The sequence below is a fragment of the Chitinophaga skermanii genome (assembly GCF_003259335.1).
GTDB classification, from domain to species: domain Bacteria; phylum Bacteroidota; class Bacteroidia; order Chitinophagales; family Chitinophagaceae; genus Chitinophaga; species Chitinophaga skermanii.
Genome location: NZ_QLLL01000003.1, coordinates 634,385 through 690,956, shown reverse-complemented (window position 1 = coordinate 690,956; position 56,572 = coordinate 634,385). Strand labels below are relative to the sequence as shown.

Annotated in this window: 37 protein-coding genes and 1 tRNA gene (1 of these 38 only partly in view); 15 read left to right on the top strand and 23 right to left on the bottom strand. The window is 42.5% G+C overall.

Annotation, left to right across the window (positions count from 1 at the left end; translation table 11 throughout):
* The first annotated feature begins 450 nt into the window (after positions 1–450).
* Positions 451–858 (top strand): metal ABC transporter substrate-binding protein, encoded by a 408-nt coding sequence (locus LX64_RS10545; RefSeq protein ID WP_148707273.1) that lies wholly within the window; start codon positions 451–453, stop codon positions 856–858.
* A 79-nt stretch (positions 859–937) separates the two neighbouring features.
* Here the strand turns inward: LX64_RS10545 and LX64_RS10540 are convergent, their stop codons facing one another.
* The 6 genes from LX64_RS10540 to LX64_RS10515 all read right to left on the bottom strand — a co-directional run bounded on the left by LX64_RS10540 (position 938) and on the right by LX64_RS10515 (position 9,669).
* Complete coding sequence (locus LX64_RS10540; RefSeq protein WP_148707272.1) at positions 938–3,361, bottom strand: hypothetical protein; 2,424 nt, start codon at positions 3,359–3,361, stop codon at positions 938–940.
* A 24-nt stretch (positions 3,362–3,385) separates the two neighbouring features.
* Complete coding sequence (locus LX64_RS10535) at positions 3,386–4,552, bottom strand: DUF4249 domain-containing protein (protein WP_111597589.1); 1,167 nt, start codon at positions 4,550–4,552, stop codon at positions 3,386–3,388.
* A gap of 9 nt (positions 4,553–4,561) precedes the next feature.
* Positions 4,562–7,333 carry a TonB-dependent receptor gene (locus LX64_RS10530; protein ID WP_111597588.1) on the bottom strand — a complete coding sequence of 924 codons (2,772 nt, stop codon included), beginning with the start codon at positions 7,331–7,333 and terminating at the stop codon, positions 4,562–4,564.
* 26 nt (positions 7,334–7,359) lie between these two features.
* Positions 7,360–8,094, bottom strand: a complete 735-nt coding sequence (locus LX64_RS10525; RefSeq protein ID WP_148707271.1) for a hypothetical protein — start codon at positions 8,092–8,094, stop codon at positions 7,360–7,362.
* Between the two features lie 666 nt (positions 8,095–8,760).
* Positions 8,761–9,117: an MmcQ/YjbR family DNA-binding protein gene (locus LX64_RS10520; RefSeq protein ID WP_111597586.1), complete on the bottom strand. Its 357-nt coding sequence runs from the start codon at positions 9,115–9,117 to the stop codon at positions 8,761–8,763.
* Positions 9,118–9,159: 42 nt separating this feature from the next.
* Positions 9,160–9,669 carry an FUSC family protein gene (locus LX64_RS10515; RefSeq protein ID WP_111597585.1) on the bottom strand — a complete coding sequence of 170 codons (510 nt, stop codon included), beginning with the start codon at positions 9,667–9,669 and terminating at the stop codon, positions 9,160–9,162.
* 181 nt (positions 9,670–9,850) lie between these two features.
* On the opposite strand from LX64_RS10515, the gene LX64_RS10510 reads away from it, so the two are divergent.
* Together LX64_RS10510 and LX64_RS10505 are read left to right on the top strand one after the other, a co-directional pair.
* A complete protein-coding gene (locus tag LX64_RS10510; protein WP_111597584.1) occupies positions 9,851–10,921 on the top strand; it encodes a PCMD domain-containing protein in 1,071 nt (356 codons plus the stop codon).
* Positions 10,922–10,931: 10 nt separating this feature from the next.
* Positions 10,932–11,699 carry a porin family protein gene (locus tag LX64_RS10505; RefSeq protein ID WP_111597583.1) on the top strand — a complete coding sequence of 256 codons (768 nt, stop codon included), beginning with the start codon at positions 10,932–10,934 and terminating at the stop codon, positions 11,697–11,699.
* Here LX64_RS10505 and LX64_RS10500 read toward each other — a convergent pair.
* From LX64_RS10500 to LX64_RS10465, 8 genes are all read right to left on the bottom strand, one after another.
* Positions 11,696–12,742: a S66 peptidase family protein gene (locus LX64_RS10500; protein ID WP_111597582.1), complete on the bottom strand. Its 1,047-nt coding sequence runs from the start codon at positions 12,740–12,742 to the stop codon at positions 11,696–11,698. The genes LX64_RS10505 and LX64_RS10500 overlap by 4 nt on opposite strands.
* A gap of 6 nt (positions 12,743–12,748) precedes the next feature.
* On the bottom strand, positions 12,749–13,432 hold the full coding sequence (locus LX64_RS10495) for a Sir2 family NAD-dependent protein deacetylase (RefSeq protein ID WP_111597581.1): 684 nt from the start codon (positions 13,430–13,432) through the stop codon (positions 12,749–12,751).
* 75 nt (positions 13,433–13,507) lie between these two features.
* Positions 13,508–14,287, bottom strand: a complete 780-nt coding sequence (locus LX64_RS10490; RefSeq protein ID WP_158538590.1) for an HvfC/BufC N-terminal domain-containing protein — start codon at positions 14,285–14,287, stop codon at positions 13,508–13,510.
* Positions 14,247–15,074, bottom strand: a complete 828-nt coding sequence (locus LX64_RS10485) for an HvfB family MNIO-type RiPP peptide maturase (RefSeq protein WP_111597579.1) — start codon at positions 15,072–15,074, stop codon at positions 14,247–14,249. Before LX64_RS10485 ends, LX64_RS10490 begins: the two co-directional genes overlap by 41 nt.
* A 75-nt stretch (positions 15,075–15,149) precedes the next feature.
* Positions 15,150–15,497 carry an HvfA family oxazolone/thioamide-modified RiPP metallophore gene (locus tag LX64_RS10480; RefSeq protein WP_111597634.1) on the bottom strand — a complete coding sequence of 116 codons (348 nt, stop codon included), beginning with the start codon at positions 15,495–15,497 and terminating at the stop codon, positions 15,150–15,152.
* Between the two features lie 271 nt (positions 15,498–15,768).
* Positions 15,769–16,251: a hypothetical protein gene (locus LX64_RS10475; RefSeq protein ID WP_111597578.1), complete on the bottom strand. Its 483-nt coding sequence runs from the start codon at positions 16,249–16,251 to the stop codon at positions 15,769–15,771.
* Between the two features lie 105 nt (positions 16,252–16,356).
* Complete coding sequence (locus tag LX64_RS10470) at positions 16,357–17,319, bottom strand: glycosyltransferase (RefSeq protein WP_111597577.1); 963 nt, start codon at positions 17,317–17,319, stop codon at positions 16,357–16,359.
* A 401-nt stretch (positions 17,320–17,720) separates the two neighbouring features.
* Positions 17,721–18,152: a DoxX family protein gene (locus LX64_RS10465; protein WP_111597576.1), complete on the bottom strand. Its 432-nt coding sequence runs from the start codon at positions 18,150–18,152 to the stop codon at positions 17,721–17,723.
* Between the two features lie 74 nt (positions 18,153–18,226).
* Here LX64_RS10465 and LX64_RS10460 point away from each other — a divergent pair, with 74 nt between their 5' ends.
* Positions 18,227–18,799 carry a Crp/Fnr family transcriptional regulator gene (locus tag LX64_RS10460; protein WP_111597575.1) on the top strand — a complete coding sequence of 191 codons (573 nt, stop codon included), beginning with the start codon at positions 18,227–18,229 and terminating at the stop codon, positions 18,797–18,799.
* 74 nt (positions 18,800–18,873) lie between these two features.
* Here LX64_RS10460 and LX64_RS10455 read toward each other — a convergent pair whose 3' ends face one another.
* Positions 18,874–19,617 carry a Bax inhibitor-1/YccA family protein gene (locus tag LX64_RS10455; protein ID WP_111597574.1) on the bottom strand — a complete coding sequence of 248 codons (744 nt, stop codon included), beginning with the start codon at positions 19,615–19,617 and terminating at the stop codon, positions 18,874–18,876.
* A 243-nt stretch (positions 19,618–19,860) separates the two neighbouring features.
* Positions 19,861–19,934: transfer RNA gene (locus tag LX64_RS10450), tRNA-Arg, on the bottom strand.
* A 128-nt stretch (positions 19,935–20,062) separates the two neighbouring features.
* Here LX64_RS10450 and LX64_RS10445 point away from each other — a divergent pair.
* Both LX64_RS10445 and LX64_RS10440 read left to right on the top strand, forming a co-directional pair.
* Positions 20,063–20,536, top strand: coding sequence for a 23S rRNA (pseudouridine(1915)-N(3))-methyltransferase RlmH (locus LX64_RS10445; protein WP_111597633.1), 474 nt, complete (start codon positions 20,063–20,065; stop codon positions 20,534–20,536).
* Positions 20,537–20,570: 34 nt separating this feature from the next.
* Positions 20,571–21,167 carry a rhomboid family intramembrane serine protease gene (locus LX64_RS10440; RefSeq protein WP_111597573.1) on the top strand — a complete coding sequence of 199 codons (597 nt, stop codon included), beginning with the start codon at positions 20,571–20,573 and terminating at the stop codon, positions 21,165–21,167.
* A gap of 70 nt (positions 21,168–21,237) precedes the next feature.
* On the opposite strand, the gene tilS is transcribed toward LX64_RS10440, so the two are convergent.
* Both tilS and LX64_RS10430 read right to left on the bottom strand, forming a co-directional pair.
* A complete protein-coding gene (gene tilS, locus LX64_RS10435) occupies positions 21,238–22,578 on the bottom strand; it encodes a tRNA lysidine(34) synthetase TilS (protein WP_111597572.1) in 1,341 nt (446 codons plus the stop codon).
* 2 nt (positions 22,579–22,580) lie between these two features.
* Positions 22,581–22,892, bottom strand: a complete 312-nt coding sequence (locus LX64_RS10430) for a tetratricopeptide repeat protein (protein ID WP_111597571.1) — start codon at positions 22,890–22,892, stop codon at positions 22,581–22,583.
* 137 nt (positions 22,893–23,029) lie between these two features.
* On the opposite strand from LX64_RS10430, the gene LX64_RS10425 reads away from it, so the two are divergent.
* The 4 genes from LX64_RS10425 to ispE all read left to right on the top strand — a co-directional run bounded on the left by LX64_RS10425 (position 23,030) and on the right by ispE (position 26,505).
* Positions 23,030–23,770 carry an electron transfer flavoprotein subunit beta/FixA family protein gene (locus LX64_RS10425; RefSeq protein ID WP_111597570.1) on the top strand — a complete coding sequence of 247 codons (741 nt, stop codon included), beginning with the start codon at positions 23,030–23,032 and terminating at the stop codon, positions 23,768–23,770.
* Positions 23,771–23,826: 56 nt separating this feature from the next.
* On the top strand, positions 23,827–24,798 hold the full coding sequence (locus tag LX64_RS10420; RefSeq protein ID WP_111597569.1) for an electron transfer flavoprotein subunit alpha/FixB family protein: 972 nt from the start codon (positions 23,827–23,829) through the stop codon (positions 24,796–24,798).
* 200 nt (positions 24,799–24,998) lie between these two features.
* Positions 24,999–25,604: a bifunctional nuclease family protein gene (locus LX64_RS10415; protein ID WP_111597568.1), complete on the top strand. Its 606-nt coding sequence runs from the start codon at positions 24,999–25,001 to the stop codon at positions 25,602–25,604.
* An 82-nt stretch (positions 25,605–25,686) separates the two neighbouring features.
* Positions 25,687–26,505 carry a 4-(cytidine 5'-diphospho)-2-C-methyl-D-erythritol kinase gene (ispE, locus tag LX64_RS10410; protein WP_111597567.1) on the top strand — a complete coding sequence of 273 codons (819 nt, stop codon included), beginning with the start codon at positions 25,687–25,689 and terminating at the stop codon, positions 26,503–26,505.
* Between the two features lie 11 nt (positions 26,506–26,516).
* Here ispE and rplT read toward each other — a convergent pair whose 3' ends face one another.
* On the bottom strand, positions 26,517–26,861 hold the full coding sequence (rplT, locus tag LX64_RS10405; protein ID WP_111597566.1) for a 50S ribosomal protein L20: 345 nt from the start codon (positions 26,859–26,861) through the stop codon (positions 26,517–26,519).
* Positions 26,862–26,894: 33 nt separating this feature from the next.
* Positions 26,895–27,092, bottom strand: coding sequence for a 50S ribosomal protein L35 (rpmI, locus tag LX64_RS10400; RefSeq protein ID WP_111597565.1), 198 nt, complete (start codon positions 27,090–27,092; stop codon positions 26,895–26,897).
* A gap of 426 nt (positions 27,093–27,518) precedes the next feature.
* Here rpmI and LX64_RS10395 point away from each other — a divergent pair, with 426 nt between their 5' ends.
* The 3 genes from LX64_RS10395 to LX64_RS10385 all read left to right on the top strand — a co-directional run bounded on the left by LX64_RS10395 (position 27,519) and on the right by LX64_RS10385 (position 51,182).
* Positions 27,519–49,235, top strand: a complete 21,717-nt coding sequence (locus LX64_RS10395; RefSeq protein WP_148707270.1) for an HYR-like domain-containing protein — start codon at positions 27,519–27,521, stop codon at positions 49,233–49,235.
* Between the two features lie 268 nt (positions 49,236–49,503).
* The gene (locus LX64_RS10390) at positions 49,504–49,872 is read left to right on the top strand and encodes a BlaI/MecI/CopY family transcriptional regulator (protein ID WP_111597563.1); all 369 of its coding nucleotides are present in this window, start codon (positions 49,504–49,506) and stop codon (positions 49,870–49,872) included.
* The gene (locus tag LX64_RS10385) at positions 49,869–51,182 is read left to right on the top strand and encodes a M56 family metallopeptidase (protein WP_111597562.1); all 1,314 of its coding nucleotides are present in this window, start codon (positions 49,869–49,871) and stop codon (positions 51,180–51,182) included. Before LX64_RS10390 ends, LX64_RS10385 begins: the two co-directional genes overlap by 4 nt.
* Before the next feature lie 93 nt (positions 51,183–51,275).
* Here LX64_RS10385 and LX64_RS10380 read toward each other — a convergent pair whose 3' ends face one another.
* Positions 51,276–51,617: a DUF4260 domain-containing protein gene (locus tag LX64_RS10380; protein WP_111597561.1), complete on the bottom strand. Its 342-nt coding sequence runs from the start codon at positions 51,615–51,617 to the stop codon at positions 51,276–51,278.
* Positions 51,618–51,626: 9 nt separating this feature from the next.
* A complete protein-coding gene (serA, locus tag LX64_RS10375; protein ID WP_111597560.1) occupies positions 51,627–52,865 on the bottom strand; it encodes a phosphoglycerate dehydrogenase in 1,239 nt (412 codons plus the stop codon).
* 340 nt (positions 52,866–53,205) lie between these two features.
* Here serA and LX64_RS10370 point away from each other — a divergent pair, with 340 nt between their 5' ends.
* Both LX64_RS10370 and LX64_RS10365 read left to right on the top strand, forming a co-directional pair.
* Entirely contained in the window at positions 53,206–54,411 is a 1,206-nt protein-coding gene (locus LX64_RS10370) for a serine hydrolase domain-containing protein (protein ID WP_111597559.1), read from the top strand.
* A 356-nt stretch (positions 54,412–54,767) separates the two neighbouring features.
* Positions 54,768–56,096 (top strand): DUF3472 domain-containing protein, encoded by a 1,329-nt coding sequence (locus LX64_RS10365; protein WP_111597558.1) that lies wholly within the window; start codon positions 54,768–54,770, stop codon positions 56,094–56,096.
* A gap of 68 nt (positions 56,097–56,164) precedes the next feature.
* On the opposite strand, the gene LX64_RS10360 is transcribed toward LX64_RS10365, so the two are convergent.
* Positions 56,165–56,572, bottom strand: the 3' end of a protein-coding gene (locus LX64_RS10360) for a cation diffusion facilitator family transporter (RefSeq protein ID WP_111597557.1). The gene runs 582 nt beyond the window's last position; the window shows 408 of its 990 coding nt (coding positions 583–990); the start codon falls outside the window, past its right edge — the gene reads right to left on this strand; its stop codon occupies positions 56,165–56,167.

The following is a 56,572-nucleotide window of genomic DNA, read 5'->3' as shown; positions in this document are numbered from 1 at the left end:
TGTATAAACGTTGCTGGCTAAGGATTTGATGCGAATACGGGATTTCTGCTTGCTGTGGTTTTGGCTTGGAATTGAAGTTCCTGAGAATTGTGTAAACGTTGCTGGCTAAGGATTTGATGCGAATACGGGATTTCTGCTTGCTGAGGTTTTGGCTTGAATTTGAAGTGCCTGAGAATTGTGTAAACGTTGCTGGTTAAGGATTTGGTGCGAATAAGGGATTTTGGCTTGCGGTAGTTTATGCTTGGAATTGAAGTTCTTGAGAATTGTGTAAGCGTTGCTGGTTAAAGATTTAGCATGAATATTAGGTTTCGGCTCATTATGGTTTTAGTGAAATCATGCTACCCCAATCCGCCAACACCACAATTAATTTCAAACAACACACTTCGCAAATACCACATCGGCTACATTTTTGTACATAACTTTATTATGTTAAATAAAAGCCCCCACACCATGCAATCATTCGACTTTTTCCAAGCATATGCTAAAGCTTCACTGGGCAACCAACCCCAAGCGATCGCTCATTTCTATGCCAAAGCTTTCATTGCTGCGGACCCTTCCAACGCAGCCACCTTTCAAAACAACGAACAGTTCATTAAATGGCTGGAAGAAGTCCATGCATTTAATCAACAGCATGGGATGCTGGGGATGACAGTTGTACAAACCGAAGATCAACCCATCAGCGAAGCCTATAAACTCGTACATGTTTCCTACGAAGGCCAATTTGCTCAAACCGGTGTGCAAGCTATCCCCTTCAAAATTTCATACCTACTCTCCCATGTCGAAGGCGATTGGAAAATCCTATGCTATATTTCACACGAAAAACAAGAGAACGCCATGAAAGCTAATGGGTTGCTATAAAATAAGCACAGCCGCCAAGATTGACGGCTGCATGGTGTTTGATAGTGTACATTCCTTTCTCTATCAATAAAAAAAATCTTTATTCCACTTTGAAATCTGTATATGTATAACCTACTTGACCATTGGTACTAATACCTTCCACTACAATCAAGTATTCCCCCGGAATATCGCACGTATAAAAATTCACTTTACCATTACCATCATTGCCAATTTTTACATTAGGCGACCAATACAATAAGTTTCTATAATCCGGCATACGCCTGTTGTTACGACTTCTACCATCATATTGCGGAGAATAAAACGCACGCGGATATTGTAAGCCATTATACTCTTGCACTGTTACATAAGGCTCTAACTGGTAGCCATCTAAATCTCCCTTGTACGTTTGTAAACTCACAATGCCATCTACTTTCAAATTGTTATAGATATACTGGTGAGCTACGACTGAACCTTTGCGCACCTTTAACGGGTCGTACTCAAAAAACTTCTTATTGTTAAAGATTGGTACCCCATCCAGCAGTATAAACGGGTCGCGGTCGAAGAATTTCGGCGAGTTTAAACCCTTATCCAAGGCCAATAAATGCAATCCATCGCTATGCTTTCGTACCATCACAGTTGGTACATACTCTCGAAATACTTCCTCCATCGTTCGGAAACGTGTGTAATCGTCGAGGTTAAATTGCTCATCTGGTGGCCCGTAGAATGCAGCGCTATCAGTAGGACCTTTATATGCTAACAGCGTAAGACTGTCGCCGAAAAAGGCTTGCTGGATTTGCATTTCCCGGTGCCTTTGTTTCAAATCATTAACAGCGGCTTTGGTAAGAATAACATCCTGGGTTGTATGAAATATGGGTTGTTCTTTGTGTACGTAATAAGGACTGTTAATCGCGATTTGCGCGGCACTATCTTGCGGAGCGGGTTGCACTACTAAATCGCCATCACCGTAATAACCCGGCACCTCCACAGAAATATAACCATTGTCATCAGAAGTGGTGGCAAAGAAACGTACTTGTTTACCGGGGATAGACAAATATACCATGGTATTTGGCATCGGTTTTCCCGTTCGTTTATTGGTTACTTTTCCTGTTACAATATGGCCGTTCAATTCTGGCGCGTATAAGAACTTAGGTTGTTTCGTATTAAATACAGCCGACCAATCTACACTATACTTGCCTTGTAATAGTAACAACATATTAGCGTCTTCCACCACGTTATTAGATCCAGCAAAGTAATAAGCGGGTTCTTCCACGATACCATTAATATGCGAAGTAAGCATATGGTAACTTTGAATATCATCTACCTTATTCAAATCTAATTGATCCTTGCGAATCACCTTTACAGAAAGGTTGGCGGGTACTGTTTGGTCGGAGCTATCTTTCGTCGCTACATCGATATCTACTTTCTCACGTTTACCATAAATCGACTTATTTACTTTCGTGGTAATGTTCAGTTTTGCTGTTGGAGGCTGGAAGAATAATCGTTGCCCAACAATATTATATTCATTGTCGAAAACAGTGATTTCATTCACGCCTTCCCGTATGGGATTTTTCCCTTTGAAGTAGAAATGGATTTTATGATTTTTAGGATTCGTTGCATCGGGTATTACGGGGGCCACATCTACGGCTGTAATTTTCCCGTTGTTTTGTACCACCGTGCTGTAATAGGTTTGTCCTACCGGCATGCTCGTTTCCACCATAATGGTGAAATGGTCTTTCATGGAATAGGTAACTACATAGCCTTGGTCTTTTACCTCTGGTAAGGCAACTATGGTATCTTGTTGGTTGAAATGTATGAGTGCTTTATATTTTTTATTACTTTGAGGTGTGAAGGAAAAGCTATCTATCCCAAACTTGCCAGGCTTTATATCTGTAACAAAGTTACCCGCATTATCAACGATCTTGCCACTCGCTTCTAACCCATTACCCGCAGGATCTTTTATACTATAGGCAACAAAGTTTTTTACCCCGGCAACTAGTTGGCCTCCATTCGTAGCAAATTTTATTATCGCTTTTTTGGATTGTTTACTATCAACTAACGACAATTGCTCGAACGTATTAATAATGGTAACAGGTTGTTTGAAGAAGTATTCTTCCCCAAAATTTTGCATCCACTTGGTATAAGCACAAAGCGTGTAATTTCCCGTTTCCATTGTGGGCAATAACGTGAGAAACCCTTCTCCTAGCCCTTCATGAATACCCAATTTCTGTTGTAATACAGGTTGGTTCTTTTCGTTCAATACTTCTACATATACAATCTTACTCATATCGGGTACATCACCAAAGGCCAAAATGGAACAATATAATTTCATCCAAATGGTCTCCCCTGCCAGGTAAGTTGTTTTATCTGTTTGTATGTATAGCTGTTGTCGATAATTATCTCTCGTATATTGCTCAAATCGTTGATTGATATGATCAATGATGGCCGCCGGTTGGGTCTGCGCCTTTGAGAACAATGGACAAAGGCTCATCGTTACGAAGCTGGTTTGTAAGAGAAACTTTCTCATGCGCATGGTTTTTAAAATAATCAATTAAAAAGGCCAGAAATCAGGGCGTACATTATATCCTCCTGTTTGTAGTTGTAAACAATCCAAACAGCGGAAACTACCGGTCACCCCCAGCTTTTTCTCCTCTGGGTCTAAAAACACAGGGTATCCCCTATCATACCCAAAGTACAAGGCTAAGCCTGCCTTCGACTGGTCGAGTACTTCCGTTGCAAACCCACATTTATTCTCAAATGTAGAATAAGAAGGACGGCTGAAATACCTGGCTTTCGTTGTTTCCATCGAAGCTGAAATATATCCCACTACAGGTTCTGCTGGGTTTTGTACATTCACAATGTTACCCCTCAGCTCTGTAGGCAAAGGATCAAATATCCCGCCCAATTGCTCTGTATACTTCCGTACATTATTTAAATAATCGTAAGCCTCGCTCGTTAAAGCATATTGGCGCACCAATATTCTATACCCCACACTAATTTCTATTTGATCCCTATTAAACGACTGTAGCGGTTCTTGCACAATTTGGTCAACACTGGAGCGCTCGCTGCTAGCCACTAATATGGAATTAGTCACAAGGTTTTTCCAACACCTAAATAGTTTCACCTGTTCTGAATAAGGTCTACTACGTAAGGTAGAATCGTTATTATTAAAAACTTGACGAGAATACCATTGGGAGTTATACTCATACGTTCCTTCATACGTCCACCTGTAATACTTAGTGGAATTACTGGGGTCATGTGTATTTACGTAAACTGTAAACACATCGTTTTTGCGATAGCTAGCAATTGTATCAATTGGAGGCACATTTCTTACAGGAACGAAGCTGGATATATATTGATCATTTTTTTGTGTAGCGATTTTGAGACGAACTTTTTTATCTACGGCAATATTTAAATCACTTGCTGTGTAAGTACCTATAGGGGATTCTACTAAGTCGTAACTACCACCACCTTCTACTTCCACCGTCACTTTTGCTTTCGTTTCATAGATCATTTTTGCTGTATCTTTTAAAGCTGATGCCCTGCTTAACATGATACGGGTAGTGGTACTTGGCCCTACTACAATCATTCCATCTACCACTAAATAATTAATATTCTTTCCTTGGAGATCGGGTGTATAAGGGTCTTTGCAGGCGCCGTACAAAATACAGCCCAGAGCAAGGATGACATAAACAATATACCGGCGGGTTCTTCGCATATAACTAGCTTAAAATTTGAAATTGTATGTAGCAAAAGGAATGGCTGAACCGAAGATGGATAATTTGTAACCATTCACTTTCCCATTTTCTGTTACGAAATATACAGAGTATGGATTACGGCGAGCGGTTAGGTTATATACTCCCACAGTAAAGCTGCTATGGAATAATTTATTCGTTTTGTGATTGCCTTCGATGTTCATGCTTAAATCCGTTCTGAAGTAATCGGGTATTCTCTCCGTATTCCTATCGGCATAATACATCCTGTAAGCGCCACCATAATAATACCGCCCAATCGGCACTGTAATGGGCCTACCGGTACTATAATTGGCCGTTAACGATACGCTGAACCTGTGCGAGAATTTGTAGTTAGAGATGAAGTTTACTACGTGCGGCTTATCATAATCGGCGGGGAAATAATCGCCACCATTAATTGGCGACAATACCAATGGGTCATCCATTTTCACAAAGGTTCTTGAATATGTATAACTCACCCACCCTGTTAATTTACCGGCTGTTTTCTTTACCAATAATTCCACGCCGTAAGCTTTCCCCGTTGCATTCGCGACATCCGTTTCGATGTGTGGGTTTAAGAATAATTCCGCGCCGCTTTTATACGTTAACGTATGCTTAATCCATTTGTAATAGGCCTCTACAGATGTTTCAATGGTATTGTCCTTGAAATTCTTGTAGTAACCAACCGCTACTTGGTCGCCCACTTGCGGCTGAATGTAATCGTCGCTGAACTTCCAAGTATCTACAGGGCTGATGGCAGTTGTATTACTCAACATATGGATATTCTGCCTCGTGCGGTTATAGGCCACTTTAATACTGGAGTTATTATCCGGCAAGGTATAGCGCAAGGAAACACGTGGTTCTAGCCCTATGTAGTTTTTAATATTGCCCGTTTTATTGATCGTATCTGTAATGGAACGAACATCGCGGGGTACGCCCGGCGCGTATTCATATACCGTACGAGGACCAAAGTACCCGTAATAGTTGGCTCGTACACCAACGTTCAAGGTAAGGTCTGGCGTGATCGTGATATTATCTGCAACATAGGCAGCGAGGTCTAAGGCTTGCTCACTATCCATTTTATCGGGCACAACGGAACCTTTGCCAACAGATGAGATAGTGCCAGGGTGAGATTTATAGTAAATAGCCCCCAACCCAGTTTCAAAACGATGCACAGTATTAGGCACATAAGTAAAATCCAATTTGCCATGGTACTGCATAATATCGAACTTGAATTTAAAGTCGGTCACATCCTGCTGCTCACTCTCCATTTGGAAGTCGTACCGGTCGTAACCAGCCGTAAATATGCTCGTTAAGCGGTTATTAAAATTGTGCTTCCATTTCACCACGGCGTTTTTATTCCCGTATTGGTATAATGTATCTCCATCGAGGCGGAACTTATCGCCACTCATATAGCCAGATACATAAATGGTGTTCCTATCATTGATGGTATGCGTAATACGAGCATTTACATCGTAGAAGCTGGCACTGCTATTTTTATATTTCTCATCCTCCAATAAATTCAATGTCCAATCAGAGTAGGTGGAACGGCCGCCGATAATGAATGAAGTGTTTTTACCGATAGGACCTTCAAACGTAAGGTGTCCACTCAGCGGCCCAACACCGCCCGAGCCAGAAAACTTGTTCTGGTTGCCTTCACGTGTCGATACTTCAAGTACCGACGACAGGCGGCTGCCGTATTTCACAGGTAAGCTACTTTTATATAATTCGGCATCCTTTACAACGTCGGGGTTAAACCCTGAGAAGAACCCGAAGAAATGAGAAGGATTGAAAATGGTAGCACCATCAAACAACACTAAATTCTGATCTACAGCACCACCGCGCACATTTAGCCCCGTACTGCCTTCACCTACACTGGTTACACCGGGTAAGTTCAACAACACGCGCACAATATCGGCTTCACCTAATAAGGTAGGTAGCTGCTTCACTGTTTTAATATTCACTTTGTTAAACCCAACAACGGTCGATTTTACATTCGATGTTTTTTCTCCCGCAATATTCACCTCTTTCAAAGAAGTGATATAATCGGTCATATGAATAATCAATTTGCCCTCGGTATAGAGGTTGATCTGCCTGCGTGTATCGGTTAACCCAATACAGGTAATACGCAAAATATGTTTGCCTTTAGGTAAGGTAAGGGTGTAATAGCCGTATTGATCAGTAATGGCACGTGCTCTATAGCCTTCTACATAAATAGAGGCCCCGCTAACGCCTTCGCCTGTTTTGTTGTGTCGTACATAACCGGCTACTGTAGCGGCACCTGTACCAAATTCGTTTGCCTTGAACCCAATATCGTAAATCTTGTTTTCTTCGAAGTTTACACGGGCTGGGCTAACCACGTTACTTCTACTATTAGCGGCGGAAGCTGCGTTGGATTTATTGTGGAGGTATTTGGATTTAACAATAACGGCTGGCGGTTGCTCGCCCAATGCCAATGCAATGGTGGTGTTAACAGTTAGGAATATCGACTTGCGCTCATCTACCGAATAATAAATCCCGGTATTCTTAAATGCTAAGTCTAACACCTGTTGTAAAGGCATATCAGTAACATGCATCTTCACATAAAAACTATCAAACTTCAAGTCATCATAATAGAAGAAACAATTAGTTTGATGTTCAATGGTTTCAACAAACGTCTGAATATTTGCACTATCTAGCGAAACATTCACGGGGGTGGATAGGATATTCTCCTGCGCTACTGCATGCGTACAGAAGCACATGAAGAAAAAGGTTAAAATTTTTCTCATGCTTTACGATTGGGGACGAATATATACTAGCGTGATTCTTTTAAATCATTGTCGCAGTATTTTGCGATCGTTGGGAGTGAAAGTTTCAGATTCTCCTTCACGTCTAATGCATTCACTTTAACAAACGCTTTCACTTCTTTACGATGCCCATCGAGCATGCGGTAAAGGGTACGTTCATTATGTACAGGTCTGTATTGACCTTTCCAGAATACATAATATACAGTAGGTTCATCTTCTATTTTGTGAATAACTTCATCTTGGTCGATAATGCCGGGTTTGTAAGTCTTACGGTATTTCACCAATACTTTGGTGCGGCCGCTGTAGATTTCTTCATAATATCCACCACTTAAGCCATTACCGGCAGGCATGTTTACAAATAAACGATCTCTGAATTGGAAAGAGGACACTTTGCTTTTAACGAGGCGGATGATGGTTTTGTCATCTTTGTAAATGGCGATGAGTTCATCTAAAACAATATCATATTTCATCTCGATGTTTTCAAATGCTTGACCGTCGTAAACAACACAACCATTCTTCCAACGCCACTCGTCTAAATAAGGGTATTTGTCCTCGTAAATAATATCTGCAAAATATTGTGTGTAAACAGGACCATTATACAATGAAGCCCTATTAGGGTTCATCAGTAGGTACTGGCTTTGCATGATAGCGGGCATTACTGCATTACTGTTATTGTTTTGCCCTGATACTTCAATGTTGCCCATGCAACAGCAAACGGAAACAAACGCAATTAACTTTTTCATGAGTAGCAATTTTTCATTGGTTAAAAAATCGCATCTGATAATGGTTACATGTGCTGCTGTTTGAAAATTAAGGCCATAATACATGCCAAATTTTAAATATGCACATTTGTAATACTGTTATTTTACAAATGTAATAGATAAATTATTACAAATGTAAACCTGTTGTCTAATTGTTTGTTAACCATATGTTAACGTTTGTTGTAAATTCCTCTATTCTATCAAAATTCCTAGGTATAGCTTGTTTGCTACTGGTGGTTATTAAGCGTGTTTTCTATCGAAATACTTATATAAGTGTGCATGCAATCGTTCTCGAAAATATCTGTAAAAAGTTCTTATAAATTATTGTAAATGAATTTTTTATTGGTAGACTATATACACTTTGGTTGCTGAAATGTATGATTTTGGTTACACGACACTACTAATTTAGTGATTACAATGTTTGCAATCGATAACTAAAATAACCAAAAAATGATAATTATGGTTTACTGAAAACCGTTTTTTTCTTAGTTACTAAGGTGATTCTTAGACAATTGTGAAGCCTGTATTTTTTCCCTGGTTATCTTTTTTGTCGTAACCGGGTCGTTTTTCTACATTTTGCGTCAATTTGTGGACAGTTACTATGCACAAAACGGGATTGATTAACCCCGTTCTGTACATGGTAAAATGTTATCCTTCTTTAGATAACTCCTCCCTATCTTTCTTTGGCAGTTTCGCAACCACCAAATCATACGAATCACGCACCCATTTAAAGAACATGCTTTTCGGAATGGTGCCATCCATTAGTACCGTATTCCAATGCTTCTTATTCATATGATAACCCGGTAATACCGCCTCGTAGCGCTCTCTCAATTCTACGGCCTCCTCTGGGTCACATTTCAAGTTAACAGACGCAAATTCCGATACATCCGTTATCGCAAACATCTTCCCCTTTACAAAAAACACCAAGTTCTCCTCCCCAAATGGAAAGCCTTCCGTAGTACCTGGTAACGACAAACAAAACTCGCGGAACATTTCAATATTCATAATGACTATCTTTTTATAACGGCCTTGTATAAACGAAAACCGTTAGGCTTCGTTCATATGACGAATATCGTCGACCGTACGCTGGATAAATTTATTGTGAAAAGCAAAAGTGATCATCAACCCCAAACTACATCCCACAAGCACAGCAATTACACGCTCTACTGCCGCATCATACACGTGCGTGCCTACCTCGTGCGTCATTACAATAATCGACGCCGCCAAAGCAGTGCGCGTGGCTGCTTCTAATTTCAATACATTACATAAAATAACTGTAATAGCAATTGCGGAAATGACCATCACCACTTGCGTAGGATGAATAAATAACATAATTAAACCTGTAGTAGCTCCCACCAGGTTCGCTTTAATACGCGATAAGGCCAACGCAACAGCGTCGCTACCATCTGGTGAAAGTACCAGCATCACCGATATCAAACACCAGATATATTCATCATAATCAATCAACCACGATAACAAAAACACCACCAAAGCGCCGGCCACACATTTGGCAGCATAGATCAATACCCTCAGTATGCGCTCTTTATTTATCTTCATAGTAACAACGGTTCAAATAAGGTGATATGAATGTAAAGCAAAAATATCATTTACTTTTGTAACCTTCCTATGGGCAACATTGTTTATAACCAAGAATGAACCAACGCTTATAGTATTTGAAACAATTTGAAAGGACAGAAGAGAAAGAACCGACTTTCCCCTCGCTATTAAACACCATTTCATGAAACTAAAGAAACTCAGTATCCTGGCCTGCTTTATACCATTATTGCACGCCTGTATCAAAGACACACCGTTAAACCCGGAAGCCGACATTACTTCTTTTACAATTGATTCCGCAGACGCAACCAGCGAAGTTTTTATCGACCAAGCCAATAGCCGGATCTTATTGTACTTAACCAACGATGCCTACGAAGCAGGTATCACGCCCGAGATTACGATCACGGAAGGCGCTACTATTTCCCCCGCTTCTGGGCAAAAGATCGACTTTTCTTCAGGTGCGATTACTTACGTGGTAACTTCTCAAAGCAAAGCCTACCAAAAATCGTATACGATTGAAGTGGTGAGCACCGGCGATTGGAAGTTTGATTTTGAAGATTGGGCCGAAAATGAACGCGACAAATACCAATACCCGGTTGAAGAAGATGGGTCCATTTTATGGAGCTCGGGTAACCCCGGAACAGCTTTAGCTGGTTTACCTAAGCGCAACGATGCCTACCCATTACGCGCCACTACCGATGCTAAGTTCGGCTCACAAGCTGCCGAATTGCTTACAATTAAAGGTACAGCCCTTTCTAGCCTACTCGGGATTAAACTCTTTGCCGGTTCTCTCTTCCTAGGTGTATTCGATTCGCAAAATGCACTCATTGAACCTTTGAAGGCTACAAAATTCGGTCAACCCCTTACAAAAGGTCGTCCTGCTAGCTTCTCGGGGTATTATAAATACACTCCCGGCGCCGTTTACCAAGATAAACAAGGTAATGCCATTCCCGGTAAAACCGACGAATGCTCTATTTACGCTATTCTATATACCGGCTCCGAACGTTTAGACGCCACCAATATCAAAACTTCCGACCGTATCATCGCCCGCGCCATTGTTGCCGACGGTACTGCCAAGGAAGCTTATACACGCTTCGAAATCCCTTTCGTGTATGAAAAAGCAATTCAACCCAACGAAAGCCTCATGGTGGCTATTGTAGCATCTTCTAGTAAAGATGGGGATGCTTACATTGGCGCTATTGGTAGCCGCTTAGTGGTCGACAGTTTACAAATCAACATGAAAGAAACCAAGTAAAAATTACAACATGAAGAAACAACTAGCACTCTATATACTCTTGTTACTAACGGCTACGGCTACCTATGCACAAGAACAAGATACTAAGAAGCTGTCTTTCCGCGATCGTATGGAACACCGCATTATTGCAGGTTTCAACTTTGGCGGAACCACACCGGTGCCATTGCCCAACACAATTCGTAAAATAGAAGGCTATTGGCCAGCTTTCGCTCCTACTTTAGGGTACGAGGCTACCTATTACTTCCAACCTAAATGGGGCGTAAGTGCCGGCGTGAGCTTAGAATTAAAAGGTATGAGCGTGAAAGATTCCGTACTTTATTTCCCTACCATTATGAACGTAACAGAAGGTGGACAAACAGGGTACTTTGAAGGCACATTCACCGGCCACAATAAAACGAAGATCCGTAATACATACATCACAATTCCCGTAGCAGCCGTATTCAAGCCAAACAATAACTGGCGCTTCCGTATGGGTGGTTACATGGCGTGGTTATTGAATGGACATTTCGATGGAGATGTGTCTGATGGATACATCCGTAATGGAGGACCAACCGGCGAGAAAATTATTGTAGATCAAGCAACGTTCGATTTCGCCGACGATTTGCGTCGTTTCGATATGGGCTTACAAGGTGGTGCTGAACGCCGCGTAGGTAAACATTTAAGTGTACAAGCTAATCTTTCTTGGGGCTTGCGTAGCATTTTCCCAAGCGATTTTAAAGGAATGGATTTCCCCATGTACAATATCTACGTCATGCTAGGTGTTAATTACCGTATTTAGATTTCTGCGAATGAAACACCGCTTGCGTCAACACGTAAACGGTGTTTCACACCGCATTTTAAAGCGAAGTTGTTCCGTATATGCCCTACCGGGAAGTTAAAACAAACTGGATACTTATAATCCTTCACTTTCTCCAATACAATATCATATACCGATTTACCGAATTCTTCTCCCGGGTCGTCGGCCTTTATTTTCGTGAAGCCCCCCATAATTAATCCATTCAATTTCGCCAGCTTACCTGCTCTTGCCAAGTTTCCTAACATTCTATCAATACTATACAAGTATTCCCCCGTATCTTCTAAGAACAATATCTTACCGGCCGTTTGAATATCAGATTTCGTAGCGGCAATACTTTGCAACATGGCCAGGTTACCACCTATTAATTCCCCGTTAGCAGTTCCTAATCTATTCTTCGGATCGAGCTCTACTGTATACGTCATTTTCTCACCGCTTAACGCCTGGCGGATGGATAAGATGGTTTGTTGAACGATTGGATCGGCCGTTTTAAACTCATCCGGGAAACTATTGCACATTTTGGAGTGAATGGACGCAACATGACAATTACGCTGAATATGGGCATGTAAAACCGTAATATCGCTAAAGCCTATAACCCACTTAGGATGTTGTTTAAATTTATCGAACTGTAAGCCATCTACAATTCGCGCAACACCATAGCCACCGCGTGCACACATAATGGCTTGTACTTTCGGGTTATCCAACATCGCCTGCAAATCTGCCAACCGTTCTGCGTCGGTACCACCAAATGTGAAATCGCGGGCGCCTACCGTTTTACCAATAAGGATTTTATATCCCCAGCTCTCCATTATTCGAATGGCCGGTAAAATTTGATCGTAGGTAATATAACCCGCTGGGCAAGTAATACCTATTGTATCGCCTGGCTGCAAGTAAGGAGGTACTTTACAAGGCATGTCTTCTCCCAATTCCTCTTCTTCACTTTCGTTATTGCGCACGGGTTGCTGCGCCATTGCTGGAATAATAGCGCCCATACCCAATACCATCGATAAAAAGTGTTTACGCTTCATGCAGGCTTAAATTAAAGTGGCTAATTCGGCTACGCCCAATGTTGCCGGCTTTTCTATAAAGGTGAAGAATCGTTGTTGACTAATGGCCGGAATTTTCTTATCGATCACGAAACGCGGCACAGAGCCACGTACATAATCAACTAATCCTGCCGCTGGATACACATTCAACGAGGTACCAATTATCACGAAAATATCTGCCCGTTCTACAAGCCGCGATGCGTCGCGCAACATGGGCACGTCTTCGCCAAACCAAACCACGTGTGGTCTATATTGACCGCCATCGGCTGCTTTATCTCCCAATTGAATACTTTCACCTACATCGTACAAGGTGTCGTCGTCGTACACACTACGCATCTGCGTGATTAAACCATGTAAATGCAAAACTTTACTGGAACCTGCTCTTTCGTGCAGGTCGTCGATATTTTGGGTAATGATGTGTACATTGAATCGTTCTTCTAGTGCAGCTAATCCTTTATGGGCATCGTTGGGCTTTGCTTTGCGGATTTCATTTCTTCGCATATTATAAAACTCGAGTACCAAGGCTGGGTCTTCTTGCCAACCCATTGGCGAGGCTACCCTGCTTACGTCATATCCTTCCCATAAACCGCCGCTATCCCGGAAAGTTTTAATACCACTTTCCGCGCTAATGCCTGCGCCGGTTAAAACCACCAAGTTCAATTTGTTATTCATAACTCGTTATTTCAGCTATGAAACAAATATAATTATATTGAAAGAAGATTTCTACGGAATAGTGATGAGCAGCTGTTACACTTCAGCGGCAAAGCCTAGCACCAGTTTGCGAGCACGCATGTCTTGTAGAAAGGAGATAGTATTGTGTACGAGTAATTCGTTTACTTCGATGTGTAATGCGGGTGCGTAAGGGAAAATGTCTTGCAAGGTGAAGCCGTTATGCAGTTGCTCCAATACAAATGCTAACCAAGCCGATACTTCTACGAATAAAATATTGCCTTCTGCTGGCTCGCGGTATTGTACAACGAAGTAATGACCTTCACGAGTAGTTGTTTCTGTGATAGTAGCGTGTTGATGCACAGGGTAGTTAAATACAAGTAATCGATGTTCTGGGTTTAGGGCGATATGATTGTTTTCCCAGCTGCCTTGTGCTTGCACAGCGGGATACGGAATGTCTGGCATATTGTACAATTCCATTTCCGTCCATTCAAATAATAACAAATCGCGTAAATGGGGTAATTGGTATTTCGTTTGCCAATCTTGGGCCAGGGCATATTGGTAAAACTCTTCGCCCATTTTCCATACTTGTGTAGCTTGACAATTGTGATGTTGGAAGAAATCATTCACCCAAAACAGCCAAGTGTCTTCGTCCGTTTGTTGAAACAAAATGGGGAATGTACTCTCTAAATTATCCCGCACCACGTTAAATACAAGCCGCCTGTAATGCTCCATGCGCGCTGGGTTTACACCGGGAATCGGTTTGTAAACGCCATCACGACAATATTGCGAGAATAGTTGCTGGGCTTCGTATGTATTAGGCGACAAGTTCATTTTTTGCAGGCCAATGTTTTGCACAAATTTGTTTCAAACGCGATAACTCTTCTTGTAATGCCGGCATTTCCGGGATATTAAAATCGCGCTCCAATAATACGGGAACAGGTTGTATATGTTGGATCGTCCAATCGAATAAATCGTAAACAGGATCAATAATTGCTTCGCCGTGTGTATCTATAATCAAATCGTCCGACACTTGTTCGTGCCCAGCCATATGAATATACGCTACACGATCTAAAGGTAGTTCTTGTATGAATTGCTTCGCATCGTATTGATGGTTGAAAGCGTTCACGTAAATATTATTGACATCCAGCAATAGCTTACAACCACTTTGCTGTACGATGTCGCGGATAAATGCCGATTCGCTCATTTCTGCTGCCACCGGTGTATAATACGATACTATTTCCATGGCAATAGGGCGTTGTAAAAAATCTTGTACAGTTTGTATCCTTTGTACAATGTGTTGCACGGCATCTTTACGGAAAGGAATAGGTAATAAGTCGTACAAATGCGCATTATCGCACTTGGAATAACTAAGGTGTTCGGAATATAATTGTACTTGGAATTCGTCGAGGAAATCTTTCACTTGTTGTAAGAAGGGCATATCCAAATCGTCGGGACTACCAATCGACAACGATAAACCATGGCAAAGCACAGGGTACTTATCAACTACCTTGTGCAACATTTTTCGCCAATAGCCGCCCATATTCATCCAGTTTTCTGGCGCGAACTCCACGAAGTCGGGTGTAATTAATTTTCCTTCGATGAGTTCTTCGGCAAAATCTCTACGAAAACCTAAACCTACCATAGTACAGTGTTTTAACGGGAAAATTGGGATGGACGTACTACTTGTAATACATCCATCCCAAAAGAGTAGCATACATTATTTAGTTGCTTCTTTCTTAGCTTCTTTTTTTGTAGCTTTTGCTTCTTTCTTAGTGGCTTTACCATCTTTCTTGCCACCGCATTTTCCTTCTCCACATTTACCTTCACCGCATTTACCTTCTTTACCTTTACTTTTTGCTGCGGTAGAATCTTTACCGGCACCACATTTAGCTTCTAATTTGCCAGTGTAAGCTGCATGATGATTCAATAAATCGCTACGTACTTCTGCACCAGAACCGAGGTTGCTGTAGGCAGTAACATTTGCATTAGATGGCGTAGCTAAACCTAAAATAGCGGTTGCAACAATTGAACCTGGAATCATCAATTTTTTTGAGATGTTTTGCATGGTGAGTTGTTTAATAATTGAAATGTATTTGAATGGAATAATGAATGCAGGAAATTTCAAGCATGGTTTCCGTTTGCGTGAAAAGCCTACATATGAATGTTCGTAAATGCCGGTAAATAAGTTTTGAAAAAAGAGAAATTAATTTTCAAAACTGTGTAAAGGTGAGTTGAGGAGAGAGGTTCACAATTACCTTTTAAAGGTAGATATGATTTTTGAATTAATTTCTTAAGAAATCCTTAAAATGACGTTTTTGCTTCATCAAGAAGCGTTTTTATTGTTTGAAGAAGGTGATGGTATCGCCGGTTTCCGCTGCTAATACAAGTGTTTCGCTTTCTTCTAAGGTGGCTAATTGAATGGGTAATTGTTGTGTTTGAAGGATAATGCAATCCTTCGTTTCGTCGTAATGCCAATTGCCTTGGAGATGCACCGTATTATTCGTACTTACATAATATGACTGGTCGCCACTTAATACTAATTGACTGCTTGCCTCTACAGGATGTTTGAATAATTGGGCGTGAGGAGTGGTAGTAGGTACAATTTTATAACGACCATAGTATGTTTTCTCGCGGTGCGATAATTGGGGGCAAAGTGCATCCAACTTGGTGATAATAACAACGCCGATAACGGCCATTATCCCAAATAAATAAGCATATTTCTTCTTACGCGTAAAGCCAAATGCTGCCAAGTTCAACAACATAGCGATGATGAACCCGATAGATAGCAATAACGTAACGTAGTGTATATTTACGTGCATGTACACATTTTAAATGATGAATTGTGTCACGTGCAAACGTTGTAGGTTAAGTAAGTACAGGAAGAATTCCCCTTCTATCCAAATGTACGAAGAATGGGTGGTTTACTACCCTTTAAATCGAGCCCCCTGTACCAAGGCTTTAATAAAGCCGAATCCATATGATATATGCTGCGTGAAACCCGCTACTACTGCAACGGCCGCCACGGGTAGCGATTTGTTTTTAATCAAAGCATCTATAAACAACAATACAGCGTATAGCCCAAAGGGTGCCATCCACCAAGCATTGCAGGTAGCTAAGGAAAGTAATACGGCTAGTACTAAGCCTAAGAAAAACACCGTAGGTGCCATATGCGGTAATTTCAAGCTGCCTTTGTGTAAGCGAGCAATAATAATACGGGCATACCCCATACGGTAAACTTGGCGCGAAAAGCTCTTCAAGCTGGTACGGCGTTTATGGTATACATGTAGTTCTGGAATCAATACCGCTTTAAAGCCGTTATCGATCGCCCGCATACTGAAATCCAAATCCTCGCCATAGTACATATTAATGAAGCCGCCGATTTTTTCATATAAGCCTTTTACAAAGCCCATATTAAAGCTTCTTGGAAAATAAGTAGCCACCTTCTTTTTACCACCACGAATACCGCCTGTTGTTAAAAAAGCCGTCATAGAATAGTTCACGGCCTTTTGCATCAAGGTAAAAGTGGGTAATGTTCCATCAGGACCACCATAGAAGGTAACCCCTTCCGCCATTTTTTGTTTCAGAGTTTCAACATATAAAGGCGGGATAATGCAATCTGAATCCAAAATAACGAAGTAATTTCCCTTTGCATGCGCCATCCCATAGTTGCGTGCTGCACCAGGGCCACCGTTTTGCTTTACATAGTAACTGATAGAGAGTTTGTTAGCATAACGGTCACATACATCCTTACACGGGATGCTAGAGCCATCTTCCACGATCACGAGTTCAAAATCCCGGTCGGTTTGTAATGACAAGCTTTCTAATAGTTCTTCAGCTTCTTGTGGGCGATTGTAAATGGGTATAATGATAGATACTTGCTGTTGCATTGGATTGATAGCCTTGCTTTTAAAATCGTTGGCGAAGATATAGATTTATCAAAACAAATCGGGATGTATATCCTGCTCAGCTGATTTGTGGTATCTACCTGGCAATTGATATATGGTTACCTATCACTTCCCTTTAACCTCTCCATTATTTCCCTTTGTGAACTAGCTACCGAGAAAGTGAATACCGAGAAAGCGAATTCCATGTAGTTTCTAAGTAGTTTCCATGTAATTTTGGGGTATTTCCATGTTTCCATGTAATCACCCTATCTCCACCCTATCTTTAGCCTATCTAAAGCCTATCTCGACCCTATCCTAAGCCTATCCCCCGCCTATCTTACTCCTTTAATATCAAGTACTTAGCATAATTGGGGCAGTTGCATGCCCTTCTGAATGATTCATTGTCAAGCAATTAGTGCATCTAGGCTATAACGATAGTGCTTTTGTGTGGAAAGAAGAAATGCGCCGGCGCTACCTACCCATACAGAATAATCGAAGGTAGACTTGATGCCAAGGGTTAATGTCATTGAAATAGCAAATAGCAGTAAAAGAACTCCAGTTGCCATCGCTACCCAACGGGTTTTATATCCTAGGATAAGTAAAATACCTAGTACAGTTTCAGCGAAGGTGGCCAAGTAAGCATTCGTGGTGGTTAAACCTGCAGGGAGGAAGGACGTAATTTTGCCCGTGTATTGGATAAAAGTTGTCATATTACCCCAAGCAGATTGTGAAGCCGGCCAACAACCGAAGCGGTCTGCTACGGCAGACAGTAACGCGGCGGCTAGGGCTATTCTTAGGAAAAGTTGGGGAAAAGGGTTGTTCGTTGATGGTTCCATGTCGATTTAATTGAGATACAAATGTATACTTACGTAATTTTAATCGTCTTAAACTGGTTTAAGAAAAAGCATGTATGGAAGCATTGAAAAACCACATTCAGCAACATATCAATATCGAACGCACAGCGCTCGACCTATTGGAACCCTATTTTGAGCATAGGGTGCTGAAGAAGAAAGAAATTGTATTGGCAGAAGGTCAAGTGTGCAGGGAGAAGTTTTTTGTAGCCAAAGGCTGCTTACAAATGTTTTTCGTAAAGCCGAATGGCATAGAACAAACCATCGATTTCGCTTTAGAGCATTGGTGGACGACCGATTTTTCTGCCTTTGGAAAGCATGTTCCTTCTCAATATACCATTAGGTCCATCGAGCCTACAGAACTTTATGTGCTTTCCGTAGCACAGCAAACAGCCCTATTGGAAGCATTACCTGCAATGGAACAATATTTTCACCGCATACTACACATTGCTTATGCTGCTTCGCAACACCGGGTTAAGTATTTATACCAATACTCTAGGGAAGAGCTATACCGGCAATTTGCGGCGCAATTCCCGGCTTTTGTACAAAGGGTGCCCCAATATATGCTAGCCTCGTTTTTGGGTTTTACACCGGAGTATTTGAGTGAAATTAGGAAGAAGCCGGTGCCCTAAGCGGTGGCTGCAAATAAAAAGCGGCCTCTACATGGTAGAGACCGCCGTTATAAGCTGTTTATACGTAGAATGTATTAGTTGCGTGATTGAAGTTTGGAGAGCAAACGAATGATCTCTAAGTACAACCAAACGAGTGTTACAAGCAAGCCGAAAGCCCCGAACCATTCGTAAGCTTTAGGCGCACCGTATTTCACACCCTCTTCGATACGATCGAAATCCATGATTAAGCACAAAGCAGCAATACCTGATGTAACGACTGAAATACCAATACCCAATGCAGAACCTTCATGCATGAAAGCCATTGGCATACCAAATAAGCGTAACACCAAAGCTATCAAATAGAAAATGGCGATACCGGAAACAGCCACGAACATAATCGACTTAAAACGCTCTGTTGCACGAATAATGCGTGCGCGGTATAATACCAACATGGCCATAAATACGCCGAACGTAACGCCTACTGCTTGTATAACAAGCCCTGGGAAACGCATTTCATAATACATGGAAATAGCACCAAGGAAAAGACCTTCTGCTAATGCATATGCAGGCACTAAATATGGGGCCCATTCAATTTTTCTAGTAATAATCAACGCCAGCACAAAACCGCCAATAGCACCACCTAAAATGAATGGCATTAAAGATGTTCCTTTGATACCTTGACCCCAAGAATAAACCGCTGCCGCCACTAATAAAGCAAGCAAGAAGGCTAATTTACCGATCACGCCATTCACGGTCATGCGCTCTGTAGCGTCTAATTGACCGGCTTGTTCGAATGTACTTTCTTTGAGAACTGGGTTGTTGGATTTAAATAAGTCCATAGTGTTTTTAGGTTAATTGGTTCAAATATAATGAGAAATTGATTGTTTTAATCTCTAAAGCGTAATTTAACAATTTGTATAGCATATACTACAGTAGGTAAACGTTCGTTTCATTAGAACAATAATACTAGTGTGCATACGCTACTTCGTGGAAACAGGCTATAATAGAAAAGGGGGAACAGATAAATAGTTGATACAACAATAAAATAAAAAAGCCCATCTTTTGCAAGATGAGCTTTTTTGTGACCCTGTCAGGATTCAAACCTGAAACCTTTTGATCCGTAGTCAAATGCTCTATTCAATTGAGCTACAAGGCCATTGTTCTATTGTTGAACGGGATGCAAATGTAGGGGGAATAATTTAATTGAACAAATCTTGTTCAAGTTTTTTTTCAAATAATTTATCCGTTACCTTTATTTTTACAAAAGTTAAAACCGGGAAACACGTGAAAATACAGCTTTGGAGCATTGGAAAGGAGAATGATCATTACATAAATGATGGGATAAATATTTTCCAAAAGCGGTTAAAACATTACACGGATTTCGAATTAAAATTGATTCCGACTGTAAAACAGGCAGCGAATTTGGCAGTGCCAGAATTGAAAAAACAAGAAGGGAAAATGATCCTCGATATGTTGCAGCCCAATGATTATTTAGTAGCTTTAGATGAACGCGGGAAATCGTTGACTACCCTACAAATGGCAGAGTTTATTCAACAACGTTCCAACGCCGGTACTAGGCAAATTATTATTCTCATTGGCGGCGCTTTCGGTATCGACGAAAGTGTGTTGCAAAGAGCGCAATTGAAATTGTCGCTATCAGCACTCACCTTCCCACATCAATTAGTTAGGTTGATTTTTGTAGAACAATTATACCGCGCCTACACGGTGTTGAACAATGAAAAATACCATCACCAATAAGAAAAGGCATTAAGGATTTAAAAAAGATTATTAGATGTACGCTTTAACAGACACACCGATTTCGTTTATCATTATCATTATTACTTGTCTTGTTTCGTTTAACGCATGGAGCCGCCCAGAAATGCAAGACAAATTCATGTTCTGGCCTTATGAAATTAAACGCCGCAAAGAAATTTGGCGCATGTTTACCGTAGGTTTGGTACATAACGATTTCCAACATTTATTGTGGAACATGCTTACCCTCTTCTTCTTTAGAGGTCTTGAAAATGTATTAGGCCCCGTTTATTTCAGCCTATTATATGTTTCTTCATTAGCCATTTCCGGTATCCCCGATTTATTGAAATACAAAGACGATTACCACTATAGCGCTGTAGGCGCTTCTGGTGCCGTTAACTCGATTGTATTTGCTACTGTACTCTTAGCGCCTTGGGCCATGGTATGGGGCATTATTCCGTTTATTTTATACGCTGTTTTGTACTTGATTTATTCGGTGTATATGACGCGTAGAATGAGTAATATTGGTCACATGGCACACGTAGCCGGTGCAGTATATGGTTTAATATTTATGGTGATTTGGAACCCGGATGTAGTACCTTACTTTATTAATACGGTGTTGATGAAGTTCAACTAATATGCCGTAAGAATATACAAGCGTGTATGCCTGCCCGTTTATAACGAGTAAGCATACACGCTTTTTTATTTTATGCAGGTTGAAACGTAAGCTGCAATATATGTTGTGAGTTGTTTTGTACACGGAAGCGGTTATCGATGCGCATGCCCACTATCCATACCACCCTTTTATTCGATTCTATCACCCATACTTTCTCTTTAGCGGCGATATGCAGTTTCTGATCGATCAAGAAGCGGGCTACCTTTTTCTTTTTATCCATTCCCAGTGGATAGAAGTAATCGCCTTGTTTCCATTTGCGAAGCAATAACGGGAATTCCAAGTGCTTTGTATCGAGCAAGGCTATACTTGCATCTGTAGGAATTTCGACAGGTACCGCAGGTAGTGTTTGGATGGTAATACGACCGAAATTACCGGCGATTTCGTTATCTCCTTTTTCGATGATGTAATGAAAGCTTTCTTCATTTTCAATAGGCGTTATTACTAGCCATTGCCTATCACGTATAATTCTATGCGATTGGGAAGCAATGTATTTACCTGTTTCACCTTTGCAGAGATCGATTACCTGTTGTACTTGTGCATTACCGAAACCGGCTTGTTTAATAATTTCGTATACAATCGTATGCAACGGTGTGGCTTGTAATAATTTAAGTACAGGAATGAACCATTCGTTCTTGCGCTTTTCTACAAGCTTCTTCATATGCACCTCCAAGGCTTGCCTATAGAGTACTTCAGCTTCTTGGAAACGAGGAATACTATGCCCAAAGTTTTCGATGGCCTCGGGGTGTACTTCCTTTAATACAGGCAGTACATGGTGCCGAATATAATTGCGTGTATACTTATCCGTTAGGTTCGAGCTATCTTCTACAAAACTAATTTGTTGTGCTTGTGCGAATGCAACAATTTCATCCCGCGTAGCAAAAAGTAATGGTCGTACCAAGCGATTCACCACGGGTAATATACCGTGTAAACCGGCAATGCCCGTACCTTTGCACAAGTTCATGATCACCGTTTCTACATTGTCTTGTAAATGATGTGCAGTGGCAAGGGCTTGTAATTGATGGGCAATACGGGTTTCTTCTAACCATGTATAACGCAATTCACGGGCAGCTACTTGTATAGATAGTTTGTTTGCTGCGGCGTAGGTTTCCGTATCGAAGCGTTGTACGTGGAAAGGCACGCCTAACTGGGTAGCCAAGGCTTGTACAAATTGCTCGTCACGTTGCGATTCTTCGCCCCGTAGTTGGAAATTACAATGAGCTATGTGGAAATCGATGTTTGCCGCTTTGGCCAGGTGTGCCAGCACAACGGAATCGATACCGCCACTTACCGCTATAAGCAAGGCATTGCTGCCGCTGATGCGGATGTGGTTTTGATAGTATTGTTGAAAGGAATGTTGAATATTGGGCTTCATAATTAATATACTAAGTCTTCGTAAGCCGCTTGTAATTCGTTGTAAGCGTGCATTTCACGAGCTTCTTTAGCGATATGCATTCCTTTTTCATATGTTAAAATAGCGGCTTGTTGGTCGCCTTTACGCTCGAATAATTTCCCGAGATGGTAATAAGATCCAACGTAATGGGGTTCATTCGCTAAAATGTCTTCAAACAACTTTTGCGCGTCATCATCATTCCCCAGTTTAATGTATTCCAGTGCCAGCGCATGTTTCAAGAAACTGTCGTTGGGTGTTTCTGCGAGGAATGATTTTAATTTTTCTATTCTTTCCATATAAAATCTAAATGCTTTCTTAAAAAAATAGCGACTTGTTAAAAGTCATTCTTTTTAGGAAATAGTCGATGGTTTGCGTACTTTAATTAAATATATTTGCTCATACCGCTTTTTTCAAAATAAACCAGTAAAAGGATATGAAGATTCTAGTATGTATCAGTAAAACTCCCGACACCACTGCAAAAATAGCTTTCACCGACAATAACACGAAATTCAATGATGCCGGTGTAACATTTATTATCAATCCGTACGACGAATGGTATGCATTGGTGCGCGCCTTGGAGTTGAAAGAGAAGCTGGGGGGAACAGTTCACTTGATTACAGTGGGCGGCGCAGACGCAGAACCGATTATTCGTAAAGCGTTGGCATTAGGCGGCGATGAAGCATTTAGAGTAAATGCCGATAGCCAAGACAGTTTTTACATTGCCTCTCAGATCGCGGAGCACGCGAAAGCAGAGCATTACGATATCATCTTCACCGGTAAGGAAACGATAGACTACAACGGTTCTAGCATTGGCGGTATGGTAGCCGAATTATTAGATTTACCATATGTGTCAGTAGCCGCTAAGTTTGAGTTAGAAGGCACAACAGCCACTATAAACCGTGAAGTAGAAGGTGGTGAAGAAATTGACAGTGTGAGCTTACCAGTAGTGGTATCTTGCCAAAAAGGAATGGCGGAAGCACGTATCCCGAACATGCGTGGTATTATGGCAGCCCGTACAAAGCCATTGAAAGTGGTGGAACCGGTAGCAGCAGATACGCTTACCAGCATCGCGGGATTTGAGTTACCACCGGCTAAAGCAGGTGTGAAACTTGTAAGCCCAGATAACGTGGAAGAACTTGTTAAATTACTCCACGAAGAGGCGAAAGTGATCTAATTCACGCGCCAGGTAAGGATTCTTCCATTATTGTAAACTTTTTCAAGAAATTCAACATGTCGGTATTAGTATTCGCAGATCAACACGAAGGAAAAATAAAGAAAGCGGCTTTAGAAGCCGTACAATACGGTGCATCCGTTGCGAAGCAATTGGGCACTGCAGTGAACGCAATCGTAGTAGGTGAAGTGAGCAATGATGAATTGGCGAGCTTGGGTAACTACGGTGCAGCAAAAGTATTACACGTAGCAGATGCACGTTTGAACGATATCGAACCGGGCGTTGTAACGAAAGTTGTGGCAGCAGCGGCAGAGAAAGAAGGTGCAGACGTAATCATCTTCGCACATAACTTCTCGGGTAAAGCCATCGCTCCCCGCTTATCGGCACGCCTAAAAGCAGGTTTAGTGGCAGGCGCTATCGAGTTGCCCGACACTAGCAACGGTTTCGTTGTAAAGAAGAACGTATTCTCCGGCAAAGCATTTGCGAAAGTAAGCATCAGCTCGGCTAAGAAAATCGTTTCTGTATTACCGAACACCTTCAGCCTTGCGCCGGTTGGTGGTACAGCTGCTGTAGAAGCATTCAGCCCAGCCATCAACGATGCCGACTTTAAAGTGAAAGTGGTGAAAGTTGAAACGGTAAGTGGTGAAGTGCCATTAACGGAAGCTGAGATTATTGTAAGTGGTGGTAGAGGTTTGAAAGGACCAGAGAATTGGGGTTTAGTAGAAGATTTAGCACACGTACTAGGTGCCGCTACAGCCGCTTCTCGCCCTGTATCTGATAGTGGTTGGAGACCACACCACGAACACGTTGGTCAAACCGGTTTAACGGTTCGCCCGAACTTATACATCGCAATCGGTATTTCTGGTGCCATCCAGCACTTGGCCGGTGTAAACGGTAGTAAAGTCATCGTGGTTATCAATAAAGATCCAGAAGCGCCATTCTTCAAAGCAGCCGACTACGGTATTGTAGGCGATGCATTCGAAGTAGTGCCGAAATTAACCGAAGCATTAAAGAAATACAAAGCCAACTAAGCTGAAGCAGCTTAGTTGCACATAATAAGCCATGGCTTTTGCTACTTGGAGCGCGATTTGATAACGCTAACAAGGCAGTAAAAGCCATCGTTTTTAAGCGAACACTAAAAAGATAGCTGTACGTTTTTTTGAATACGAATTATTTTTCTAACTTCACAGTTCTACACTGATATAAACATCAGCGCTAACGCATTGATAGTATGAGAAAAATAGAATTGGAAATAGTTGCCTTATCGCATAGCATTACACAAACACATTCGTATGCAGTGGTGTTAGGGGAAGTAAATGGTTTACGCCGCTTGCCGATTGTTATCGGTGGTTTTGAAGCGCAAGCAATTGCTGTTGCCTTGGAGAAAATGCAGCCCAGTAGGCCGTTAACCCACGATTTAATGAAAAACTTCATGAATGCATTCACCATTGAATTGCATGAAGTCGTGATTAGCAACCTGCAAGAAGGCATCTTTTACGCCAAGCTTATTTGCTCAAATAACGAAGACACGATCGAGATCGACTCCCGCACAAGCGATGCTTTAGCATTAGCGGTACGATTCGGTTGCCCTATTTATACATACGAGAACATCTTGAACAGCGCAGGCATCCTATTGGAAGATCCTGCCGGCAAGAAAACAACAAAAACAACGCCAGCGGCGCCCTCCATTTCAGAGCATGAACGTGGTGGCGACGATAATTTAGGCACTTTAAGTTTAGAAGAACTGAACACACTTTTACAAGAAGTGCTGGAACAAGAAGATTACATCCGCGCGATCGCCATCCGTGATGAAATCAACAGCCGTAAAAGCAAATAATTGTTATAAAAGATATTTGATTCATTAATATGGAAAGGCCGGCGTATGCTAGCCTTTCTTGTTAGTAGCTATTCGAGATTGTATGGTAGTATTCCCAAATTGTAAGATTAACCTCGGTTTGCATATATTAGGTAAACGACCTGACGGGTTCCACGACTTAGAAACGGTTTTTTACCCAGTTCCCCTGTTAGACGTGCTGGAGATCATAACCGCCAAGGAAATGAAGTTCACGATGAGCGGGATTGCGATCCCGGGTGCCGATGGCGACAATCTTTGTTTACAAGCCTACCGTTTGTTGAAAGCCGACTACCCTTCCCTTCCTCCTGTACATATGCACCTGCATAAGAACATACCTACGGGTGCCGGTTTAGGAGGAGGTTCTTCAGATGCGGCCTTTACCTTAATGTTATTGAACGACAAGTATAAGCTAGGCATTAGCAAGGAACAGTTATTGGTCTACGCGGCGCAATTGGGAAGTGATTGTGCTTTCTTCATAGAGAATAAGCCGAGTATAGCTTATGGTCGTGGCGAGATCTTGGAACCTATCGAGGTTGACTTGAGCGAGTATGATATGTGGATCGTGCATCCCGGGGTGCATGTAAATACGGGTTGGGCGTTTAAACAGTTACATATTAAAGCGCCTGAGAATTCGTTAAAAGCAATTAACTGGAGTAATGTGCAGGAATATCGCAACGTAGTGAGCAACGATTTCGAGGAGGTTGTATTTAAGGAGCATCCTTTGATTGGAAAGATCAAGGAGGAGATGTATGCTAACGGGGCGGTGTATGCTAGTATGAGCGGTAGCGGTTCGGCGGTATTGGGATTATTTCCGAAGGGTATGCAAATAAATATAGCCGGCATCTGGAGCGAAACCGGCTATAGAGTATTTAAAATAAAATAAAGCTAAGAGAATTACTTTACAGAAGCAACAAGGCTTTTGAAAGTTTCTGGTTCGTTCATAGCTAAATCAGCCAATACTTTTCTGTTAAGATCAATGTTCTTAGCAGAAAGTTTGTGAATGAACTCAGAATATGTTAATCCTTCAGCTCTAGCGGCAGCGTTAATACGTGCGATCCAGAGTTGGCGATAGTTTCTTTTCTTCAATTTACGACCAACATAGCTGTACGTTAAACCTTTCTCAAGGACGTTCTTTGCTACTGTGTAAACATTTTTCCTTTTGCCATAGAAGCCTTTCGCTTGCTTCAAAATTTTCTTTCTTCTGGCCCTGGACGCAACTGCGTTTACTGAACGAGGCATATAATATGCTTTTTAAAATGTGTTAAAAATTAATTAACGGAGGCGGAGCATTCTTTTAACTAGGTTCAGATTTGCATCACTAACCAAGCTGCTGCCTCTCAGGTGGCGCTTTCTTTTAGTTGCCTTCTTAGTCAATAAGTGACTTTTGAAAGCTTTCGGGCGCTTAATATTTCCGCTACCGGTCACCTTAAACGTCTTTTTAGCACGGGAATGAGTCTTTACTTTGGGCATCTTACATCAAATTTGGTCTGCAAAGGTAGGGGAAATATTTTATAAAACCCATACACAGCAGAAAAAAAAATTAAAAATCAGTTACAAATATCTATAAAATTATCTAGAAACCAGCATATTGCATAACATATTCATATTCATTATATATATATTATATAAACAGCCAACTCGTAAATAAATAACGCGTTAGGACAATAATGTATTTGTTTATTTTCTATATTATTATTAATTTTAATTTCAGATTGTAGAAAATTGAGGCCATATCGAACAAACCAATTACCTATGAAGACTATTTACACTACTGATTTTCAGGCACTTAGTAGCATCCTGAAGTTTTCAAGACGACTAACAATTTCATTAACCGGACAGGGAAAACCCCATTAACACACCCTCCCTTTCGACCAGTTTTTTCACACAATTGTTAGTATGATGAGAAGATTTTTACGCTATTTTTTCCTAGTCCTATTCGCTTTCGTTGCCACAAGGGCATCGGCACAAACCGCGACATTCTCCGCACCAAGCAGGGTATGTAAGGACAGTTATGCTTCCATGCACTCGTATTTCACAAACACAGCGGCTGTGAATGGTGTTACTTGGACGATTACTGCACCCAACGGAACCACTGTAAACGGGCCGTTTCGGTACGGAAGTAATAACAGCAGGTCCATTACCGTGGTATTAACCCAAACGGGTACCTATACGGTGAAGTTGGATATGCGAAACTCCAGTAACCAAACCCGGACCGTTACCAAGACGATTACGGTGTACGACTGTGCTATTGAGAAGTGCTTGGGTACTTATACCAGTGCTAATAACTTCAAGGAAACCTTTGGTACATTCGCTACCGGTGGCCCAAGACGTGATTTGCCAGCAGGTACTATTACCTATAATTACCAATCTACAAATAGTTTAACAGATAACGAGTATTGTGTTTATTACAACTCAAGATCCGGTGGTAGACCGGAATGGGTAAACTCTGGTGACCATACCGGTGATACAAATGGTGGTATGTTGATCGCTAACTCTGATTACGATGCACGTACCTTCTACACAAAAGAAATTAATAACCTTTGCCCTGGTGCAGTATATAACTTTACCGCTTGGTTCCAAAACTTGAACGGTTATGATGTATTCACGAATAACTGTCAAACTGATTATAAATATGCCGGTGTAACCTTCAATATCCGTAACAAATCAAACGGTGCGTTAATTAAAAGTTTTACTACCTACGACGTATCGATGGACTTGAATGGTCCAGCTTGGCAACAATATGGTGGTTCTATCCGCCTTCTACCTGGTCAAGAAAGTTTGATTCTTGAAATTGTTAACTTAAACCCGGGTGGTTGTGGTAACGATATTGCGATTGATGATATCGCTTTCGAATATTGTGCGCCGAAAATCTTCTCCTACATTGATGGATTAAATTATGATAAGGATGCGATTTGCCAAGGGGCGCCGATCCGGCTAACCTCGGAGATTGACCCGATCAACTATTTCCAAGATCCTGTTTACTTCTGGCAAACTTCAACAAATGGAACAACCTGGACTACTGTAAGTGGTGCCGGGTATTCTGGTATTAATACCCCTACCCTCGACATCGCTAGCGGCGTGTTGAATAACGTGGGGACTTACTATTTCCGTTTAATGGTAAACGAAGACGGTAACAGCAACGCTTGTTACACGCCTTCGAACATGGTTGTATTAACTATATTAGCTAAACCTCAAATCACTGTAACCGAACCTCGAATATGTGAAGGGAACTCGACAAAACTTTCCGTGAGTCCCACCAACTATGACGCCTATAGCTTTACCGGGCCAAACATTACCCCGATAGCCGGCGTGAACTACGAAGTAAATGTTAAACCAACTGTTACGTCGAACTACTCTGTAGTAGCAACGGCAAACTATGGTAATGGTAAAAGTTGTTCTGAAACAACTTCCGCAACGATCATCGTAGACACAAAACCAACCGTCAATCTCGGTCCAAACATCACCACGTGTGTAAACAATCCAATTACACTCGATGCAGGTGATCAAGGATCGAATACTATATTATGGACATGGACGGGAACATCCAGTGGCTCACAATCTGGTGGTAGAACTTTAAACTTCACCCCCACTACAAACGGTACATGGAACTATGTAGCCACTGTTACAAACGGTGCCTGCGTGGTGAAAGATACTGTTGTGGTTACTGTAAGCGCTGCTCCTACTGCAACGATTACTACTCCTACTTCTCCATTATGTGTAAACACAGTATTGGTAAGGGCTGGTGCAGTAGCTAACCCGAACGTAGGTTCATGGTCAATTGTAGGTGATCCATTAGGCGCTACCTTATCGCCTGGTTCAGCAGCTAACCAAGTCAACGTAAACAACCTTCCTCCAGACCAGCCTGTAACGGTTCGTTGGACGGTAACGAATACGTCGTTGACAAACTGTTCGAGCTTCCGCGAAGTGGTGGTAACTTATAAAGCACCTCCTGGTCCATCCGATGCCGGGCCTGATCAAACACAATGTGGATCCAACGTATTCACTATGGCGGGAAGTACACCAGCTGCCGATGAAAACGGTAGATGGACGGTTATTTCAGGTACTGCTACGATTGGAACAGCCACTAGTCCTACCTCAACTGTAACCGTAACAGGTTCTCCAGCTAGGTTAGTGTGGACATTAAGACATAATGATAACAGTTGCGGTACCGGTGCTGATACAGTTGTATTAACTACAGCTACTGCACCTACTTTGAATGTAGGTGCTGGTATTGCTACTTGTATTGGAGCAACTGGTGCAAATGTAAACGTACCATTTACTGTTACAAATGCACCTACTCGTTACGACTTAGTAGCTAGCACGCCAAACGCGTTACCTGGTTTTACCAACATTACAAATGCAGCCATTGTTGCTAGTCCTTTAGTTATTAATATACCAGCAGGTACTCCAGCAGGTGTATATAACTTTACTATGACGGTTCGCAAAGACGGTGTAAACTGTAGTGCTACCCAAAACTTCACGGTAACTGTTAACGAAGCTTCTACCACACCAACAGTAAGTGCACCGCCTGCTTCTATTTGTGCGGGCACTTCTGCTACCTTATCTATTACAGCAGGTTCTGTAGGAACCGGTGGTAACTGGACTTGGTACAGCGGCTCTTGCGGTGGTACTTTAATCGGCAGCGGCCCTAGCGTAACGGTAACGCCTTCTGTAACTACTACTTATTATGTACGTGCAGAATCTGCTGGTGCTTGTGGTAATTCTACTTGTGTTCCAGTTGTAGTAAATGTTGATGCAACACCAACAACTGCAAATGCTGGTGGTAGTAAAGAACAGTGTAACACAGCTACCTTCACCATGACGGCCACTGCTCCAACTGTAGGTACCGGTACATGGGCGATCGTAAGTGGTTCTCCTACTATTAATAATATTAATAGTCCTACTACTACCGTAACAGTTCCAGTTGGTACAACAGCTGTTATTACATGGACAGTTAGAAATGGTGCTTGTACATCTAATATAGATACCATAACGCTGAGAAACTTAAACCCAATCAGCAACAACACCATTAGCAGCGCACAACAAATTTGTGCTGGTAATACAGTAAACCCATTAACGGGTGCATCACTTTCAGGTGGTAACGGTACATATACTTACGTATGGGAACGCAGCACTACCAGTGCAACTGGTCCTTGGACTACCATTCCAGGTGCTACTAGCGCCACGTACACCCCAACAAGTGTAACACAAACAACTTGGTACCGCCGAACAGTTACAAGCGGCGCTTGTTCTTCCGTGAGCAACGTAATTGCTGTAACTATTTATTCGAATGCGCCAGTAGCTACTAATCCAGCACCAATTACTACTAATTGCGTAAGTGGTACTGATTACACAACTTTATTTACAGCGCCTACCTTTACACACGCTGATGGTATTGCTTTCACAGTAGCGTTTAGAGATACAACGATCAACGCTGTATGTGTAACAACTATTAGACGTACTTGGACGGCTACAGATATTTGTGGTAAAACTGGTACAGCATCACAAACGATTACTGTACAAGATACTACAAGACCAACTTTCACAGGCGTTCCTGCTAACGTAACAGTTAGCTGTGAATTGCCAATTCCAGCAAGGGTAAATCCTACTGCAACAGATGCATGTTCTACTCCAACGGTTGTATTTAAAGAAACAACGGCTGTGGGTACTTGTCCTGTTAAACAAATAATTAGACGTACATGGGTTGCAACAGATGCTTGCGGAAACGTAGACTCTGCTGTTCAAATCATTACAGTAACTGATACAGTTAGACCTACATTTGTAAACCCTCCTGCTAACAAAACAATTAGATGTACCGACGCAAACCCGGTAGACGTATTAACCGCAACAGATAATTGTGGTGCGGCTACGGTGGTTTACCAAGGACAAGTATTGAGCGGTACATCTTGTAACCGTATCATTGTTCGTACTTGGAAAGCAACAGATGCATGTAATAATGAAACAGAATATCACCAAACCATCACTGTAATAGATGATGTGAAACCGGTGTTTGATTTTGTACCTGCGAATGTTACATTAAGTTGTGAGCAGCCTCGTCCTGTAGTAAATGCTACTGCAACAGATGCTTGTAACAATGTAACTGTTCGTTATTTGGGTGAAACAAGAATAAACGGTGCTTGTAACAATACCTTCACGCTTACACGTAAATGGGTAGCAGAAGATGATTGTCATAATACAGATACTGCCACTCAAATCATCAACGTAGTTGATAACACAGCTCCAACTTGGACAAGCTTACCAGCAGATGAGAATCTTTCTTGTGAAGACCCGATCGATATGCCAACAGTTACAGCAACTGATAATTGTGGTACAGCAACGGTAACATTGGTAAGAACAGATAGAGTGAATGGCGCTTGTATTAATTCGTATGAATTAAGACGTTTGTGGAGAGCGACGGATGAATGTGGTAACTTTATTGAGCACACGCAAGTGATTACAGTAACCGATAATACACCGCCTACTTGGGATGCTTTACCACCTACGACCCTTTCGGTTGAATGTGATAATATTCCTGCACCGGATGTATTAACTGCTACTGATAATTGTGGTAATGCCCGCGTTACTTACTTAGGTGAAGTAGCTAGCGGCGCTACATGTGCCCGTGTTTTAACACGTACTTGGAGAGCCACTGATACTTGTGGTAACTTCGTTACATTCACCCAAACCATCAATATTTCAGATAATACGAAACCGGTATTTACTAGTACACCAGCCAATGTAACCGTTTCTTGTGAAAGCATTCCTGCTATAGCAACGCCAACTGCTACAGATAACTGTGGTACCCCACAAGTACAATACTTAGGCGAAGTAAGAACCAACGGCTCTTGCTTGAACAATTATTTCTTAACACGTACTTGGAAAGCGGTTGATTCCTGTGGTAATGAAGAAACAATTTCACAAATCATCACTGTAATCGATACAACAGCGCCAGTATTACATGGTACGCCGGCAGATACAACAGTGAACTGTGGTAATGTTCCTGCTCCTGCTAACGTAACGGCTACAGATAATTGTAATCCAGCTCCAAGAGTTGTGTTTACAGAAGTTACCATCCCTGGTGCTTGTGCGAATGCGATGACAATCGTTCGTAGATGGACTGCTACAGATACTTGTGGTTTAACTTCACAGTATATCCAAACCATCACGGTACAGGATACTACTCGCCCAACCTTCAATAACTTACCTAATAATATTACGATTGATTGTGGTGATGCGATTGTTGATCCGGTTGTAACAGCTAGTGATAACTGCGATACAAACCCAACCGTAACATTCACAAAAAATCGTACAGCAGGAACTTGTCCTACTATTGAAGTGTGGACATATGTTTTCACTGCTAGAGATGCTTGTGGTAACACTTCAACAGCTACAAGAACTATTACTGTACAAGACACTACGAAACCAACCTTCGTTAACTTACCTGGAAATACTACAGTTGATTGTGGTACTACAGTGGTTGATCCAGTAGTAACAGGTGCCGATAATTGTGATCCGAACCCAATGGTAACATTGACGAAGAGAACAATTGCTGGTACTTGTCCTATTAAAGAAGTAATCGAATACACCTTTATAGTAAGAGATGCATGTGGTAACGCTGATACAGCCAGAAGAACTGTAACAGTACAGGATACAACTAAACCTGTATTAGTAGGTGTTCCAGCAGCTATCACGGTTAACTGTGATAACGTTCCAGCCCCAGTTACTGTAACAGCTACAGATAATTGCGACCCGAACGTACCGGTAGTATATAACCAAACAAGAACAAACGGTGCTTGCCCTAACACCTACACCTTAACACGTACTTGGACAGCGACAGACCTTTGTGGTAATACCATCACGGGTACTCAAATCGTAAGCGTTCAAGATACGACTAGGCCAGTATTCGTAAACTTACCTGCTAACAGGACAGTTGATTGCGGTACAACAATCGTTGACCCGGTTGTTACAGCGACTGACAATTGCGATGATGCTGTTGCGGTGGTAATGACAAAAACTTCAGTAGCCGGCACATGCCCAACTATCGAAACCATTACTTACACGTTCACTGCTACTGATTCTTGCGGTAACGTAGCGACTGCTACTAGAACCCTAATTGTTCAAGACACTACCAAGCCTGTTTTAATTGGTGTGCCATTAGACAGAACAGTTGATTGCGGATCGCCAATCGTTGATCCAGTTGTGACTGCTAGTGATAATTGTGACAATTCAGTAACTGTAGTAACAACGAAATACACAGTAGCTGGTACTTGTCCAATTAAAGAACAAATCTTCTACGTATTCACAGCAACTGATGCTTGTGGTAATATCCAACGCGATACAACTATTGTTACTGTTCAGGATACAACTAGACCAGTATTAATTGGTGTTCCTGCAGCCATCACCGTTAACTGTGATAACGTTCCGGCCCCAGTTACTGTAACAGCTACAGATAATTGCGATCCGAACGTACCGGTAGTATATAACCAAACAAGAACAAACGGTTCTTGCCCTAACACGTACACCTTAACACGTACTTGGACAGCATCAGACGTTTGTGGTAATACTATCACAGGTACACAAATCGTAAGTGTTCAAGACACAACAAGACCAGTACTCGTTAACTTACCAGCTAACAGGACAGTTGAATGTGGTACTCCTATTGTTGATCCAATTGTTACTGCCACTGATAATTGTGATGCTGTTGTTCCGGTAGTTATGACGAGATCTTCTACAGCAGGTACTTGTCCGGTTATAGAAGTCATTACTTACACATTTACAGCAACAGATTCTTGTGGTAACACAACAACGGCTATTAGAACTGTAACTGTTGAGGATCATACGAAACCAGTATTTGTTGATTTCCCTGCTGATACAACAGTTAATTGCAGCAGCATCCCTGCTCCTGCTATCGTAACAGCTTCTGATAATTGTGATGCAAACGTAACCATCACTGTAAACGATGTTGAGAAGAATAAAACTTGTGAAGGTTCATTTATCATCGAACGTACATGGACGGCTACTGATGATTGTAACAATAGCTTTACAAGAACACAGATTATCACTGTTCAAGACACTACTAAACCTACATTTACTTTCGTACCTGCAGCGGTAACCGTTTCTTGCGAAAGCATTCCTGCATTGGGTACTCCAACAGCAACGGATAACTGTAGCAATGTAATCATCACTTACTTAGGTGAGGCGAAGAGCAACGTGATTTGCGATAACAGCTATACATTAACACGTACTTGGAGAGCGGCTGATAATTGTGGTAACGAAGCATTCGCTACACAAATCATCACTGTTCGTGATACAACTGCACCAACATTCATTGCTGTTCCTGCAAACGTAACAGTTGAATGTGATCAAATCCCTGCAATTGTTACACCTACTGCTACAGATAATTGTGCAGGTAATGTAACGGTTACTTTGATTGGTGAAGTGAAATCAAACATAGTATGTGCAACTAGTTATACATTAACACGCACTTGGGTTGCTGCAGATGTATGTGGCAATAGAGATACCGTAAGCCAAGTGATCACGGTGGAAGATCATTCATTGCCAACTTTCAATAACACACCTGCGAACGTTACTGTATTATGTGGTAACATTCCTGCTGTACCAACAGTAACAGCTTCTGATGCTTGTGGTACTGCTAACGTGATTTATGAAGGTGAAACAGTGAAAGACTCTATTTGTGCAAATGGTTACACCATCGTTCGTACATGGAGAGCCGTTGATTCTTGTGGTAACTTCGTGGTTGCTACGCAAGAAATCACAGTTGTAGATACGGTTAAACCAATGTTAACAGGCGCTCCTGCAAACGTTACAGTTGAATGTCATAATATCCCAGCTCCTGCCACTGTTGTAGCGACTGATAATTGTGATACGAACCCAACAGTAACCATGACAGAAACTCGTATTGATGGTGCATGTTTGAATGCTTACCAATTAGTACGCGTTTGGACCGCTCGTGATGCTTGTGGTAATACAGATTCAGTAAGACAAATCATTACGGTTCAAGACAATACTCCTCCAGTATTGAATAACCGCCCAGCAAACGTTACAGTTGAATGTAGCAGTATCCCTGCCCCTGCCACTGTAACTGCTACTGATAATTGTAGCGGCAACGTTAGAATCGATTACCAACAAACGATCCAACCTGGCACTTGTGAAGGTCAATACAACTTGCTCCGCACATGGACAGCGACAGATACTTGTGGTAATTCAGTTAGCTATACACAAACAATTTTTGTAAGAGATACAACAAGACCAGTGATTACCGGTGTTCCAACCGATATTACAGTGAGCTGTGATGCAGACTTAACACCTGCTACACCAACAGCTACTGATAATTGTAGCGGTGCGAAATTGGTATTAACTGAACAAATCACGAATGTACTTTGCGAAGGTTCTTATACCTTAACACGTACTTGGACAGCAACTGATAGCTGTGGTAACGTTGCAACAGCAACACAAGTTATCACAGTACGCGACCAAGTATCGCCAGTGTTCACATTCGTTCCTGCCGATACCACAGTGAATTGCGGTGCCACTATCCCAGTTGGTACGCCAATCGCCACCGACAACTGTTCAACGGTAAGCTACACTTACGTTGATAACAGGATTAACGGTAACTGTATCGGTAACTACACTATCGAGCGTACATGGACAGCTACCGATAAATGTGGCAACTTCACCAACGCTAAACAATTCATCACAGTAAGAGATACAGTAGGCCCAGTTATCACAGGCGTTCCTGCAGACACAACTGTACAATGCGATAACATTCCTGCTGTAGCAACACCAACGGCGACTGACAATTGTGGTACCGCCACTATTTCATTCAGCACTAACATCATCGACCGTGTTTGCGATAACACTTACACGATCGTGAGAACTTGGGTGGCTGTAGATGATTGTAATAATGAAACTAGAAGAGAACAACGTATCCGCGTAATCGACACTGTACCTCCTGTATTCACAGGTGTGCCGGCTAGCGTAACTGTAAACTGTGATGCTATTCCCCCGGTTCGTCCGCCAGTAGCAGCAGATAATTGCAGTAACGTAACCGTTACTTATAGAGAAAGATTTAGCGATACTTTGTGCTTAGGTTCATACACCATTACCCGCACATGGACAGCGACAGATCTTTGCGGTAACACAACTGATGCCGTACAAGTAATCACCGTACGTGATACTGTTCCACCTGTATTTAACAATGTTCCACAAAGCGTAACCGTAGCATGTGATGCTATCCCAGCGTACGTAGCTCCTACAGCTATCGATGTTTGCGGTACCGCTACTGTAACAATGGTAAGAACAGAAACAATAGGTAACTGCCCAGGTAACTATACTATTAAATATGTATGGACTGCTACAGACCTTTGTGGTAACACAGCAACAGCAGAACAAATTATCACTGTTGAAGATAAAGTTGCGCCGGTGTTCACTGGTATTCCTGCAGCTGTGACCGTAGATTGTGGTCATATTCCTGCGGTTGCCAACCCAACAGCAACAGATAATTGTTCAACAGCAACCATCACGTTCAGACAGGATTCAATCCCAGGTGCGTGCATTGGTTCATACCAAATTAGAAGAACATGGACAGCTACAGATAGCTGCGGTAACGCTCATGCTGAATCGCAATTAATCACGGTTGTTGATACACAAGCGCCAACCATCGTAGGTGCTCACCCAGATATGACCGTTGATTGTAGCAACATCCCAGCTGCTCCATCATTAACAGCGTTTGATAATTGCGGTACAGCTACAATCACTTTACACGTAGATACAATCGCCGGTGCATGTAGAGGTTCATACGATATCCGTCGTACTTGGACAGCCGTAGATGATTGTGGTAATACTTCAACTGCAGAGCAAATCATCCACGTAAGAGATACAAAAGCACCAGTATTAAGTGGTATTCCAGCAAACGTACAAGTAGAATGTGGTCATATTCCTCCAGTAGCTACACCAACAGCAACTGACGATTGTGGTACTGCTACGGTAGTATTCCAAGGCGACAGAATCGTGCCTGGTACATGCGAAGGTAGATACCAAATTATCCGTACTTGGATTGCAACAGATGATTGCGGTAATAGCAGCAGCCAATCACAAACAATCAACGTAGTAGATACACAAGGCCCTGTATTCAGTGGCGTACCTGCTAGCGTAACGGTTAATTGTGGTAACGTTCCTGCGGTTGTTACACCAACAGCAACAGATTCCTGTAGCACAAACGTAAACGTAACTTTCATCGAAACAACAAATGCAGGTGCTTGCGCTGGTTCTTACTCGATCCTACGCGTTTGGACAGCAACTGATGCTTGTGGTAATATTTCATACGCTCGTCAAACAATCACTGTAATTGATACGGTACCTCCAGTAATTATGGGCTTACCTGCTGAAATTACAGCAAGCTGTGAAAACGTACCAGGCTTCACAACACCAACAGCTACCGACAACTGTAGCGGTGCTAAGTTGACATTCAGAGATACTAAAACAACCACTGCTTGCCCGGGTGAATACACATTAACCCGCGAATGGACAGCTGTAGATAGCTGTGGCAACAGAACGATTGCTAGCCAAGTGATCAAAGTAATTGACACAATTCCTCCTGTATTAACGGGTATCCCTGCAAACGTAACGGTAGAATGTAACAACATCCCGAACGTAGCAGTGCCAACCGCAACAGACAATTGCTTAGCTGTAACAGTTACTTATAGAGCTGATACCGTACGTGGCAATTGTGCAGGTAGATATGAAATTACCCGTACATGGACAGCAACAGATGAGTGTAACAACTCAGTTTCAAGATCACAAGTGATCACGGTGGTAGATCAAACCGCTCCTGTATTCACACACGTACCGGGTCCTATCACTGTAGATTGTGATAACGTAGGTACAATCGTTGAACCAACAGCCAACGATAATTGTGGTACAGTAACCATCACATACAGAGATTCTACAGTAGCAGGTGCTTGTACAGGTTCTTACAGAATTATCCGTACATGGACAGCTACAGATGATTGTGGAAACGCAGCTAATGCTCAACAAGTCATCACTGTAGAAGACCACAAAGCGCCAATCTTCACATTCGTTCCAGCGAACATCACTGTTGAGTGTAGCAACTTGCCAATAATGCAACAAGCTACAGCTACCGACAATTGCGGTACTGTAACTATGACATACGCAGAAAGAAGAGTGTCGAGAGGTTGCCCTAACAATTACGATATCATCCGTACTTGGACAGCAACAGACGATTGTGGTAATGCTGAAACAGCAACTCAAACAGTTACCGTACAAGACGTAACGCCTCCGGTAATCACCAACATCCCAGCTGCTATTACAGTACAATGTGGTAACATTCCGTTACCGGTTGATCCTACAGCAACGGATAATTGCGGTGATGTAACCATGACAATGGCCGAGGTAGAAATCGCTAGATCTTGCACAGGTACATATACATTACAACGTACATGGACAGCTACCGATTCTTGCGGTAATACAGCTACAGCTACACAATTAGTATATGTAGTAGACGACCAAAAACCAGTATTCAGCAACGTACCGGCAGATACAACCATCACATGTGAATCATTACCATTCATGGTGGTTCATCCAGATGCAACTGATAACTGTGGTACTGTTGACTTAGTAATGCGTGAAACTAGAGTGTTGGGCACATGCGACAACCAATACACCATTGTTCGCACATGGACAGCAACCGATGATTGCGGTAACTTCGATACTTACGTTCAAAGAATTAACGTAGTTGATACAGTAAAACCAGTTATCACAGGTTTACCAGCTAACTTAACTGTTACTTGTTACGATGCTGTACCACCAATGCCAACCTTGTACGCAACTGATAATTGTGGAACAGCTACCTTGGTAGCAAGACAAGATACAACAGGTGGTGCTTGCCCTGGTAACTTCACTATTACTAGAACATTTACAGCAACAGATGCTTGTGGTAATACTTCATCTGTATTCTACACAATCACTGTTCGTGATACCATCGCACCGGTTATTACAGGTGTACCAGCCAACATCCGCGTTTCATGCGAAGGTGAGGCGCCAATGGGTACTCCAACAGCTACCGACAATTGTGGATCAGCTACTATCACGTATGCAGATACGAAAGTACCGGGTACATGTGCCGGCAACTATACCATCAACCGTGTATGGACAGCGAAAGACCAATGTGGTAACACATCAACAGCTACACAAGTCATTACAGTATATGATAGCATCGCACCGGTATTAAGAAATGTACCAAACAACGTAACAGTTGCTTGTGACAATATCCCGGCGGTGCCTGTAGTTAGTGCAATCGACAACTGTAGCGGCGCACGCGTTACAATGGTGGCAGACACAGTACAAGGTGCTTGCATCGGAAGCAAAGTGATCCGTCGCACATGGACAGCCGTAGATAGCTGTGGTAACACATCAACTGCTACACAAACAATTACGGTAGAAGACCGCGTAGCACCGGTTATCACAGGTGTTCCAGCTAACATTACAGTAAGCTGTGATAACATCCCTGCTCCTGCAACACCAATCGCTACCGATAATTGTGGTACAGCAACCATTACCATGAGAGCAGATACTGTACTCGGATCTTGCCCAGGTGCTTACAGAATTACACGCACATGGACAGCCGTAGACGATTGTGGTAATACTTCAACAGCTATTCAAACAATAGATGTGGAAGACAGGGTACGCCCAGTATTCTCTAACGTACCAGGTACAATCACAGTAGATTGTGATAACATCCCTGCTGCTGTTGCACCAACAGCTACCGATAACTGTACCAATGTGACTGTAACTATGCGTGAAGACACAACAGCTGGTAGATGTGCAGGTACTTACACGATTACACGTGTATGGACAGCAACAGACGAATGTGGTAACCAAGCAACCGCAAGACAACAAGTAAATGTTGTAGACAGGAAAGCACCAACCTTCACATTTGTACCGGCATCGGTAACAGTAGAATGTGACGCAGTGCCTGCTTACGTTCCTGCAACAGCGGTAGACGCTTGTGGTAATGCAACAGTAACTGTTACAACACAAAGAATTAACGGTACTTGCGCGGGTAACTACACTATTCGCTACACTTGGGTGGCAACTGACGATTGTGGAAATAGATCTGCAGCTGTAACACAAACCATCAATGTAGTTGATAGAACTAAACCAGTATTTACTTACATCCCTGTCGATACAACTGTTTCTTGCCAGTTCGCGCCATACAAAGGCACACCTGTAGCAACTGACGCTTGTGGTACAGTAACCATCACTTCTTCAACTCGTAAAGAAGACGTTACATGCACCGGCAGATACACATTAATTCATACGTTTATCGCAACAGACGCTTGCGGTAATAGAGATACAGCGGTACAACGCGTAACAGTGATTGATACAACTGGCCCGGTTATTACAGGTATCCCTGCAGAAGCAACAGTACCTTGTAATAACATCCCAAGATTCGTAACACCTACAGCAACGGATAATTGTGGTAGCGCTAGCTTGACATTCACCGATCAAAGAATCGATGGCAGCTGTGCTCGTAACTACACTATGATCCGTACTTGGACGGCTACAGATGATTGCGGTAACACAACAACTGCTCAACAAATCATCCACGTAGTAGATAACCAAGCGCCTGTATTCACTGGTGTACCAGCAAGTGTAACGGTAGCTTGTGGTGCAGTACCGCCGGTGCAACACCCAACTTCTAAAGATGCTTGTGGTACGGTTACGCAAACATTCAGCGAAGTGATCATACCAGGTTCTTGCCCAGGCAATTACACGATCACACGCACTTGGATTGCAACCGACGATTGTCTCAATGCTGATACAGCCGTACAAGTAATCACCGTAGTAGATAATGTGAAACCAGTGTTGAACGGTGTGCCAAGAAGCGTAACAGTAAGCTGTAGCCAAATCCCGGCTGTTGCAAATGTTACAGCAACTGACAACTGTAGCACTGCTACCTTCACATTCAGAGAAGATATCATCAAAGGCGCATGCCCTGGTAACTACACGATTGAACGTGTTTGGATCGCGGCAGATTCTTGCGGTAACGTCGACTCTGCAAAACAAGTGATTACTGTGGTTGACTTCACGAAACCGGTTATTACAGGTGTACCTGCTAACGTAACGGTAAATTGTGATAACATCCCTGCTCCTGCTACACCTACAGCAACCGACGAATGTAGCGGCGCAACATTAACAATGGTAGCAGATACCGTAAGAGGTAACTGCCCAGGTAACTACACCATTAATCGTACATGGATCGCGGTTGACTCTTGCGGAAACGAAGAAAGAGCAACACAAGTGATTACAGTACAAGATAGAATTAGACCTGTATTTACATTCGTACCGGCAGACGTAACTGTAAGCTGCGATAACATTCCTGCAGTAGTGCCACCAACAGCAACTGATAACTGTTCTAACGTAACAATTACGATGACAACAGACACAATCAAGGGCAGCTGTATTGGTCAATACACTATCGTACGCAAATGGACGGCTGTAGATGAATGTGGTAACCCAGCAACAGCACAACAAACAATTACTGTTGAGGACCACACAGCGCCAACATTCGATCGTATCCCTGCCGATACTACGGTAGATTGTAAATCTGTACCAAGCCCAGCAACAGTTACTGCAACTGATAATTGTGGAACTGCAACGGTAACAGTACAAGAATCTAAACAAGTAGGCGCTTGCGCAGGTACTTATACCCTCACCCGTCTTTACACAGCGACTGACGATTGTGGTAACAGTACAACACATACACAAATCATTACCGTTCGTGATACAACAGCACCGGTATTCACTTTCGTACCAGCTGATACAACCATCAATTGCGACCAAATTCCTTATATAAGTAACGCGGTAGCAACGGATGATTGCGGAACGGTAACCATCACAGTAGATAACCGCAGAACAAACGGTAGCTGTGATAATAATTATACCATCACACGTACATGGACAGCTACAGACGATTGCGGTAACGCAGTAACTGCTGTACAAACCATCCACGTACAGGATACTACTAAGCCTGTTATCATGGGAGTTCCTGCAAACGTTACAGTAGAATGTGACAACATTCCAGCTGTAGCAACACCGGTAGCAACTGATAATTGTGGCACAGCGGGTATCGTGTTCAGAACATTCGAAACACCAGGTACTTGTGTAGGTACTAAAGTGATCACGCGTACTTGGATTGCAACAGATGCTTGCGGAAACGTTGATTCAGTTTCTCAAATCATCACAGTAGTAGATACCAAAGCGCCAGTATTCACTAGCCGCCCTGCTGACGTAACAGTGAGCTGTGAAAACATCCCTGCTAATGCTAACCCAGTAGCAACGGATAATTGTAGCACGATCACTTACACATTCAGGCAAGACACCACTAGCAAAACATGTGCGAATACTTACACGATCGTTCGTACTTGGATTGCTACGGATGAATGTGGTAACGCAGATTCAGTTCGTCAAACCATCACTGTTCGCGATATTACTGCACCAACATTCTTAACACCTGTTCCTGCTAACGTAACAGTTGAATGTGACGCAATTCCAACACCGGTTACAATGATTGCAAACGATAACTGTACAGCTTCTTCAAATATTACGATCACTGTACAAGACAATATCGATTCAATCCCAGGTGCTTGCGGAAACAATTATATCATCCGCCGCGTATACACGGCAACCGACGAATGTGGCAACTTCACATCTCTCACACAAACTATCCGTGTGGAAGACCACAGCAAGCCTTCATTCACACTTGGTGCGCCGGCTGACACAACGGTTGATTGCCATGCGATTCCTTCAATGCCAACTACATTACCAGTAAGTGACAACTGTAACCCAACAGGCATGAACGTAACAGTAGTAGGTAAAGAAGTACGCGTAAACATCCCAGGTGCTTGTGCAAACAACTACAAATTGATCAGAACATGGACAGCAACAGATGCTTGCGGTAACGTAGATTCTGTTTCTCAAACCATTACCGTGGTAGATCGTACTGCACCTACTTTCGTAGGCACTGTACCGGCTAACATCACGATCAATTGCGATGAAGACTTAACACAACCGGATTTAACTGCTGTTGACAACTGTAGCGATGCTACAAAAGTGACGGTAACTAAAAACCAAGTAAGACAAGCTATCCCAGGTGCTTGTGCAAACAACTACCAATTAATTAGAACATGGACAGCCACCGACGAATGTGGTAACGATACTACAGTTACACAAATCGTAACCGTAGTAGACAACACGAAACCAACATTCACGACCGCTGCTCCTGCCGATACAACTGTACAATGTGGTGCTGTACCAACCCAACCGGATTTAACAGCTACCGACAACTGTACGCCTGCTACAGATTTAGTAATCACGAAAGCAGAACGCATCGATACTATCCCAGGTGCTTGTGCAAACAATTATAGAATTGTACGTACATGGACTGTAAGAGATCTTTGCGGAAACGACACTACGTTGACTCAAATCATCACCGTAGCAGATACAACGAAACCGGTATTCAACATGGCGGCTCCAGCCGATACAACCGTAGATTGCCACGCGATCGTTCCCCAGGTCGATCTTACAGCAACCGACAACTGTAGTGGTAACGTAGCCGTTGTGAAATCTAGCAACGTGGAAATTATCCCGGGTGCTTGTGGCAAAAATTATGTAATGATTTACACATGGACGGCCACTGACGCTTGCGGAAACGTAGCTGAACTACACCAACGCGTAACCGTACAGGATACTTCTAAACCAGTGTTCACGGTAGTAATACCAACAGAACTCACCGTGTCTTGCGACAGCATCCCAGCATTCGAAAACTTAAACGTAATCGATAACTGTGGCAACCCTGGCGACATCACGGTAACAAGAACACAACGCTTCGAAGATATCCCTGGCGCTTGTGCAAATGATTACAGGATTATCCGTACATGGACTGCAACCGATCTTTGTGGTAACACGGCTGTGTTCACACAAACAATCACAGTAGAAGATCGTATTGCACCAGTATTCGATATGACTATGCCTACAGATACAACGATCAACTGTGGCGATGCATTACCAACAGCTCCAGCTATCACAGCAACAGATAAATGTAGCCGTGTGAAACCAGTGGTAACATTCACTGAAACAAGAGAAGATGGTAACTGTGCTGGTAACTATGTAATCGTTCGCTACTGGTCGGCGCAAGATAGCTGTGGTAACAAAGTAGAACATACACAACGTATCACGGTTCAAGACACTGTGAAACCAGTATTCACTACACCGGCTCCAGCTAATCAAGCTGTATCTTGTAACAATATCCCGGTACAAGCCGACTTAACAGCTACTGATAACTGTTCTGGTGTTACGATCACAAAATCGAACTACACCATCCCAGCTACTAACGGTTGTGCAGGTGGTTACCAATTAGTATATGTATGGACGGCTACAGATGGTTGTGGTAACGCAGATTCAACTCGCCAAATCATTACGGTAATTGATGATGTGAAACCAAGAATCACCAGCCCAATCCCAGCAGATACAACAGTTGATTGTAGCAACATTCCTGTGGCACCAGTATTAAATGGTATCGACGATTGTGGTAGCATCACTAACTTACCGGTAACTGTAAGAGATTCTATCATCCTTATCCCAGGTGCTTGTGCAAACAACTACAGAATTGAGCGTAAGTTTATTGTAACAGATGCTTGTGGTAATTTCGAAGAGAAAATCCAAATCATCACCGTTCAAGATACTATCAAGCCTCAGTTCTTGAACCCGCCTGCCGATACAACAGTAGAATGTAACGCGATACCGGCTCAAACGAACCTCGCTGTTACCGACAACTGTTCTGATGCTAGCAAAATCACCCAATCATTCGGCTTCACGATCGAAAGAGAACCAAATGCTTGTGGTAATAATTACGATATCATCCGCACTTGGACTATTGTTGACGAATGTGGATTGACATCAACACATACACAAAGAGTACGTGTAAGAGATAACTCTAAACCAAGATTCTTACAACCGGCTCCTGCTGATACAACCGTAATGTGTGATAGAATTCCGCCGATGAACCAAGTATTGTCTGCGGTTGACAACTGCTCTTCTCCTAGCGATATCATCGTAACGAGAAAAGAAGTGAAAGACACAACAAACGGTCACTGTAGCTACGTATTAATCCGTACATGGACAGCCACTGACCTTTGCGGTAACGATACAACATTAACACAACGTATCACAGTACTCGATACCGTACGTCCTGTGTTCACATCTCCAGCTCCAGCTGATGTAACAGTAGATTGTGGTAACATTCCAGCACCGGTTGTAATGACGGCCACCGACAACTGTACAGAATTGAAAGACCTTGTGTTCTCACACTTCGATTCAACAGTAGCAGGTGCATGTGCTGGTCAACAAACAATCACACGTACATATGTTGTGAAAGATAAATGTGGTAACCAAGCAACTGCAGTTCAAATCATCCACGTGGTAGACACTACTAAACCAGTGTTCACCGGTACGGCTCCTGCCGATGTAACGTTGGATTGTGGTCAAGTACCGGTTCAAGTAACCATCCCTGCAGTGGATAACTGCTCTGGTGTGAACGTGGTAATGTCACAAGACACGGTTTACACGCCAGGTGATTGCAGAAACTCTTACCAATTGATTCGTAAATGGACAGCTACGGATGGTTGTGGTAACACTACAGTATTGTCACAAACCATTACAGTGATCGACCGCGTAGCGCCAACGTTCACAACAACGAAACCGGCTGATGTAACAGTAGATTGTGGTAATATCCCTGCTCCTGTTAACATGAGAGCGATCGATGCTTGCAGCGGTCAAGTGTACGATGTAGCACCGAAAGATTCTATCATCAACGTAGAATGTGCCAACACTTACATGATCGTAAGAACTTGGATGATTACCGACGAATGCGGCAACCCAGCTATCTTAACACAAAACATTAAGGTAGAAGACAAAGTGAAACCTGTGATCAACACGAACGGTTTACCAACCAACGTAACGATCTCATGTGGAGCATTGCCACCAGTTGCCACATTAACAGCAACCGACAACTGTACATTACCGGCAAACATTGTGTGGAAAGATTCTACATACGCTGAAACTGTAAACGGTGCTTGCGTAAACGGTGCATACAAAATTGTACGTGTGTACACAGCAACCGACGAATGTGGTAACTTCTCAACATTCACACAAACATTCAATGTAGTAGATACTGAGAAACCAAGATGGGTAATCGCTCCGCCAGCTGATACTACATACAACTGCGAAGATTACAACTACTTCGTACCAAATGTAACAGCAATCGACGATTGCGCAGGTAATGTAGCGGTAACGCATACATTCACGAAAGACTACATGTCTGCTACTTGCTTAAGCTCATACATGATTAAACATACTTGGACAGCGAAAGATGCTTGTGGAAACACCATCTCTCATACACAAGTGATTACTGTACTCGATAACAAGCGTCCAGAATTCACCATCCAAGTACCTGCAACACTCACAGTAGATTGTAACAATATCCCGGTTCAAGTTAGTATCCCAGCAACGGATAACTGTACACCGGCTACCGATATCAAATACACTGTAAGCAGCAGAATCGTAGGTGATCCAAAAGCTTGTACATACCAAATCGTTCGTACATGGACAGCAACTGATTACTGTGGAAACGGCAACGTGATGACACAAACCATCACTGTTCAAGACACAACAGCGCCTGTGATTGCACAAGCTCCGGCTGATATCACCCTTAACTGCGGCGATGCCATCCCTGCTCCTGCTACGCTTAGCGCAACTGATAATTGTGATGCTACGTTCCCACGTAACGCTACCTTCACACAAGATCCTTACACGGTTGATAACTGTAACGGTTATACCATCATAAGAAGATGGAACATCGCTGATGCTTGTGGTAATGTAGCGGTTGAAAGAGTACAACGTATCGTAGTAAATGGTTGCGGTCAACCGGTTCTCGGTCCTTCCATCCCTGCGGTATGCGCTAGCAACCCAGTCTTCACAGTTCCTGTGGTAGGTACGGTGCAAAACCCAACTTACACATTGGTATCTGTAACACCGGCCGGTGCTGTTCAAACACCACTCTCTCAAGCTAGCAACCAATTCAACTTGGGTAACGCTACAACAGCTACCTTCACTGTGAAAGATGGTGTAAGCGGATGTGTAAGCAACCCAGTATCGTACACATTACAATACAACCCTGCTCCTTCAGTGGATCTCGGACCAGATGTAAATGTTTGCGGTACTACAACCCAAGTAACACTCGATGCAGGTAACGCAAATGCAGGCTACCAAATTAAATGGTCTACAGGTGCTACCACGCAAAGAATCACGGTGAACCAAGCAGGTACTTACTACGTAACCGTAAGCAATGGTACTTGTGCGGCAACCGATACCATCAAAGTAATCGTAGGTGAATTAACACATACTGATATTCCAGACAAGTTGATCTGTGTAGGCGGTTCTACAACAATCGACGCAACTACAACCGGCGCTACTTATTTATGGAACACCGGTGCTACCACTGCTAAGATCACAGCTACTGCTGGCGGTACTTACTGGGTACGTATTGCGAAAGGCGCTTGTACGATCACCGATACAGTGAAAGTAACAGAGGTTACGCCACCAAGCTTAAGCCTCGCTACCGACACCACAATTTGTCCGAACTCTTCTATCGTCATCAGGGCACTTACCAATGCGCCAATCGTGAAATGGTCTAGCGGCGAAACAACGCCAATGATCGTAGTAACCAAACCAGGCGATTACACGGTAACAGTTAGCAACGGTGCTTGCGTACTCTCTGCTGTTATCCATGTGAAACCTCGCCCTCAAGCAACGCTCGAACTCGGCCCAGACCGCTACATGTGTGCTGGCAACCGTATCACGATCGATGCTAGAACACCGGATGCTGCGAACTACTTATGGAACGACGGCGATAGAAACCCAATCAAAGTATTCGATCAACCAGGTCAATATATCTTGACAATCCTCGATAGATATTGCGATAACGTGATTGCCGATACATTGAACATCTTCACCGGCGGTATTCCGAAGGTAGACCTGGGTAGAGATACAGTATTGTGCGCAGGTACAACAATCACACTCAAACCAACATTAACAGATGTAAGCACTTTACGCTGGAGCGACGGATCAACTGGCAAAACGCTCACGATCACGCAACCAGGTACATACACTGTTCAAGCGTTCAACGATTGTGGTACTGCTAGCGATATCATCAACGTGGTAGGTACTATCTGTGAATCTGATCCGACTATACCGAACGTATTCTCACCAAATGGCGACGGTAAGAACGACATCTTCAAGCCAGGTATTAACGGCCCGATGTATAACTACGAATTACGCATCTACAACCGTTGGGGTCAATTGATCTACACTACCAACGATGCCACAAAAGGTTGGGATGGTACATACAATGGCCAACAAGTAGAAATCGGCACTTATGTATGGTGGTTAAGCTACAGCAAATCACAAAACGGCCAACTCTACGTTCTCAAAGGCGATGTAACCGTAATTAGGTAATTAGCTTTTCTTTCACTAACAATAAGAAAGGGGTCACTCATAAGAGTGGCCTCTTTTTTTATGGGTAGCCGCCGTTGGTTCATGAGGCAACTTAGGTTGCGTCGCTCCCTTCAACGGCCACTTCTTTGTTTAGCAGCATAAATTTATTTTATAGCTCCCCTTCTCAATAGGTTGATTTTCAATCTAACATATCTTTTAAAAACATGCCTGTCGCTATTTAACTGAAAAAATAGTTGTATAACTGAAAAATCAGTTATACATTTGAATCATGGAAGAATTGACTAAAACAGAGGAAAGGATTATGCAGATATTATGGCAATTAGGCCATGGTTTCGTGAAGGATATAATTGAGTTAATGGAAGATCCCAAACCGCCATATACCACGGTATCGTCTGTCGTACGCCTATTGGAACAAAAACAATTTGTAACCCATAAAGCCTATGGTAAAACACACGAGTATTACCCTGCTATTTCTAAAGAAGATTACAAGAAGAATTCCGTACAACGGATGGTCGCTAATTATTTCGATAATAATTCCACCAACCTCCTTTCTTTCCTATTAGAAGATAAGCCCATGAATGCCGACGAATTAGATGCACTTAAAAAATTCATTGATCAACAAAACACTTCAAAATGATCTACATTTTTCAATGCTTACTACAAGCGTCTGGCTGCTTAGTACTGTTGTATTTGTTGTATTGGATGGTACTTTCACGTTTATCCTTCCATAGATGGAACCGTATGTATTTAGTGAGTAGCTTATTTATTAGCTGCTTAGTGCCTTTCATTAAATTTCCTACTGCCCATACTCCCATTCTCTCTAAACCATCAGTAGCCGAAGCGCTTACATTCAACGAAGTAGCTAGCGTGGTAGTCGATGCCCCCAATTTTACACCTTCAGCTTTTCAAATGATGGGCGGCTTCACGGGGTTATTATTTGTATTGTACATCCTAGGTGCAGGCAAAGTATTGTGGAAACGGGCTAAAGAAATGGCCACCATGAGAACAGCCCTGCAAGTACAGGAGAAAAAAGAGAAAGCAGGTTTTCATTTCATACCCACTAACAACCTGAACGCATCGTTCTTCAATTATATATTCATTCAACAAGATCTCCCTTCCGCCATTAGTGAAACAATTTTCCAGCACGAAGCTTGGCATGCTAAGTTGAAGCATAGTGCTGATATTGTTTTGCTCACTTTTATGGAGATCGTTTTCTGGTTCAATCCTATTATCTATTTATACGGCAAAAGCCTACGCGCTGTACACGAATACGAGGTAGATGATTTGATGGCGCAACAAATGGATAAATCGGTGTATGCCCGCGTTTTGTTAGAAGTTCAGTCTGCTCAAAACTACCGCATCATGCACCTCTACAACCAACATCCGCTTACTAAACGTGTTCATTTATTATTCACTCAACCTTCACATGCTATGAAAAAATACTTGTATTTGCTCATTGTACCCTGCCTTGTTTTGGTTATGGCTAGCTTTAAAACTGTTCGCCAGCCGCTACCAGAAGGCGTTACTTTCGTTTCTACAGAAAAAGAGATGAAATTAAGCATCGATATGAACTACCTTGAAAAAGGTAAAGATTTCGAAAAGTTCACGGAAGAGCATTGGAACACAATTGCTGAAGCCTTCAAATCAAAAGGCTACACTATTTCGTTCGACAAAGTGCATTTCAATGCCGAGAACAACATTACCGCCATCACCTTTAACATGAAGAAACAAGACGGTTCTTCGTTAGCGGCCGGCTACGATGTTCGCTTCCTATGCGCGCAAGGTTATGTAATTACCATTCGTGCAGATTTAACGCCTGCAAACGAATCATTCATTAAATCTGAAAAGAAATCTACCAAGTCGGTTCTTTCTTACATCACTGATTTCAATGTCAACAAAACATTGCCTTCAAATAAGAATGATGCCGCTAAGGACGACAATTGTTAATTGAATTTTTTGTGTTAAAAACAAAAAAGGATAACGGGTTACCGCTATCCTCTTTTGCGTTAAGGGAATATTTCCCAGTAATGTAGATGCCCCTTAATCCAAATGTGTATGCTTAAAATCATCTGTATACTTCAAACCGAACCCAAATATTCTATCTAAACAACTATGTGCAAATAATAAAATACCAATAAAAATCACCGGCTCTATATCCATATACAACCCAATGAAATAAATGAACAACGCTACGCCTTTATGGTGGAAGAAGTTGTACAAGTAAGCGCCTACTTTATTGTTCACCACGTAACCCAGCATGCTCAAATCAGGTAATAAAATACAGGCGGGAATCATCCACCAAGGGTAAGATGTTTGTTGAGCAAACATCAAAAAAGAAAGCAGCAACATGGCTGCTTCCTCTAATTTTAACGTCGTTTTCATACCAATGTATTAGTATAATAACCTTGTCTTAATCGTGTGTTTCACTTCTCGCAATAAAGCCAATGCTTCCTGTGAAAGCTGTGAATCCACGTCTAATACCACGTAACCAATTTTGTCGTTGGTTTTAAGGTACTGACCAAGGATATTGATCTTGTTGTTAGATAAAGCGGTGTTGATTTCAGACAATACACCCGGCACGTTCTCGTGGATGTGCAGGATGCGGTGTGTATTTTCAACCGCTGGAACACTGATGGCTGGGATAGAATGAGAACCAAAGCTCGCTCCCTTCTCCAAGTAATTGAGCATTTTACTGCTTACATCGAAACCAATGTTCAATTGTGCCTCTTCCGTGCTACCACCAATATGCGGTGTTAAAATCACGTTCGGCAATTTCTGCAATGGCGTAGTGAATGCTGCACCATTCTTTTCTGGCTCAACTGGGAATACATCGATTGCCGCACCCGCTAATTGCTTGCTTTCCAAGGCTTCTTTCAAAGCCTCCAAATCAACTACTTCACCACGCGCATAGTTAATAAAGATAGCGCCCGGTTTCACATGTGCCAACGTTTCACGGTTGATCATGTTGGCCGTAGATGGAATAGAAGGAACATGCAAGGATATAATATCTGCCTGGCTGAATAAGTCTTCCAATGATTTTTGGCGAACGGCATTCCCCAACGGCAATTTCGTTTCCGGGTCGTAATACATTACGTTCATACCCATGGCCTCCGCTAATACACTCACTTGGCTACCAATATTACCGTAACCAACAATACCCAGGGTTTTACCACGTAATTCATAACTACCAGTGGCTTCTTTCATCCAAACACCGTTATGTGCTGCATTGTTCTTGTCAGGAATTCTTCTAATGAGCATGATCGACAAACCAATCACCAATTCTGCCACCGAACGCGTGTTCGAATATGGGGCATTGAATACGGCTACACCTTGCGCAGTAGCGCTGATAAGGTCTACTTGGTTCGTGCCAATACAAAAGCAACCGATACCTTGTAATTTCTTCGCCGACTCTAAAACCTTTGCTGTTACTTGGGTTTTAGATCGAATACCGAGTAAGTGAACATCTTTCACTGCTTCGCAAAGCTCATCTTCGCTTAAAGCACCTGCTAATTTCTTTACATTCGAATAACCTGCATTGTGGAACTCAGCCACAGCGGCATCACTAATGTTTTCCAACAACAAGATGTTGATCTTTTCCTTCGGGTAACTGGTTATTTTTGGCTCGCTCATAATTAATCTAACGTGAGTTTACAACGGTTGGACATAGCTGGAAAAACCGACTCTATAAGTGCTTTCCGTATGGTAGGCTCAACTGTTTTTTACATAAATGAAGCACAAAACTATGTAGGTTTAAGGAGTTATCAAACATCAACCCCCGTAAATTCGATATTATCAAAAAATATATACCGCGAATTGCACTTTTTTCAAATAATTTTGTTCACAATAGCTTAAAAACGGCTTAAATTAAGCAGATCGGCATGATTTTTATTTGGCTATAAGTAGTCCTGTTATTAATTTGAGGGGCATCTGTAAAACATTTAAGGAATACACCTTAGTTATTAGTATTGTAATGAAGAGATTGAATGCAGCTTTCGTTTTAATTTTACCCGCAATTACCTTCTTCTACGCTTGTAATAATACACAAGCGAAAAGGAGAACGAATGCCACAACTACGCAAGAAGAAGATACCACATATAAAATAAATCTTACCGCCGAACAACGTACCGCCATCTTAAATGCGCCCAAAACAAGGGTCATGCAAGAAGAGCTAACAAACTTCTTTAACAAGAAACTAGTACCCTCGGGGTTCTCCGGCGCAATGCTGGTTGCGAAAAAAGGCGTCGTAATCTTCGAAGGTTCTCATGGTTTCGAAAATTACCAAGCCAAAACCAAGATGGTAGATACTTCTACCTTCCAATTGGCTTCAACCTCCAAAACCTTTACAGGCGTAGCGGTACTAAAACTGGTAGATGAAAAGAAGGTTAACCTGGATGATAGTATCCAAACCTACCTCCCTACTGTTCCCTACAAAGGCATCACCGTACGAATGCTCCTTAACCACAGAAGTGGCCTACCCAATTACTTGTATTTCACCGAGAAATATTGGAAAGACCGTACGAAGCTCATGACCAACGATGATGTGATCGCGCTCATGGCCCAATACAAACCACAAATCCAATCACTCCCGAATACACGCTTTACTTACTGTAATACCAACTATATCCTGCTTGCTTCTATTATCGAGAAAGCCAGCGGTATGAAGTACGCCGATTTCATGCAGCAAGAAATATTCAACCCGCTAGGGCTTACAAGAACCTACGTGTTTGTACCCGGCCAAGCTGCCCGCTCTCACCAAACCACCAGTCACCAATTCAACGGCCGCCCTGCTGCCGACGATGCATTTGATGGCGCTATGGGCGATAAAGGCATTTATAGCTGTGTACAAGATATGCTCAAATGGGACCAAGCCCTCTACAGCGGCCGCTTCTTAAGCGATGAAATCCTAAAAGAAGCGTTCACCCCGTATAGCAACGAGAAACGAGGCACGAAAAACTATGGCCTAGGCTTCCGGCTCATGGTATTCCCCGATTCCACAAAAATCGTTTACCACAATGGTTGGTGGCATGGCAATAATACCGTATTTTACCGCTTTATCCAGGATTCTACCACCTTGGTGATCCTTGGCAATAAATACAACCGCAATATTTACCATTCCGTAAAACCCATCCGCGAAATCATCGGGGAAGGCCTGGAACTGGAAGCGGGCGAAGATTAAGCTTTACTTTACATCAAATAGGAAAAGGCTATCGGATTCATCCCCGGTAGCTTTTTTGTTTTAGGGATGCATCCATCATCACGCATGTAGGTTCACCCCCATTTCACACAACCTTATGTTTAATTTGTCATAGTATTGCCATTCCACTTCCAGCCACTATACATTATTAAATGTATTTTATACTTTTAATATACCCATTCGCCTTATTATAATCTTCTTCATATAGCCCTCCTGTAAAAAATGATGCGGAACCTCGGTTCCAGCGGGCCTTGTATGCTTTGTGTTATTGCTCCCGCTTCTAATAGCATGTACAAACACGCATCATAACTAACATCCATTCAAAACAGGATCGCATCATGAAACAATTCTTTCCGTTTGCAGCAGCAATGCTCCTTTTCGCTAGTTGTAGTAAAAACCTCGTTGAACAAGCTACAAGCAGCGAATCGTCGACCCAAGCAACCCAAGTAGGCATTCAAGCTATTACAACTGAAACAGTTACCGTGTTTCGAAACGGCTATGTCTACCCTTTCGAACAATCTAATGGTTACGGCACCATCGGTACTAATGGCCTAGGTGCATGGATTAACCCTGCCGGGTATACAAGGGTGTTCTTCTATCCTACCGGCACAGGTACTATCGACGTTTCCATTAAAGTAAAAGCCCCAGCAGCAGGTGCTACTTTGAAAATACGTTTAGACAGCGCTGGCACCACCTATAATGTTGTGGTTAACCAAACCTCGTCTTATGTAACCTTACCCGTTGGCACTTTCACCATCGCCAGCGCTCAATACCATTGCCTGGAAATCAAAGCCGCCGCAGGTAACGGCTCTTATTTACCAGATGTCGAATCTATAATGATCACTTCCAGCCTTGGACTTAAATACAACAAAAGCGTTTACCGTGGCGCTCCAGCCACACATTTAAGCTACCCCGTACCGGCCGATTCTTCTATCGAATACTACTACAGCGAAATGACGGTTCCTACCGGCGCCGACCCGCTTTATTCGTATTACATGTCGAACGGTTTCTCTGGTGGATATTTCGGTATCCAAGTTAACAGCAACACCGAACGCCGTGCTCTTTTCTCCATTTGGAGTAATTACAATACCGATGATCCCAACCAAATCCCAGCCGATTACGCCGTTACATTGGTTCGCAAAGGTACCGGCGTTACCCATGGTAATTTCGGCAATGAAGGTTCTGGTGGACAATCGTATTACAACGCCATGTGGGTAACCAATAACACCTACAAATTCCTCGTACGTGCCGTAGCCGCCGGAACACATACCAAGTACACGGGCTGGTTCTATGCCCCAGAAGCAGGCAACTGGAAATTAATAGCAGAATGGGATAAAGCGATGACCCAAGGAAAGCTCCTAAGTGGCTTATATTCTTTTGTTGAAAATTATGCAAGTAATGGAAATGACTTCTTCAAAGCCCGGTATGGCAACCAGTGGGTACGTACCGTTAATGGTACTTGGATAGAGTTAAATAAAGCAAATTTCACTACCACAGCCAGTGATGCTGCCCATCAAAGATATGATCTCGGTGCAGGTATAGAAAACAATGTATTCCATATGTATAGCGGTGGTTTTAGGTTAGTGGGTGGATTAACTTACGGACAGCAAATTACTCGTCCCACTACAGGTACGCCACCCTCCATTAACTTCACTACGCTACCATAGTAAAACTAATTAGAACCAATCATTGCTCGTTTGTACAGTAAAAGCCATGGCGTAAAAACCATGGTTTTTTATGTAGTAGCTTCGTTGTGTTTCGCATTGGGTAACACATTATTCCTATCCCATTCAATTCGTCTTTCAAATGGGTGTTGACGAACAGGGCAGGCTTCTACCAAGCAATGCTCACAACCATTCGGTGTGCAAGGGTCCATATGAATAAAGAACTCTGCCTCACCAGAAAACAGTTGTTCATTCACCAGCTTTTCCAACCGGGAAATCTCATCGTGTGTTTCCGCCAACGATAAGTAATAAGGCATGGTAATATGGCAATCGATATGATAGTTGTTACCGTATTGTTGTACTCGCATGTTATGTACATCAATCATACGGGGACTTCTATTCGCCGAAAAAAGCGCAATAATTTTATCTACTACTTGCATATCGGTTTCATCCATCAAACCTGAAATCGACCGTCGCAT

Excerpts from the sequence above, each read along its gene's own strand:
- rplT (WP_111597566.1), bottom strand. The coding sequence starts at position 26,861 with ATGCCTCGTTCAGTAAACGCAGTTGCGTCCAGGGCCAGAAGAAAGAAA.
- rpmI (WP_111597565.1), bottom strand. The coding sequence starts at position 27,092 with ATGCCCAAAGTAAAGACTCATTCCCGTGCTAAAAAGACGTTTAAGGTG.
- LX64_RS10390 (WP_111597563.1), top strand. The coding sequence starts at position 49,504 with ATGGAAGAATTGACTAAAACAGAGGAAAGGATTATGCAGATATTATGG.
- LX64_RS10480 (WP_111597634.1), bottom strand. The coding sequence starts at position 15,497 with ATGCAAAACATCTCAAAAAAATTGATGATTCCAGGTTCAATTGTTGCA.
- LX64_RS10370 (WP_111597559.1), top strand. The coding sequence starts at position 53,206 with ATGAAGAGATTGAATGCAGCTTTCGTTTTAATTTTACCCGCAATTACC.
- LX64_RS10455 (WP_111597574.1), bottom strand. The coding sequence starts at position 19,617 with ATGGACTTATTTAAATCCAACAACCCAGTTCTCAAAGAAAGTACATTC.
- LX64_RS10485 (WP_111597579.1), bottom strand. The coding sequence starts at position 15,074 with ATGGTAGGTTTAGGTTTTCGTAGAGATTTTGCCGAAGAACTCATCGAA.
- LX64_RS10535 (WP_111597589.1), bottom strand. The coding sequence starts at position 4,552 with ATGCGAAGAACCCGCCGGTATATTGTTTATGTCATCCTTGCTCTGGGC.
- LX64_RS10380 (WP_111597561.1), bottom strand. The coding sequence starts at position 51,617 with ATGAAAACGACGTTAAAATTAGAGGAAGCAGCCATGTTGCTGCTTTCT.
- LX64_RS10475 (WP_111597578.1), bottom strand. The coding sequence starts at position 16,251 with ATGCACGTAAATATACACTACGTTACGTTATTGCTATCTATCGGGTTC.
- LX64_RS10495 (WP_111597581.1), bottom strand. The coding sequence starts at position 13,432 with ATGAATAACAAATTGAACTTGGTGGTTTTAACCGGCGCAGGCATTAGC.
- LX64_RS10365 (WP_111597558.1), top strand. The coding sequence starts at position 54,768 with ATGAAACAATTCTTTCCGTTTGCAGCAGCAATGCTCCTTTTCGCTAGT.
- LX64_RS10460 (WP_111597575.1), top strand. The coding sequence starts at position 18,227 with ATGGAAGCATTGAAAAACCACATTCAGCAACATATCAATATCGAACGC.
- tilS (WP_111597572.1), bottom strand. The coding sequence starts at position 22,578 with ATGAAGCCCAATATTCAACATTCCTTTCAACAATACTATCAAAACCAC.
- LX64_RS10545 (WP_148707273.1), top strand. The coding sequence starts at position 451 with ATGCAATCATTCGACTTTTTCCAAGCATATGCTAAAGCTTCACTGGGC.
- LX64_RS10415 (WP_111597568.1), top strand. The coding sequence starts at position 24,999 with ATGAGAAAAATAGAATTGGAAATAGTTGCCTTATCGCATAGCATTACA.
- LX64_RS10395 (WP_148707270.1), top strand. The coding sequence starts at position 27,519 with ATGATGAGAAGATTTTTACGCTATTTTTTCCTAGTCCTATTCGCTTTC.
- LX64_RS10530 (WP_111597588.1), bottom strand. The coding sequence starts at position 7,333 with ATGAGAAAAATTTTAACCTTTTTCTTCATGTGCTTCTGTACGCATGCA.
- serA (WP_111597560.1), bottom strand. The coding sequence starts at position 52,865 with ATGAGCGAGCCAAAAATAACCAGTTACCCGAAGGAAAAGATCAACATC.
- ispE (WP_111597567.1), top strand. The coding sequence starts at position 25,687 with ATGGTAGTATTCCCAAATTGTAAGATTAACCTCGGTTTGCATATATTA.
- LX64_RS10510 (WP_111597584.1), top strand. The coding sequence starts at position 9,851 with ATGAAACTAAAGAAACTCAGTATCCTGGCCTGCTTTATACCATTATTG.
- LX64_RS10465 (WP_111597576.1), bottom strand. The coding sequence starts at position 18,152 with ATGGAACCATCAACGAACAACCCTTTTCCCCAACTTTTCCTAAGAATA.
- LX64_RS10440 (WP_111597573.1), top strand. The coding sequence starts at position 20,571 with ATGTACGCTTTAACAGACACACCGATTTCGTTTATCATTATCATTATT.
- LX64_RS10425 (WP_111597570.1), top strand. The coding sequence starts at position 23,030 with ATGAAGATTCTAGTATGTATCAGTAAAACTCCCGACACCACTGCAAAA.
- LX64_RS10470 (WP_111597577.1), bottom strand. The coding sequence starts at position 17,319 with ATGCAACAGCAAGTATCTATCATTATACCCATTTACAATCGCCCACAA.
- LX64_RS10430 (WP_111597571.1), bottom strand. The coding sequence starts at position 22,892 with ATGGAAAGAATAGAAAAATTAAAATCATTCCTCGCAGAAACACCCAAC.
- LX64_RS10420 (WP_111597569.1), top strand. The coding sequence starts at position 23,827 with ATGTCGGTATTAGTATTCGCAGATCAACACGAAGGAAAAATAAAGAAA.
- LX64_RS10515 (WP_111597585.1), bottom strand. The coding sequence starts at position 9,669 with ATGAAGATAAATAAAGAGCGCATACTGAGGGTATTGATCTATGCTGCC.
- LX64_RS10500 (WP_111597582.1), bottom strand. The coding sequence starts at position 12,742 with ATGAAGCGTAAACACTTTTTATCGATGGTATTGGGTATGGGCGCTATT.
- LX64_RS10385 (WP_111597562.1), top strand. The coding sequence starts at position 49,869 with ATGATCTACATTTTTCAATGCTTACTACAAGCGTCTGGCTGCTTAGTA.
- LX64_RS10505 (WP_111597583.1), top strand. The coding sequence starts at position 10,932 with ATGAAGAAACAACTAGCACTCTATATACTCTTGTTACTAACGGCTACG.
- LX64_RS10525 (WP_148707271.1), bottom strand. The coding sequence starts at position 8,094 with ATGAAAAAGTTAATTGCGTTTGTTTCCGTTTGCTGTTGCATGGGCAAC.
- LX64_RS10540 (WP_148707272.1), bottom strand. The coding sequence starts at position 3,361 with ATGAGAAAGTTTCTCTTACAAACCAGCTTCGTAACGATGAGCCTTTGT.
- LX64_RS10520 (WP_111597586.1), bottom strand. The coding sequence starts at position 9,117 with ATGAATATTGAAATGTTCCGCGAGTTTTGTTTGTCGTTACCAGGTACT.